The 54,172-nt window shown below is 73.5% G+C and carries 61 protein-coding genes and 1 tRNA gene (1 of these 62 cut by a window edge); 37 read left to right on the top strand and 25 right to left on the bottom strand.

Going from position 1 to position 54,172, the window contains the following annotated elements:
• Positions 1–253: SDR family NAD(P)-dependent oxidoreductase (locus ONA70_RS00585; RefSeq protein ID WP_265004296.1), on the bottom strand; the 253-nt coding region annotated here is incomplete at its 3' end.
• 340 nt (positions 254–593) lie between these two features.
• Here ONA70_RS00585 and ONA70_RS00590 point away from each other — a divergent pair.
• The 3 genes from ONA70_RS00590 to ONA70_RS00600 all read left to right on the top strand — a co-directional run bounded on the left by ONA70_RS00590 (position 594) and on the right by ONA70_RS00600 (position 3,930).
• Complete coding sequence (locus tag ONA70_RS00590) at positions 594–1,508, top strand: MurR/RpiR family transcriptional regulator (protein WP_265004297.1); 915 nt, start codon at positions 594–596, stop codon at positions 1,506–1,508.
• Positions 1,505–2,443 (top strand): N-acetylmuramic acid 6-phosphate etherase, encoded by a 939-nt coding sequence (gene murQ, locus ONA70_RS00595; protein WP_265004298.1) that lies wholly within the window; start codon positions 1,505–1,507, stop codon positions 2,441–2,443. Before ONA70_RS00590 ends, murQ begins: the two co-directional genes overlap by 4 nt.
• A gap of 485 nt (positions 2,444–2,928) precedes the next feature.
• The gene (locus ONA70_RS00600; RefSeq protein ID WP_265004299.1) at positions 2,929–3,930 is read left to right on the top strand and encodes a sigma-70 family RNA polymerase sigma factor; all 1,002 of its coding nucleotides are present in this window, start codon (positions 2,929–2,931) and stop codon (positions 3,928–3,930) included.
• Between the two features lie 89 nt (positions 3,931–4,019).
• Here ONA70_RS00600 and ONA70_RS00605 read toward each other — a convergent pair whose 3' ends face one another.
• A complete protein-coding gene (locus ONA70_RS00605) occupies positions 4,020–4,988 on the bottom strand; it encodes a C40 family peptidase (RefSeq protein ID WP_265004300.1) in 969 nt (322 codons plus the stop codon).
• A gap of 449 nt (positions 4,989–5,437) precedes the next feature.
• Between ONA70_RS00605 and ONA70_RS00610 the strand changes: the two genes are divergently transcribed.
• A complete protein-coding gene (locus tag ONA70_RS00610) occupies positions 5,438–6,004 on the top strand; it encodes a DUF6232 family protein (RefSeq protein ID WP_265004301.1) in 567 nt (188 codons plus the stop codon).
• A 1-nt stretch (position 6,005) separates the two neighbouring features.
• Here the strand turns inward: ONA70_RS00610 and ONA70_RS00615 are convergent, their stop codons facing one another.
• Positions 6,006–6,335 carry a DUF3817 domain-containing protein gene (locus ONA70_RS00615; protein ID WP_265004302.1) on the bottom strand — a complete coding sequence of 110 codons (330 nt, stop codon included), beginning with the start codon at positions 6,333–6,335 and terminating at the stop codon, positions 6,006–6,008.
• 26 nt (positions 6,336–6,361) lie between these two features.
• Positions 6,362–6,772, bottom strand: coding sequence for a hypothetical protein (locus tag ONA70_RS00620; RefSeq protein ID WP_265004303.1), 411 nt, complete (start codon positions 6,770–6,772; stop codon positions 6,362–6,364).
• A gap of 121 nt (positions 6,773–6,893) precedes the next feature.
• Here ONA70_RS00620 and ONA70_RS00625 point away from each other — a divergent pair, with 121 nt between their 5' ends.
• Genes ONA70_RS00625 through ONA70_RS00635 form a run of 3 tightly spaced genes read left to right on the top strand, consistent with a single transcriptional unit; the run spans position 6,894 to position 8,105 of the window.
• Entirely contained in the window at positions 6,894–7,211 is a 318-nt protein-coding gene (locus tag ONA70_RS00625) for a DUF6158 family protein (RefSeq protein WP_265004304.1), read from the top strand.
• Positions 7,211–7,534: a hypothetical protein gene (locus ONA70_RS00630; protein ID WP_265004305.1), complete on the top strand. Its 324-nt coding sequence runs from the start codon at positions 7,211–7,213 to the stop codon at positions 7,532–7,534. The genes ONA70_RS00625 and ONA70_RS00630 overlap by 1 nt, the downstream gene beginning before the upstream one ends.
• Before the next feature lie 31 nt (positions 7,535–7,565).
• Complete coding sequence (locus ONA70_RS00635; RefSeq protein ID WP_265004306.1) at positions 7,566–8,105, top strand: DUF1360 domain-containing protein; 540 nt, start codon at positions 7,566–7,568, stop codon at positions 8,103–8,105.
• A 48-nt stretch (positions 8,106–8,153) separates the two neighbouring features.
• Here ONA70_RS00635 and ONA70_RS00640 read toward each other — a convergent pair whose 3' ends face one another.
• The 3 genes from ONA70_RS00640 to ONA70_RS00650 form a co-directional block, all read right to left on the bottom strand.
• Positions 8,154–8,348: a hypothetical protein gene (locus ONA70_RS00640; protein WP_265004307.1), complete on the bottom strand. Its 195-nt coding sequence runs from the start codon at positions 8,346–8,348 to the stop codon at positions 8,154–8,156.
• A 24-nt stretch (positions 8,349–8,372) separates the two neighbouring features.
• Positions 8,373–8,597, bottom strand: coding sequence for a hypothetical protein (locus ONA70_RS00645; protein ID WP_265004308.1), 225 nt, complete (start codon positions 8,595–8,597; stop codon positions 8,373–8,375).
• Between the two features lie 192 nt (positions 8,598–8,789).
• Entirely contained in the window at positions 8,790–9,875 is a 1,086-nt protein-coding gene (locus ONA70_RS00650) for a 3-deoxy-7-phosphoheptulonate synthase (protein WP_265004309.1), read from the bottom strand.
• Positions 9,876–10,188: 313 nt separating this feature from the next.
• Between ONA70_RS00650 and ONA70_RS00655 the strand changes: the two genes are divergently transcribed.
• From ONA70_RS00655 to ONA70_RS00695, 9 genes are all read left to right on the top strand, one after another.
• Entirely contained in the window at positions 10,189–11,340 is a 1,152-nt protein-coding gene (locus tag ONA70_RS00655) for a PhoX family protein (protein WP_265004310.1), read from the top strand.
• Positions 11,341–11,365: 25 nt separating this feature from the next.
• Positions 11,366–11,578, top strand: coding sequence for a hypothetical protein (locus ONA70_RS00660; protein ID WP_265004311.1), 213 nt, complete (start codon positions 11,366–11,368; stop codon positions 11,576–11,578).
• Between the two features lie 104 nt (positions 11,579–11,682).
• Positions 11,683–12,975 (top strand): M16 family metallopeptidase, encoded by a 1,293-nt coding sequence (locus ONA70_RS00665; RefSeq protein WP_265004312.1) that lies wholly within the window; start codon positions 11,683–11,685, stop codon positions 12,973–12,975.
• A complete protein-coding gene (locus tag ONA70_RS00670; RefSeq protein WP_265004313.1) occupies positions 12,972–14,318 on the top strand; it encodes a M16 family metallopeptidase in 1,347 nt (448 codons plus the stop codon). Before ONA70_RS00665 ends, ONA70_RS00670 begins: the two co-directional genes overlap by 4 nt.
• Positions 14,319–14,572: 254 nt before the next feature.
• A complete protein-coding gene (locus tag ONA70_RS00675; protein ID WP_265004314.1) occupies positions 14,573–15,598 on the top strand; it encodes an aspartate-semialdehyde dehydrogenase in 1,026 nt (341 codons plus the stop codon).
• Positions 15,599–15,738: 140 nt separating this feature from the next.
• Positions 15,739–16,179 carry a PPOX class F420-dependent oxidoreductase gene (locus tag ONA70_RS00680; RefSeq protein WP_265004315.1) on the top strand — a complete coding sequence of 147 codons (441 nt, stop codon included), beginning with the start codon at positions 15,739–15,741 and terminating at the stop codon, positions 16,177–16,179.
• Between the two features lie 120 nt (positions 16,180–16,299).
• Positions 16,300–16,716: a CBS domain-containing protein gene (locus ONA70_RS00685; protein WP_265004316.1), complete on the top strand. Its 417-nt coding sequence runs from the start codon at positions 16,300–16,302 to the stop codon at positions 16,714–16,716.
• Between the two features lie 197 nt (positions 16,717–16,913).
• Positions 16,914–17,285, top strand: coding sequence for an SCP2 sterol-binding domain-containing protein (locus ONA70_RS00690; protein ID WP_265004317.1), 372 nt, complete (start codon positions 16,914–16,916; stop codon positions 17,283–17,285).
• Positions 17,285–19,345 carry an amylo-alpha-1,6-glucosidase gene (locus ONA70_RS00695; RefSeq protein WP_265004318.1) on the top strand — a complete coding sequence of 687 codons (2,061 nt, stop codon included), beginning with the start codon at positions 17,285–17,287 and terminating at the stop codon, positions 19,343–19,345. Before ONA70_RS00690 ends, ONA70_RS00695 begins: the two co-directional genes overlap by 1 nt.
• A gap of 50 nt (positions 19,346–19,395) precedes the next feature.
• Here the strand turns inward: ONA70_RS00695 and ONA70_RS00700 are convergent, their stop codons facing one another.
• On the bottom strand, positions 19,396–19,788 hold the full coding sequence (locus ONA70_RS00700) for a VOC family protein (RefSeq protein WP_265004319.1): 393 nt from the start codon (positions 19,786–19,788) through the stop codon (positions 19,396–19,398).
• An 18-nt stretch (positions 19,789–19,806) separates the two neighbouring features.
• Entirely contained in the window at positions 19,807–20,448 is a 642-nt protein-coding gene (locus ONA70_RS00705) for an alpha/beta hydrolase (protein ID WP_265004320.1), read from the bottom strand.
• Positions 20,449–20,569: 121 nt separating this feature from the next.
• On the opposite strand from ONA70_RS00705, the gene ONA70_RS00710 reads away from it, so the two are divergent.
• The 3 genes from ONA70_RS00710 (at position 20,570) to ONA70_RS00720 (ending at position 22,990) form a co-directional block, all read left to right on the top strand.
• Entirely contained in the window at positions 20,570–21,316 is a 747-nt protein-coding gene (locus tag ONA70_RS00710; protein WP_265004321.1) for a lysophospholipid acyltransferase family protein, read from the top strand.
• 74 nt (positions 21,317–21,390) lie between these two features.
• Positions 21,391–22,056, top strand: coding sequence for a cysteine hydrolase family protein (locus tag ONA70_RS00715; RefSeq protein WP_265004322.1), 666 nt, complete (start codon positions 21,391–21,393; stop codon positions 22,054–22,056).
• Positions 22,057–22,060: 4 nt separating this feature from the next.
• Complete coding sequence (locus ONA70_RS00720; protein ID WP_265004323.1) at positions 22,061–22,990, top strand: GlxA family transcriptional regulator; 930 nt, start codon at positions 22,061–22,063, stop codon at positions 22,988–22,990.
• A gap of 22 nt (positions 22,991–23,012) precedes the next feature.
• Here the strand turns inward: ONA70_RS00720 and ONA70_RS00725 are convergent, their stop codons facing one another.
• The 5 genes from ONA70_RS00725 to ONA70_RS00745 form a co-directional block, all read right to left on the bottom strand.
• On the bottom strand, positions 23,013–23,756 hold the full coding sequence (locus ONA70_RS00725) for a hypothetical protein (RefSeq protein WP_319956117.1): 744 nt from the start codon (positions 23,754–23,756) through the stop codon (positions 23,013–23,015).
• 73 nt (positions 23,757–23,829) lie between these two features.
• On the bottom strand, positions 23,830–24,546 hold the full coding sequence (locus ONA70_RS00730) for a response regulator (RefSeq protein WP_265004325.1): 717 nt from the start codon (positions 24,544–24,546) through the stop codon (positions 23,830–23,832).
• Positions 24,516–25,706 carry a hypothetical protein gene (locus ONA70_RS00735; RefSeq protein ID WP_406601125.1) on the bottom strand — a complete coding sequence of 397 codons (1,191 nt, stop codon included), beginning with the start codon at positions 25,704–25,706 and terminating at the stop codon, positions 24,516–24,518. Before ONA70_RS00735 ends, ONA70_RS00730 begins: the two co-directional genes overlap by 31 nt.
• Positions 25,707–25,719: 13 nt before the next feature.
• Positions 25,720–26,895 carry an ATP-binding protein gene (locus tag ONA70_RS00740; protein WP_265004326.1) on the bottom strand — a complete coding sequence of 392 codons (1,176 nt, stop codon included), beginning with the start codon at positions 26,893–26,895 and terminating at the stop codon, positions 25,720–25,722.
• Between the two features lie 166 nt (positions 26,896–27,061).
• Positions 27,062–27,874, bottom strand: a complete 813-nt coding sequence (locus ONA70_RS00745) for a class I SAM-dependent methyltransferase (protein ID WP_265004327.1) — start codon at positions 27,872–27,874, stop codon at positions 27,062–27,064.
• Positions 27,875–27,953: 79 nt separating this feature from the next.
• On the opposite strand from ONA70_RS00745, the gene ONA70_RS00750 reads away from it, so the two are divergent.
• Entirely contained in the window at positions 27,954–28,403 is a 450-nt protein-coding gene (locus tag ONA70_RS00750; RefSeq protein WP_265004328.1) for an Rv0361 family membrane protein, read from the top strand.
• Positions 28,404–28,448: 45 nt separating this feature from the next.
• Here the strand turns inward: ONA70_RS00750 and ONA70_RS00755 are convergent, their stop codons facing one another.
• Positions 28,449–28,856 (bottom strand): SgcJ/EcaC family oxidoreductase, encoded by a 408-nt coding sequence (locus ONA70_RS00755; RefSeq protein WP_265004329.1) that lies wholly within the window; start codon positions 28,854–28,856, stop codon positions 28,449–28,451.
• 134 nt (positions 28,857–28,990) lie between these two features.
• Here ONA70_RS00755 and ONA70_RS00760 point away from each other — a divergent pair, with 134 nt between their 5' ends.
• From ONA70_RS00760 to ONA70_RS00770, 3 genes are all read left to right on the top strand, one after another.
• The gene (locus ONA70_RS00760) at positions 28,991–29,959 is read left to right on the top strand and encodes a sigma-70 family RNA polymerase sigma factor (RefSeq protein WP_265004330.1); all 969 of its coding nucleotides are present in this window, start codon (positions 28,991–28,993) and stop codon (positions 29,957–29,959) included.
• 334 nt (positions 29,960–30,293) lie between these two features.
• A complete protein-coding gene (locus ONA70_RS00765; RefSeq protein WP_265004331.1) occupies positions 30,294–30,803 on the top strand; it encodes a hypothetical protein in 510 nt (169 codons plus the stop codon).
• Positions 30,804–31,058: 255 nt separating this feature from the next.
• Complete coding sequence (locus tag ONA70_RS00770; RefSeq protein WP_265004332.1) at positions 31,059–31,397, top strand: dihydrofolate reductase family protein; 339 nt, start codon at positions 31,059–31,061, stop codon at positions 31,395–31,397.
• Positions 31,398–31,503: 106 nt separating this feature from the next.
• Here ONA70_RS00770 and ONA70_RS00775 read toward each other — a convergent pair whose 3' ends face one another.
• Together ONA70_RS00775 and ONA70_RS00780 are read right to left on the bottom strand one after the other, a co-directional pair.
• Positions 31,504–32,685, bottom strand: a complete 1,182-nt coding sequence (locus tag ONA70_RS00775; RefSeq protein WP_265004333.1) for a hypothetical protein — start codon at positions 32,683–32,685, stop codon at positions 31,504–31,506.
• Entirely contained in the window at positions 32,678–33,205 is a 528-nt protein-coding gene (locus ONA70_RS00780; RefSeq protein ID WP_265004334.1) for a SigE family RNA polymerase sigma factor, read from the bottom strand. Before ONA70_RS00780 ends, ONA70_RS00775 begins: the two co-directional genes overlap by 8 nt.
• Positions 33,206–33,361: 156 nt before the next feature.
• Here ONA70_RS00780 and ONA70_RS00785 point away from each other — a divergent pair, with 156 nt between their 5' ends.
• The 3 genes from ONA70_RS00785 (at position 33,362) to ONA70_RS00795 (ending at position 35,206) form a co-directional block, all read left to right on the top strand.
• A complete protein-coding gene (locus ONA70_RS00785) occupies positions 33,362–33,913 on the top strand; it encodes an alpha/beta hydrolase (protein WP_265004335.1) in 552 nt (183 codons plus the stop codon).
• A gap of 102 nt (positions 33,914–34,015) precedes the next feature.
• Positions 34,016–34,801 carry an arsenate reductase/protein-tyrosine-phosphatase family protein gene (locus tag ONA70_RS00790; RefSeq protein ID WP_265004336.1) on the top strand — a complete coding sequence of 262 codons (786 nt, stop codon included), beginning with the start codon at positions 34,016–34,018 and terminating at the stop codon, positions 34,799–34,801.
• Between the two features lie 3 nt (positions 34,802–34,804).
• The gene (locus ONA70_RS00795; RefSeq protein ID WP_265004337.1) at positions 34,805–35,206 is read left to right on the top strand and encodes a VOC family protein; all 402 of its coding nucleotides are present in this window, start codon (positions 34,805–34,807) and stop codon (positions 35,204–35,206) included.
• Positions 35,207–35,262: 56 nt separating this feature from the next.
• Here ONA70_RS00795 and ONA70_RS00800 read toward each other — a convergent pair whose 3' ends face one another.
• Complete coding sequence (locus ONA70_RS00800) at positions 35,263–35,751, bottom strand: class I SAM-dependent methyltransferase (protein ID WP_265004338.1); 489 nt, start codon at positions 35,749–35,751, stop codon at positions 35,263–35,265.
• Between the two features lie 986 nt (positions 35,752–36,737).
• A complete protein-coding gene (locus tag ONA70_RS00805; RefSeq protein WP_265004339.1) occupies positions 36,738–37,109 on the bottom strand; it encodes a hypothetical protein in 372 nt (123 codons plus the stop codon).
• 424 nt (positions 37,110–37,533) lie between these two features.
• On the opposite strand from ONA70_RS00805, the gene ONA70_RS00810 reads away from it, so the two are divergent.
• A complete protein-coding gene (locus ONA70_RS00810; protein WP_265004340.1) occupies positions 37,534–38,532 on the top strand; it encodes a tyrosine-type recombinase/integrase in 999 nt (332 codons plus the stop codon).
• Positions 38,533–38,612: 80 nt separating this feature from the next.
• On the opposite strand, the gene ONA70_RS00815 is transcribed toward ONA70_RS00810, so the two are convergent.
• Positions 38,613–38,688, bottom strand: a tRNA-Arg gene (locus ONA70_RS00815).
• 169 nt (positions 38,689–38,857) lie between these two features.
• Here ONA70_RS00815 and ONA70_RS00820 point away from each other — a divergent pair.
• Positions 38,858–39,592, top strand: coding sequence for a hypothetical protein (locus ONA70_RS00820; RefSeq protein WP_265004341.1), 735 nt, complete (start codon positions 38,858–38,860; stop codon positions 39,590–39,592).
• A gap of 9 nt (positions 39,593–39,601) precedes the next feature.
• Here the strand turns inward: ONA70_RS00820 and ONA70_RS00825 are convergent, their stop codons facing one another.
• Both ONA70_RS00825 and ONA70_RS00830 read right to left on the bottom strand, forming a co-directional pair.
• The gene (locus ONA70_RS00825; protein WP_265004342.1) at positions 39,602–40,630 is read right to left on the bottom strand and encodes an alpha/beta hydrolase; all 1,029 of its coding nucleotides are present in this window, start codon (positions 40,628–40,630) and stop codon (positions 39,602–39,604) included.
• 88 nt (positions 40,631–40,718) lie between these two features.
• Positions 40,719–41,117, bottom strand: coding sequence for an HPF/RaiA family ribosome-associated protein (locus ONA70_RS00830; protein WP_265004343.1), 399 nt, complete (start codon positions 41,115–41,117; stop codon positions 40,719–40,721).
• Between the two features lie 291 nt (positions 41,118–41,408).
• Here ONA70_RS00830 and ONA70_RS00835 point away from each other — a divergent pair, with 291 nt between their 5' ends.
• The 3 genes from ONA70_RS00835 (at position 41,409) to ONA70_RS00845 (ending at position 44,918) form a co-directional block, all read left to right on the top strand.
• On the top strand, positions 41,409–42,167 hold the full coding sequence (locus ONA70_RS00835) for a single-stranded DNA-binding protein (RefSeq protein WP_265004344.1): 759 nt from the start codon (positions 41,409–41,411) through the stop codon (positions 42,165–42,167).
• 112 nt (positions 42,168–42,279) lie between these two features.
• The gene (locus ONA70_RS00840; RefSeq protein WP_265004391.1) at positions 42,280–43,383 is read left to right on the top strand and encodes a cobalamin biosynthesis protein; all 1,104 of its coding nucleotides are present in this window, start codon (positions 42,280–42,282) and stop codon (positions 43,381–43,383) included.
• Positions 43,380–44,918 (top strand): cobyric acid synthase, encoded by a 1,539-nt coding sequence (locus tag ONA70_RS00845; RefSeq protein WP_265004345.1) that lies wholly within the window; start codon positions 43,380–43,382, stop codon positions 44,916–44,918. Before ONA70_RS00840 ends, ONA70_RS00845 begins: the two co-directional genes overlap by 4 nt.
• A 12-nt stretch (positions 44,919–44,930) precedes the next feature.
• Here ONA70_RS00845 and ONA70_RS00850 read toward each other — a convergent pair whose 3' ends face one another.
• Positions 44,931–45,332 (bottom strand): rhodanese-like domain-containing protein, encoded by a 402-nt coding sequence (locus ONA70_RS00850; protein WP_265004392.1) that lies wholly within the window; start codon positions 45,330–45,332, stop codon positions 44,931–44,933.
• 111 nt (positions 45,333–45,443) lie between these two features.
• Between ONA70_RS00850 and ONA70_RS00855 the strand changes: the two genes are divergently transcribed.
• The 4 genes from ONA70_RS00855 (at position 45,444) to ONA70_RS00870 (ending at position 49,487) form a co-directional block, all read left to right on the top strand.
• Positions 45,444–46,169, top strand: coding sequence for a uridine kinase family protein (locus ONA70_RS00855; protein ID WP_265004346.1), 726 nt, complete (start codon positions 45,444–45,446; stop codon positions 46,167–46,169).
• An 11-nt stretch (positions 46,170–46,180) separates the two neighbouring features.
• Entirely contained in the window at positions 46,181–47,533 is a 1,353-nt protein-coding gene (locus ONA70_RS00860) for a dipeptidase (protein WP_265004393.1), read from the top strand.
• A gap of 78 nt (positions 47,534–47,611) precedes the next feature.
• A complete protein-coding gene (locus ONA70_RS00865) occupies positions 47,612–47,818 on the top strand; it encodes a hypothetical protein (RefSeq protein WP_265004347.1) in 207 nt (68 codons plus the stop codon).
• 85 nt (positions 47,819–47,903) lie between these two features.
• The gene (locus ONA70_RS00870) at positions 47,904–49,487 is read left to right on the top strand and encodes an ATP-dependent DNA ligase (RefSeq protein WP_265004348.1); all 1,584 of its coding nucleotides are present in this window, start codon (positions 47,904–47,906) and stop codon (positions 49,485–49,487) included.
• A gap of 79 nt (positions 49,488–49,566) precedes the next feature.
• Here the strand turns inward: ONA70_RS00870 and ONA70_RS00875 are convergent, their stop codons facing one another.
• Positions 49,567–50,391, bottom strand: a complete 825-nt coding sequence (locus ONA70_RS00875; protein WP_265004349.1) for an SURF1 family cytochrome oxidase biogenesis protein — start codon at positions 50,389–50,391, stop codon at positions 49,567–49,569.
• Between the two features lie 181 nt (positions 50,392–50,572).
• Here ONA70_RS00875 and ONA70_RS00880 point away from each other — a divergent pair, with 181 nt between their 5' ends.
• Both ONA70_RS00880 and ONA70_RS00885 read left to right on the top strand, forming a co-directional pair.
• The gene (locus ONA70_RS00880) at positions 50,573–51,940 is read left to right on the top strand and encodes a cobyrinate a,c-diamide synthase (protein ID WP_265004350.1); all 1,368 of its coding nucleotides are present in this window, start codon (positions 50,573–50,575) and stop codon (positions 51,938–51,940) included.
• Positions 51,937–52,506, top strand: coding sequence for a GNAT family N-acetyltransferase (locus tag ONA70_RS00885; protein WP_265004351.1), 570 nt, complete (start codon positions 51,937–51,939; stop codon positions 52,504–52,506). Before ONA70_RS00880 ends, ONA70_RS00885 begins: the two co-directional genes overlap by 4 nt.
• A 101-nt stretch (positions 52,507–52,607) precedes the next feature.
• On the opposite strand, the gene ONA70_RS00890 is transcribed toward ONA70_RS00885, so the two are convergent.
• A protein-coding gene (locus tag ONA70_RS00890; protein WP_265004352.1) for a transglycosylase domain-containing protein crosses the window boundary here: on the bottom strand, positions 52,608–54,172 show its 3' portion. The gene runs 571 nt beyond the window's last position; the window shows 1,565 of its 2,136 coding nt (coding positions 572–2,136); the start codon falls outside the window, past its right edge — the gene reads right to left on this strand; the stop codon is at positions 52,608–52,610.

The following is a 54,172-nucleotide window of genomic DNA, read 5'->3' on the forward strand; positions in this document are numbered from 1 at the left end:
CCCGCGCCGCCCCGGCCGGCTCCAGCAGGTCGGCAGCGACGGCTTCAGCGACGGCTCGAGGTCGCTGCGCGGCGTCAGACGCGCCGAGTTGGAGTTGTCGTAGGACCTGGACCGGCGCGGACGGCGCCGCCGTCGTGCGATCGCCCTCCCGTTCGGGTACGACCACCCGCCAGCCCGCCCTCAGGAAGGCAGCGGTGACCGCCGCGCCCAGCCCGCCCGTGCCCCCGGTCACCAGCACCGTGCGCTCCGCCATGGGCACACGCTAGCCGCCCGACCGACGGGGCCGGGGGCCGGGTAAGCAGGGGCCCCTTATTAACGCCTGGCGTTGTATAGGGGGCCCCTCCTAACAACTCGTCCGGGGGCGCATCGGTCGCCCGGTCGTCCGGCGGTCCGGCCCGGCCGTCCGGCCGGTGTCAGGTGCGCGACGGTTGATTCCCCCGGTGGCCGGCGTGGCCGAGTCGACCGGACCGGAGGAGGCGGCCGGGCTGCGGAAATGGGAACCTTGCCGGGCGGGACCCGTGCGGAAGGCGGTACTTTTCCCGATAAGCGCCCTCATGGTTGACGGTCTCGCCTCGTGAAAGTAAGTTTCATCCGTGGCGAAGAGTCCGAAGATTTCTGCGAGTCACGAGCCCGGTGGACTAATCGTCCACATCAGTGGCCTGCTCCCGTCGCTGTCCCCGGCCGAGCAGCGGGTCGCCCGGCTGGTGGTCGCCGACCCGGCGGACGCCGCCCGGCGCACCATCACCGACCTCGCCACAGCCGCCGAGACCTCGGAGGCCACCGTCATCCGGTTCTGCCGGTCGGTCGGCATGGACGGCTACCCCCAGCTGCGGATCCGGCTCGCGGCCGAGGCCGCCCGCCGGGTCGAGCCGCCGGACGCCCGGGTGGTCGGCGGGGACATCCCACCCGGGGCCGACCTCGCGCAGATCATCGCGACCATCGCCTTCAACGACGCTCGAGCCGTCGAGGAGACCGCCGAGCAGCTCGACCCGGCGGTCTGCGAGCGGGTGGTCGAGGCGATCGCGGCGGCCGGCCGGATCGATGTCTACGGTGCCGGCGCCAGCGGATTCGTCGCCTCCGACTTCCAACAGAAACTGCACCGGATCGGCCGGACCGCCTTCTACTTCCCGGACGTGCACACCGCGTTGACCTCGGCGGCCCTGCTCGGCCGCGGCGACGTAGCGGTCGGCATCTCGCACACCGGCACCACCTCGGACGTCATCGAGGTGCTCGAGCAGGCCCGGGCCCGGGGCGCCACCACGGTGGCGCTGACCAACTTCCCCCGGTCGCCGATCACGGAGGTGGCCGACCACGTGCTCACCACCGCCGCCCGCGAGACCACCTACCGGTCCGGCGCGATGGCCAGCCGGTTGGCCCAGCTCACCGTAGTCGACTGCCTCTTTGTCGGGGTGGCCGCGCGCAGCCGCGCCAAGGCGAAGAAGGCCCTGGAGGCGACGGCCGAGGCGGTCCGGTCGCACCGGGTGGGCGCCGGGCGGAGGCGGGCATGACGGTGGAGCCGGACGAGGTGGCCGCGGTGCGACCCGTGGTACGGGTGGGCGCGCCCACCGAGCGGCGCAACCCGCAGAGCCTGGACCTCGACCTGATGTCGACCCGGGACGTGCTCACCGTCATCAACGAGGCCGACGGCCGGGTGCCGGCCGCGGTGGCCGCCGTCCTCGACGAGATCGCGGAGACCGTCGACCTGGCGGTGGCCGCCCTGCGCGGCGGGCACCGGGTGCACTACTTCGGCGCCGGCACCTCCGGCCGACTCGGCGTGCTCGACGCCGCCGAGCTCGCGCCGACCTTCAACTCGCCGCGGGACTGGTTCTGCGCCCATCTGGCCGGCGGGCCGGACGCGATGTGGCGGGCCGTGGAGGACGCCGAGGACGACGAGCGCGGCGGGGCGGCCGAGGCCACCGACTGCGTACGCCCCGGCGACCTGGTGGTCGGGCTGGCCGCCAGTGGGCGCACCCCGTACGTCCTGGGGGCGCTCGGCGCGTCCCGGGCCCAGGGCGCCTCGACCGTGCTGCTCTGCGCCAATCCGGAGGCGGCCGCCGCCTCGACGGTGGACGTCTTCATCGGGGTGGACACCGGACCCGAGGTGGTCACCGGGTCGACCCGGATGAAGGCGGGCACCGCGCAGAAGTTGGTGCTCAACACGTTCTCCACGGCCGTCATGGTGCGCCTTGGCCGGGTCTACTCGAACCTGATGATCGACATGGTGGCCACCAACGCGAAGCTGCGCGGCCGGATGATCTCGATCCTGATGGAGGCCACCGGCTGCGCCGAGGAGGTCTGCCGAACCGCGCTGCACGAGGCCGACGGCGACCTCAAGACCGCCCTGGTCTCGCTGGTCTCGGGCGCGGGGGTCGCCGCCGCCCGGGCCGCCCTGGCCCGCTCCGCCGACCAGGTGCGTGGCGCGCTGGCCCTGCTCGCCTCCTGACCGGGCGGGGGCCCGCCGCCCCCGCCCGAACCCGGACGCCCGTTCCCGCGTCCGGTTCACCCCATCCTGTGGCCGCGCGCCCGGTGCGACGCGAATCACGCCGCCGGCGGGACGCGGCTCCCGCTGCGGATTGTTCAACCAGGCGTGGGGTAATCCTCGACCGTGGCTGAACCGACCGGTCCACCAACGCGTATGTGGCAGTGACCAGGATCGCAATGACGCGGTGACGTGGGTCGCTGTGTTCATGGATTTCGCAATGGTGCGATTCCATGGGCGGACGCTGATTCCGCTGCTCCGACGCCCGGCCCCACAGGGCGTACGCGAGCCACCCGAGCAGGGGTCCTGACAGCAAACATGGACCGGGCTCTCAGCAACTACTCAGGCATTCGTGACAGTTTCGACTCACGACATGGAATCCCCGACGCGTCTCATCTGTTGTGTAGGTGTCAGCACCGAGGGCACAGCGGAGGTGACGGGGAGGGCTGATGAACGTGGGGACGGCAAGGAACCGGGCAACCGGCGCGAGCGAGGGGACCGTGGCAATCGTGGACAAGAACATCGGCATGCGTACCGACGAGGTCGCCGAGGAGCGGGACCTGGTCGGCGTCTACCTGCACGAGATCTCCCGGACACCGCTGCTGGACGCCGCCAAGGAGGTCGACCTCTCCAAGGCGATCGAGGCCGGCCTGTACGCCGAGCATCTGCTCGGCGAGGACCGCGTTCCGGCCGGCGTCGACCGGGAGGACCTGGAGCGGCTGGTCGTCGAGGGTGAGCGCGCGAAGGATCTGTTCATCCGCGCCAACCTGCGACTGGTCGTGTCGATCGCCCGCCGCTACGTGCGCTCGGGCATGCCCATGCTGGACCTGATCCAGGAGGGCAACACCGGCCTGGTCCGGGCGGTCGAGAAGTTCGACTACGAGCGCGGCTACAAGTTCTCCACCTACGCGACGTGGTGGATCCGCCAGGCCATCAGCCGGGCGATCGCCCAGCAGGAGCGGACGGTGCGACTGCCCGTGCACCTGGTCGAGGACGTCAACCGGATGCGGAACACGGCCCGCCAGCTCACCCGTGAGCTGGGCAGCGACCCGGAGCCGGAGCAGATCGCGGCGGCGCTCGGCGTGACCGTCGAGCGGGTCAACGAGCTGGTCCGCTGGTCGCAGGACACCGTCTCGCTGGACACCCCGGTCGGTGACGACGGCGACACCAACCTCGGCGACCTGGTCGCCGACAGTGACGCCCCGTCGCCGGAGGAGATCGTCCTCACCGGGCTGGAGCGGCAGCGGATCGAGGGTCTGCTCAACCACCTCGACGACCGTTCGGCCGGCATCATGCGGGCCCGGTACGGCCTGGAGGACGGCCGGGAGCACTCGCTGACCGAGGTCGCTTCGCGGTTCTCGCTCTCCCGGGAGCGGATCCGCCAGCTGGAGATCCAGGCCCTCGGCCGGCTTCGTGAGCTGGCCCGGGCCGAGGGGCTGCAGGCGGCCTGAGCTGGTAGTAATTGACACGACGAACGGCCGGCGTCCGATAGGGGGACGCCGGCCGTTCGTCGTCCTGGAGCCCGCGCGGGCTCTTGGCGTCAGCGCACCCGGCCGTAGCCCTGGATGCTCATGATGTTCATGCTCCGCTTGCTGACGTTGCGGCCGGCGCTGGGCGCGTCGATGATCTGGCCGCCGCCCACGTAGATCGCCACGTGCCCGAGGCCGGAGTAGAAGACGAGGTCACCGGGTTGCAGCGAACTGCGGCTGATCCGCGCGGTGGCGTCCCACTGCATCGCCGCGTTGTGCGGCAGGGACTTCCCGGCCGCCCGCCAGGCCGCCAGGGTGAGCCCGGAGCAGTCGTAGCCGTCCGGGCCGTCGGCGCCGTAGACGTACGGCTTGCCGACCGCCCCGTACGCGTACCGGACGGCGGTCCCGGCCGAACCGGCGATGTTCGGAGCGCTGCCGGCCGAGCTGGAGCTGCCCGGCGCCTCGGTGGCCCGGCCGTACGCCTGCCGGCGCAGCTGGTAGAGCCGGGCCAGATCGGTCTCGATCTTCTTCTTGCCCGCAGCGAGCTGCTTGGCCTGCGCGGCCTGCCGGGCCAGGGTGGCGTCCAGCCGGGTCTTCTGGTCGATCAGCTTGCGCTGGTTCTCGGTGAAGCCGTTGATCGTCTGCTGGCGCTGCCGGCTCAACTGGTCCAGAGCGCCCAGCCGCTCCGGCAGGGAGGTCGACGCGCCCGGCTCCAGCAGCGCCTGCGCGGTCCGCAGCCCACCGGTCTTGTACGCGGTGGCGGCGAGGATCCCCACCTCGGCGCGGCTCTGCTCGGTCTGCGCCTGCAGCGGGCCGATCTTGGTCTGCAAGGTGGCCGAGGTGGCCTTGTTGGCCTTGATCTCCTCGTTGAGCTTGTTGTAGGACTCGACGATTCGCTCCAGCTCAGTCGAGGACTTCTCGATCTGCTTGGTCAGCTCGGCGGGCGTGGGCGTGGCCCGGGCCACCGATGCCGGCGCGATCAGCACGGCCGAGAGGCCGGCCACCGCCAACGCGCGCAGCAGCATCCGTAAGGACGACAAGAGCGGAAAGCTCCTCTCCGACGCTCGCCGGAGGCCGTGGTGCGCCCCGGCGACACCGGCTCGGAGCCATCCGGGTGGATGGCGGTCGACCGGACCGGCCTGCACAACCTAACCCGAGACGAGAGTGGTCGGGAGTTGAAGCAGGGGCGAATGTTGGCAAAGTGTCAAAAAGTGACGCTGGCGACAGTGACGTTTCGTGACCGGCTCGTCGGCCGACCGTGGCGACAGCGGTGCCCGATGGGTGGTTGGCGCGGGTGGCCCGATTCGTCGTTGTCGGCGGATGTCGCCAGGGCCCGCAGCGCAAAATGCCGATAAAGCTGGAAATCCGCCTCCTTCTCGGGCAGACGTGTTCCTGCCGGTACCGCCGTGGGCGGCGGAAAACCCGGGGAGGGGTGGCACGTGCGCCACACAATGAAGCGCGGAGCCGGGAATTCCGCCCGACGGTATCGGTGCAGTTCAGCGATGGCGCGGACGCCCGGCGCGCGATCCACTGGGAGGACGCCGTGCAGACCGATGGCTCCACCACCCGCCCGCCCCGGGCGGCCAACCCGACCCTCCTCTACGCCCGACCCGGCATCGTGGTCACCGCCGAACGCTTCACGGTCGGCCGAGCCAGCTGGCCGGTCGCCGAACTCACCCAGATCTGGACCACCCGTGGCCCGCACGACCGGCTCGCCGTCCGGGCGGTCGGGGTCAGCGGCGGCCTGATCGGCGCGGTCGGGGTGCTGCTCGGGTTCACCGGCGGGCTGCAGCGGCTCACCGCGTCGGCGTACCTGGCGCTCGGCGCGGTCGGGCTGCTGCCGGTGCTGCTGGTGCTGATCGGCGACCGCTGGCGACCCCCGGCGTACGAGCTGTGGGGGCGGCACAAGGGCACCGAGGTGCTCCTGTTCAGCAGCGACGACGAGCGGCAGTTCGGCCAGGTCACCCGGGCCCTGCGGCGGGCCCGGGAAGGCGTACGCCTGGGCGGCTGGCAGGACCCGTTGGCCTCGACCGCGGCGTGGCGGCCGAACCGTTGAGTCAGCCGGCGACCGGCTCCGGGGCCCGGGGCCGGTCGCGGTCGGCCAGCCAGTGGCTCACCCGGCGCTCGGCGTAGAACGACACGAACGGCACCGTGCCGGCGAGCATCACCAGCAGCATCCGCTTCAGCGGCCAGTCGGCCCGCCGCGACAGGTCGAAGGTGAGCGCCAGATAGATCATGTAGAGCCAGCCGTGCGCGGTGCCGACCACGGCCACCACGGTCGGGCTGTCGAAGAAGTACTTCAGCGGCATGCCGATCAGGACCAGCACCGCCAGCGCGACGCCCACGATCCAGGCGATCACGCGGTACCGGGTAAGGGCTCCGCCCACCGTCGTCCGTCCTTCCGAAGCCGGCGTCAGCCGGGGTAGTCGCCGGGCCTCGCGCCCGGGTTGGCGTTCAACCATGACAGGTAGCGGTTGTACTCGGCGAGGTCACCGTCATCGGCGCCCGCCACCGGGACGGCCGGCACGCGGCTGACCCGCACGGGCCGGCGTACCGCCGGGGTGGCGGTGGTCGGCTCGGCCCCGGCGGCCGCCGGGGTGGCCGGCGGCGCGGGCGTGCCGCGCAGCGTGTGCCGCACCTCACGCCACCAGACGAAGACCACGAAGCCGGCGAAGACCGGCCACTCGATCGCGTACCCGAAGCTGAGCGTGTTGCCGCCGGCGGCCCGGGTGACCTGCCACCAGCCGAGGCCGAGGAAGCCCACGACCAGCACGACCATGGCCACGTGGCGGGCGATCCACGCCGGTGTCCAGAGCCGTTTCATGCCATCGAGGGTACCGGGGCCCGCGCCCGTCTCCGACGCGGTGTCGTAGGTGGCGGGGTTTGGTGGCATCCCCGGTGGGCATCCGTCTAGACGCCAGCCCGAACGAGACGAGGGGGCGACGATGACCGAATCAGTACGCCGGACCGGTGACGCCAGCCCGGAGCAGCTCATCCCCGAGTGGGACCGCGACCGTGCCCCGACCGACGCGGTGGCCGGCGACGTCGACGGCGAGGCGCTCGGGATCGACCCGGCCGAGCTGGGCGACGAGGACCTGGTCCGGGAGATGCAGAGCCTGCACCGGACCCGGCTGGACACCCTGCGGCACGCCACCGACTCGGCGCTCGCCAACCACCTGCGCCGCACCGCCGAGTTGGAGACCGAGTACCTCGCCCGGCACCCGGGCCGCGAGGTCGACCCGAGCCGGCTGCGGGAAGCCTGATGGCGAGCCACGCCGAGCGCGGCATGTCCGCGCCGCCCGAGGTGGTGTTCAACACCGCCACCGACCCGGACCGGGCCGCCGCCTGGCTGCCCGAGCCGCTGCGCCGGACCGGTACGCAGCAGGTGGAGATTGTCGACGCGGAGGAGATGCGGGCCAGGTGGAGCTGCCGCACGGAGGGCTGGGCGGCGGACATCGACGTCGAGCCGGCCGACGCCGGCGGCGCCCGGGTCCGGCTGGACCTGTCCGGCACCGACCACGGGATGGCCGACGAGATCCTGGCCAGCCTTGCCCGCGAGGTGGCCGACAACCTGACCGCCGGCTGAGCCGGCCCCGCGACGACACCGAGGAGGCCGGGTGACCGGGAGGGGCCTGAAGCAGAAGGTGGCGCGGCTGCGCCAGGCGTACGCGCCGAACGAGCAGCGGCCGCTGGAGGGTTACCTGAAGGCGATGGGCACGTACGCGGCGGTGACCGCGTCCCTGGTGGGCCTGGTCAAGGCGACCGGGCGGCCGGTGCCGGAGCGGCCCTCGGCCGGGGACGTGGTGCTGCTCTCCGTCGCGACCCACAAGCTCAGCCGGCTGCTGTCCAAGGACGCGATCACCAGCCCCCTGCGCGCGCCGTTCACCCGCTACGAGCACCCGATCGGCAGCGGCGAGGTGATGGAGCAGGTCCGCGACCAGGGCAGTCCCACCCGACACGCCCTCGGCGAGCTGGTGAGCTGCCCGTTTTGTCTGGCGGTCTGGGTGGCCACCGGGCTCACCGGGGGACTGGTCCTGGCGCCCCGGCTGACCCGGCTGATCGCCACCGCGCTCACCGCGGTCGCCGCCTCGGACTTCCTCCAGATGGGGTACGCCGTGGCCCAGCACGCGGCCGACGGCGGCGACAAGGACAAGTGACCCGCGACGAGGGGCCGGCGCGAAGCGCCGGCCCCTCACTCGTGTCGCTCAGGTGGGCGACGTGCCGTGGTCCTCGCCGGCCCAGCCGCGCGCCGCCTCCGGCTCGCGCCGGTTCTCGTCCTCGCCGGTGATGATGTCCTCGTCCACCGCGGTCTCCTCGTGCTCCTCGGCGAACTCCGGGTCGCCGTTCGGATCACCGAGCGCCTCGATGTGGTGTCGCTGCCCCTGGTCGCGGTCGGTCATCCCGCTGTCCTCTCCGTCGTGCCGTCAGGCGACGGTCCCGCCGAGCAGGTCGGCCGCCTCGTCGACCGCGTACTCGCCCTGGGGCAGCGCGGCGATCCGGGTGAGCAGCTCCGCGGGGAGTTCCGCGGCGACCGCCCGGCGGTAGATGTCTGCCTGACTGATCCGTTCCTGGCCGTGGTAGATGTCGTCGAGCAGTTCGTCGAGCGGCCGGAGGTCCGGCTGCTCGGTCACGGGCGCGTCGTCGGTCACGCCGACCAGCTACCCCGGCCCGAATCGGTCAAACGTCACGGGACCCGGCCCGATGGCGGCGTGACGGCGCAGCCGCGTCACGCCACTCGCCGAGCGGCGACCTGCACACCGACGCCCAGCGCCGCCCCGGCCCCGCGAGGGGCCGGGCGGCGCTGTGTTCTCCACGCCGGCTCGGTCTGACCGGGCCGAGCGTCAGGCGGGGGTGGGGAGGGTGGCGCGGCGGGTGCGGACCGCCTGGGCCAGGTGGTCGAGGACCTCGGCGGTGGTGTCCCAGCCGATGCAGGCGTCGGTGACGGACTTGCCGTACTCCAGCTCACGGGTGGGGTCGAGGTCCTGCCGGCCGGGCTGGAGGAAGCTCTCCAGCATGACCCCGACGATGCCGCGCTGGCCGGCGGCGAGCTGGGCGGCCACGTCCGCGGCCACCCGCGGCTGGTTGTGGTGGTCCTTGCCGCTGTTGGCGTGGCTGGCGTCGATCACCACGCGCTCGGGCAGCCCGGCCGCCCGGAGCAGGTCCAGCGCCCCGGCCACCGACTCCGCGTCGTAGTTGGGCCGGCCGCCACCGCCGCGCAGCACCAGGTGGCCGTCGGCGTTGCCCCTGGTGTGCATGATCGCCGGGGTGCCGGCGACGTCGATGCCGGGGAAGACGTGCGGCACGCCCGCCGCGCGGATGGCGTCCACCGCGGTGGAGATGCTGCCGTCGGGGCGGTTCTTCATGCCGATCGGCATGGACAGCCCGGAGGCGAGCTGCCGGTGCACCTGGCTCTCCACGGTCCGCGCGCCGATCGCGCCCCAGGCGACCGTGTCGGCGATGTACTGCGGGGTGATCGGGTCGAGGAACTCGCAGCCCACCGGCAGGCCGAGGCGCAGCACGTCGAGCAGGAGCGCCCGGGCGGTCCGCAGCCCGGTGTTGACGTCGCCGGAGCCGTCCAGCCCGGGGTCGTTGATCAGGCCCTTCCAGCCCACCGTCGAGCGCGGCTTCTCGAAGTAGACGCGCATCACCACCAGCAGGTCGTCGGCGAGCCGGTCGGCGGCCTCGCGCAGCCGGCCCGCGTACTCGAGGGCGGCGGCGGGGTCGTGCACCGAGCACGGGCCGACCACGACCAGCAGCCGGTCGTCGGCCCGGTCGAGCACCCGGCCGACGGCACGCCGACCGGCCACCACGGCCTCGGCGAGCGGGGCCTCCAGGGGCAGGTGGTGGTGCAGCAGGGCCGGGGTGGTCAGCGGCACGACGCGGTCGATCCGCTGGTCGATGACCCGATGGGGCTCCGGGGTCGTCACGGTGGGCTTCCTTCCGCCGACCGTGCCCCCGGGGCCGGCGCCCGAGGTCGAGCCGGCTGCTCGTACACGAAAGGGCAGGGAGATCCCTGCCCGGCCGGCTCGAAGAGGAGTGACGTCAGATCATGGTCGAGTCACCGGCTCCTCCAGCCGGCTGCCTAAACCATCGATACGACCGCGTCACGCCGGCCAGCTTACCCGACGCGACGGGCCGGGCTCACCGTGTCGTCGGGAAAGTCTCGCCTCACGTTCACCTCCATCGATGCGACCGCCGGTAGTTTCGTCGGCACCGAACGCTTCGTCAGGAGGTCTGCGAATGGATCGTCGTACCGTTCTACGCGCCACCGTCGCCGGTGCCGCCGCCTTCTCCGGCAGCCTCTGGGCCGGTGCCGCCCTGGCCGCGCCCGCGCAGCCCGGAGTCGGCCCGTACGGGCCACTGGGCAGCGCCGACGCCAACGGCATCCAGCTCCCCACGGGCTTCACCAGCCGGGTGATCGCCCGGTCCCGGCAGGTCGTCCCGGGCACCTCGTACGCCTGGCACGACGCCCCTGACGGCGGTGCCTGCTTCACCGCCGGCACCGGCTGGATCTACGTCTCGAATTCCGAGATCTCCACCACCGGCGGGGCCTCCGCGGTGCGCTTCAACGCCGACGGAACAATCTCCTCGGCGTACCGGATCCTGGGAAACACGAACCGGAACTGTGCCGGTGGGGCGACCCCCTGGGGCACCTGGCTCTCCTGTGAGGAGGTGAGCCGGGGCTACGTCTACGAGACCTGGCCACAGGGCGGGATCGCGGCGGTGCGCCGGCCGGCGATGGGACAGTTCACCCACGAGGCGACGGCGGCCGACCCGGACCGCGAGGTGATCTACCTGACCGAGGACGAGACCGACGGCTGCTTCTACCGGTTCCGCCCGACGGTCTGGGGCGACCTGTCCAGCGGCACCCTGGAGGTGCTGGTCGCCGGCACTGCCACCAGCGGCCCGGTGAGCTGGGCCCGGGTCCCCGACCCGGACGGCACGCCGACCTACACCCGCCGCCAGGTCTCCGGCGCGAAGAAGTTCAACGGCGGCGAGGGCGCCTGGTACGCGAACGGCACCTGCTGGTTCACCACCAAGGGGGACAACCGGGTCTGGGCGTACGACGCGGTCAACCAGCGGATCGACCTCGCGTACGACGACTCGCTGGTGGTGACCGGGCCGGCCCCGCTGACCGGGGTCGACAACATCACCGGCTCGGCGTACGGGGACCTCTACGTCGCCGAGGACGGCGGCAACATGGAGATCGTTCTGATCACTCCGGACGCCGTTGTCACGCCCTTTCTGAGAGTTACCGGGCAGAGCGCCTCGGAGATCACCGGACCGGCGTTCTCCCCGGACGGCCGGCGGCTCTACTTCTCCTCTCAGCGCGGCACCAGCGGCGCCTCCTCGGGCGGGATCACCTACGAGGTGCAGGGGCCGTTCCGCTGAGCCCGACGGGGGGTATGGGGACGGCATGAGTCACGACCAGAGCGACCAGGAGCGGATCGAGTCCCGCGCCCACCTGCTGCCCGAGGAGGAGCGGGTGGGCAGCGAGGACCCGGGGGCCCAGGCCGACGCGATCCTCACCGAATCGGACATCCGGGAGGACGCGAACGTGGCCCAGGACACCACCCTGGAGCACCGGACCTCCGAGCAGACCGTCACCCCGTCGGAGCCGCCCGACTGACCGGCGGCGTACGGCGGCTCGGACCGGAGCCGGCGCGGCGTCCTTCCGGACGCCGCGCTGGCGCTCGTCCCCTTTCCGCCCGCGAGATCGGATAGCGTCGTGCCATGCCCGACAGCGGTTACCCCTGGCCGATCGAGACCGCCCGCCTGGACAACGGCCTGCGCGTGGTGGTGAGCGAGGACCGCACCGCGCCCGCGGTCGCGGTGAACCTCTGGTACGACGTGGGTTCCCGGCACGAACCCGAGGGACAGACCGGCTTCGCGCATCTCTTCGAGCACCTGATGTTCGAGGGCTCGGTCAACGTCGCGAAGACCGAGCACATGAAGTTCATCCAGGGTTCCGGCGGCTCGCTGAACGCCACCACCAACCCGGACCGGACCAACTACTTCGAGACGGTCCCGGCCGAGCACCTGGAGCTGGCGCTCTGGCTGGAGGCCGACCGGATGGGCGGCCTGGTGCCCGCGCTGACCCAGGAGACGCTGGACAACCAGCGGGACGTGGTGAAGAACGAGCGCCGGCAGCGCTACGAGAACGTCCCGTACGGCGACGCCTGGCTGCGGCTGCTGCCGCTGCTCTACCCGCCCGGCCACCCGTACCACCACGCGACGATCGGGTCGATGGCCGACCTGAACGCGGCCGCCCTGGCCACCTTCCAGGACTTCCACGCCACGTACTACGCCCCGAACAACGCCGTCCTGACCGTGGTCGGGGACGCCGACCCGGCCGAGGTCTTCGCGCTGGCCGAGAAGTACTTCGCCGCCATCCCCGCCCGGGACGGCATCCCCGCCGCACCGGACGGGCGTACGGTGCCGGCGACCGGGCGACCCGCGGCGGAGACGGTCACCGCCGACGTACCCGCGCCCCGGGTCTACGTCGCGCACCGCACCCACCCCTACGGCACCACCGGGTACGACGTGACCACCGTGCTCGCCACCGTCCTGGGTACCGGCCGGGGCAGCCGCCTCTACCAGCGGCTCGCCGACGGGGAACGGATCGCCCAGCCGGACCTGGTCGGGGCGTACGGGGTGGACCTGGCGCACGGGCCCGCGCCGCTGATCGCCACCGCCACCGCCCGCCCCGGGGTGTCCGCCGAACGGCTGCGCGCCGGGCTGACCGACGTCGTCGACGAGCTGGCCACCGTCCCGGTGACCGCGGCCGAGCTGGACCGGGCCAAGGCGCTGCTGAGCACCCAGTGGTGGCGACACATGTCCACGGTGGACGGCCGGGCCGACGTGCTCGGCCGGTACGCCACCCAGTTCGGTGACCCGGCGAAGATCGGTGAACGCCTGCCGGCCTGGCTCGCGGTCACCGCCGAGCAGATCGCCGAACAGGCCGCCGAGCTGCTCGGCGCCGCCGACCGGGTGACCCTGACCTACCTGCCCGAGGAGAAGCCATGACGCTGATCGCCACCCGTCCCGGCCCGGGCGCCGCCCGCCCGTACCGGTTCCCGCAGGTGGTCCGTCGGGCCGTCGCGGGCGGGCAGGTCGTCGCCGCGCACCTGCCCGGGCAGAACCTGGCCGTCGCGCTGCTGCTCCTCGACGCCGGCGCGGGTCGGGAGCCGGTCGGCAAGGAAGGGCTCGGCGGGGTGCTCGCCAAGGCCCTGGAGGAGGGCACCGCACAGCGGGACGGCACCGCGTACGCGCTGGCCATCGAGGCGCTCGGGACCGAGCTGGTGACCGGGCTGGACTGGGACTCCTTCCAGGTCAGCGTGCAGGTCCCGGTGGACCGGCTGAGCGCCGCCGTGGAGCTGCTCACGGAGGCGGTCCGCACGCCCCGGCTCGACCCGGCGGACGTGCTGCGGGTCCGCGACGACGAGGCCACCGCGCTGCGGATGGACTGGGCCAACCCGGGCCCCCGGGCGGACGCGGTGCTGCGCGCCGACCTGTTCGGCGCGGAGAACCGCTGGGGCCGGCCGATGCACGGCGACCCGCAGAGCGTCGCCGCCCTGGACGTGGACGACGTGACGGTCTTCCACTCCGAGTGGTTCATCCGCCCGGGAACGCTGATCGTCGCCGGTGACCTGGACCGGCTCGACCTGGCGGCGCTCGGCGCGGCGGCGTTCGCCGGCACCGGGGGCGGACCGGTGGACAAGGGCGGCCCGATCGACGTGCCGCTGCCCGGCCGGCGGAAGGTCGTCCTGGTCGACCGGCCCGGCTCGGTGCAGTCCACGCTGCGCCTCGGGCACCCCGCCCCGCACCGCGCCCACCCGGATTACGTGCCGATGACGCTCGCCGGCACGGTGCTCGGCGGGGCGTTCACCTCCCGGCTCAACCACCTGATCCGCGAGGTGCACGGCTACACGTACGGCATCCGCGGTGACTTCGCCGCGTCCCGCCGGTTCGGCCGGTTCGCGATCAGCTCCGGGGTACAGACCGCGGTGACCGCGCTGGCCCTGGTGGAGGCGGTCGGCGAGGTCTCGCGTACCCAGTTGACCGGGGTGACCGAGGAGGAGCTGGCGGTGGCCCGCTCGTGGCGGGCCGGGCAGCTCTCGGTCGAGCTGCAGACCCCGCGCGCCATCGCCTCGGCGCTGACCACGCTGGTGGTGCACGACCTGCCGGACGACTACCATGCCCGGCTGCGCGAGTCGCTGCTCGGCGCCGACGTGGAGCAGGTGTCGGCGGCGGCCGCCGATCACCTGCACCCGGAGTCGCTGACCCTGGTGGTGGAGGGCGACTCGGCGGTCATCCGGGACGAACTGGTGGCCGCCGGCCTCGGCGACGTCGTCGACCACACCCCCTGACCAGGACCGGTCGCCACGTCGGCGGCACCGTGATGTGATTCCGGTCGCTTCCCCGGCTGCTGGCCGTCGGCTCGGGGGCGCGGATGCTCCGGCTGGCAGCCCCCGCGACGGGCGAATCTTCGCCGGTGGTGCGCTGATCGGCGGGATCGTTGCGGGTGAGGGCCTGGCCGGGGGCGGTGCGGCGGCCGGGCGGTGGGCCCGTGCGGTGGGAAAGCCTTCCCGGTCGGGCCGCCCGGCTGGGTAGCCTCGCGGGCATGAGGATCGGCATTGTGGGGGCCACCGGCCAGGTCGGTGGCGTGATGCGGCAGGTGCTGGCGGAGCGCGACTTCCCGGCGGAACAGGTGCGGTTGTTCGCCTCGGCGCGGTCGGCCGGTCGCACGCTGGCCTGGCGGGACGGCGACGTGACCGTCGAGGACGCGGCCACCGCGGACTACCGGGGCCTGGACATCGTGCTCTTCTCAGCGGGCAAGGGCACGGCGAAGGAACTGGCCCCCCGGGTCGCCGAGGCCGGCGCGGTGGTCATCGACAACTCGTCCGCGTTCCGGATGGACCCGCAGGTCCCGCTGGTGGTCGCCGAGGTCAACCCGCACGCCATCGCCGACCGGCCGAAGGGCATCGTGGCCAACCCGAACTGCACCACCATGGCCGCCATGCCGGTGCTGCGCCCGCTGCACCAGGAGGCCGAGCTGGTCAGCCTGGTCGTCGCGACGTACCAGGCGGTGTCCGGCGCCGGGCTGGCCGGCGTGGCCGAGCTGGACGAGCAGGTCCGCAAGGTGGCCGAGCACGCCAGCGGGCTCACCTTCGACGGGTCGGCCGTGGAGTTCCCCGCACCGCGCTCGTTCGCCCGCCCGATCGCGTTCAACGTGCTCCCGCTCGCCGGCTCGATCGTTGACGACGGCTCGTTCGAGACCGACGAGGAGCAGAAGCTGCGCAACGAGAGCCGCAAGATCCTGGAGATCCCCGGGCTGAAGGTCTCCGGCACCTGCGTGCGGGTGCCGGTCTTCACCGGCCACTCGCTCCAGATCAACGCGCGCTTCGCCCGGCCGGTCAGCCCGGCCCGGGCGCGGGAGCTGCTGGACGGCGCGCCGGGCGTGGCGCTGTCCGACGTGCCGACCCCGCTGCAGGCGGCCGGCCAGGACCCCACGTACGTCGGGCGGATCCGCGCCGACGAGACCGTCGAGCACGGCCTGGCCCTGTTCTGCGCCAACGACAACCTGCGCAAGGGCGCGGCCCTCAACGCCGTGCAGCTGGCCGAGCTGGTCGCCGCCGAGCGCCGCTGACCCCGCCCGGCGCCGTCGATCTTGCACTTCCGGTTGCCGTTCTGCGGCATTTATGCCATGTGCCGGCACCAACAGTGCAAGATCGGCGATGCTGCGGTGGGATGGAGGCGATCGGGGACGTATCGACGTGGGAGGCCGGCATGGCGGACGAGCAGACCCAGCGGGCACTGACCGACCTCATCGCGAGCCGCTGGCTCGGCGTGCTCGCCACCCTCAAACGCGACGGCCGGCCCCAGTTGTCCAACGTGGTCTACGCGTTCGACCGGGAACGTGGCCTGATCCGGATCTCGATCACCGACGGGCGGGCCAAGACCGCCAACCTGCGCCGCGACCCCCGGGCCAGCTTCCACGTCAGCAGCACGGACGGCTGGGCGTACGCGGTGGCCGAGGCGCGGGCCGAGCTGACTCCGGTGGCGCAGCGGCCGGACGATCCGACCGTCGAGGAACTGGTCGGGCTCTACCGGGCGGTGCAGGGCGAACACCCGGACTGGGACGATTTCCGGCAGGCCATGGTCGCCGAGCGGCGGCTCGTGCTGCGGCTGCACGTCGAGCGGGTCTACGGGATGCCGCCGCGCGGTTGACCCGCCGGCAACGGCTCCGACGACCTGCGGCACCGGCTGCGCCATCACCGGTGACCCCGGCCGGTTACCCCGACCCGGGCGGCGGGTAGACCGCGGTGCCGACACCGAGAGGGGAGCACCATGACAACGGTCGGAGAGTTCATGACGACCCGGTTGGTGACGATGGACGGCAACGACACCCTCACCGCCGCAGCGCAGGAGATGCGCGACAGCGCCATCGGCGACGTGGTGGTGACCGACGGCGACAACGTGGTCGGCATCGTCACGGACCGGGACATCACGGTCCGCGGCATCGCCGAGAACATGGACCCGAACACCACCCGGCTCAACCAGATCACCAGCAAGGACGTGGTGACGGTGAGCCAGTACGACGACGCGGTCGCCGCCGCCGACCTGATGCGCACGTACGCCGTCCGCCGGCTGCCGGTGATCGACGACGGCCGCCTGGTGGGGCTGGTCTCGATGGGCGACCTCGCCGTGGAGCGGGAACCCCAGTCGGTGCTCGCCGACATCAGCGCCGACGAACCCAACAACTGAGCTGTCCGCCGCGGTGTTGCCGGCCCCCGGTTGCGGGGGTCGGCGTTCGCGTCCACTCAGCCCGGCTCGATGAGCAGCCCTACGTCGTTCACGCCCCGGGGGCGTGACTCACCCGAACCGGGCGAGGTTGACGCCGTACCCGGCGGGGACCCCTCCTCGGACGCCGCACGCCGCGCAGCGCGGGAGGAGTGGAACCGATGGTGGACGCGACCACGAGGTTCTTCGAGGACCTCGACCGGCGGGGATTCGAGCCCCTGTTGGCGAAGACCGCTGGAACGCTGCGTTTCGACCTGCACGAGGGGGCGCAGACGACGCACTGGCTGCTGCAGATCGACCGGGGCAACCTCCAGGTCCGGCAGGAGGACCGGGAGGCCGACACGGTGGTGGGGACCGCTCCGCGGCTCTTCGGTGAGCTGGTCACCGGCCAGGAGAACGCCATCGCGGCCCTCCTGCGGGGCGACATGACCGTGTCGGGCGACCTGCGGCTGGTGCTCCAGATCGAACGGCTCTTCCCCGGCCCGCCGGACACCCGGGGGCCGCACCACCCGTTCCGGACGGAGGCGTTCTGATGGCCGACACCAACACCGTCCGGATCCTCGACGGCAACACCTTCGTGGTCTCCGAGGACACCGGCGACATCGAGGCCACCCCGACCGAGCCGACCGGCCTCTTCTCCATCGACACCCGCTTCCTGTCCCGCTGGGTGCTGACCGTCAACGGCGAGCGGCTCAACGCCCTCTCGTACGACGACCTCCAGTACTACGAGGCCCGGTTCTTCCTGGTGCCCGGCATGGCCACCCACTACGTCGACGCCAAGCTGTCGATCATCCGGGAGCGGGCGGTCGGCGGCAGCTTCCGCGAGACGCTGACCATCCTCAACCACGACGAGAAGGCGGTGGACCTGGAAATACGGATGGAGGCGGGCTCCGACTTCGCCGACCTCTTCCAGGTCAAGGACGAGATCCTGAACAAGAAGGGCGAGATCTACGCCGAGGCGGAGCGGGACCGGCTGCGGCTGGGCTACCGACGTGGGAACTTCCGGCGGGAGACGATCATCTCCTCGTCCCAGCCGGCCCGGTACGACCGCGGCGGCTTCGCCTACACCATCCATCTGGAACCGAACGAGCAGTGGGACACCGCCATCGACGTGCAGACCGTCGCCATCGGCCCGGGCGGCCGGGACCTGCGGATGGGACTGCGCGCGCACGGCATCGAGCGGGTGGCCCTCCAGCGGGACCTCGAGGAGTGGATCCGCAAGGCGCCCAAGGTGAACAGCGAGCACGGCCAGGTGTGCTCGACGTACCGGCGCAGCCTGGTCGACCTGGCGGCGTTGCGGTTCTCGCCGCTCTCCCTCGGTGGGCAGACGCTGCCGGCCGCCGGCCTGCCCTGGTTCATGACCATGTTCGGCCGGGACAGCATCCTCACCTGTCTCCAGGTGCTGCCGTTCGCGCCGGACATGTCCAAGACCACGCTGCGGATCCTCGGCGCGTTGCAGGGCACCCGGTTCGACGACTTCCGCGACGAGGACCCGGGCCGCATCCTGCACGAGATGCGGTACGGCGAGACGGCCGCCTTCGAGGAGCAGCCGCACTCGCCGTACTACGGCTCGGTGGACGCCACGCCGCTGTTCGTGGTGCTGCTCGACGAGTACGAGAAGTGGACCGGCGACGTGGCGTTGGTCAAGGAGCTGGAACGGGAGTGCCGGGCGGCGCTGCACTGGGTCGACCACTACGCCGACCTGGTGGGTAACGGCTACATCTGGTACGAGCGCCGGAACACCGACACCGGCCTGGAGAACCAGTGCTGGAAGGACTCCTGGGACTCCATCTCGTACTCCGACGGCACGCTGCCGCCGTTCCCCCGGGCCACCTGCGAGGTGCAGGGGTACGCGTACGACGCGAAGATGCGGGCCGCCCGGCTGGCCCGGGAGTTCTGGGACGACCCAACGTACGCCGACCAGCTGGAACGGGAGGCCGCGGCGCTCAAGGAGCGGTTCAACCGGGACTGGTGGGTGCCGGGCGGCGGGTTCTACGCCCTTGGCCTCGACCCGAACGGCCGGCAGTGCGACGTGCTCAGCTCCAACATCGGGCACCTGCTGTGGAGCGGCATCGTCGACGAGGACCGGGCGGGGCAGATCGCCGCGCATCTGGTCGGGCCCCGGCTCTGGTCCGGCTGGGGGGTGCGGACCCTGGCCGAGGGCGAGGTCCGGTACAACCCGATCGGCTACCACAACGGCACGATCTGGCCGTTCGACAACTCCTTCATCGCCTGGGGCCTGCGCCGGTACGGCTTCGCCGAGGAGGCCGCCACCATCGCCAACGGCATCCTGGACGCGGCAGGGTACTTCGACGGCCGGCTGCCGGAGGCGTTCGGCGGCTACCAGCGGGAGCTGACCAAGTTCCCGGTGGAGTATCCGACCGCGTGCAGCCCGCAGGCCTGGTCGACGGGGACCCCGCTGCTGCTGCTCCGGACCATGCTGGGGCTGGAGCCGCACGAGGGCCACCTGGCGGTCGACCCGCGGCTGCCGGTGGGCATGGGCCGGATCGAGGTGCTGGACATCCCGGGCCGGTGGGGCCGGGTGGACGCCTTCGCCCGGGGCCGGCTCGACCTGCACAACCTGGCCGGCTGAGGCGGACGTTGCGGGGCGCCGCCGACCAGTGGTCGGCGGCGCCCCGGTGTTCAGTGCCCGGCCAGCAGCGGGTCGGCGTGCGCCTCGGTCCGGGGGAGCAGGCAGAACTCGTTCCCCTCCGGGTCGGCCAGCACCGTCCACCGGGGCAGCTCCCGGACCACGGTCGCGCCCGCCTCCAGCACGGCGGCCCGCTCCTCGGCGTCTCCGACCAGGTCGAGGTGGAGCCGGCCGGGGGTGGGCAGGTCGTCGGCGGGGCTGATCCAGATGTCGGGCCGGTGGCCGGCGGGGTCCCGCAGCAGCACCGCCTCGGTCGGGGCGAGCGAGCGCTCGGCCAGCTTCACCCGGTCCTCCCGGACCACGGGCAACCCGGTCACCGTGCTCCAGAACGGGGCGAGCAGGTACGGGTCGCGGCAGTGGATGACGATCGCGGCGAGGTCGGGCATGCGTTGACCGTAGTCGGCTCAGCCGGGCGGCAGGACGGTGTCCAGGAACGCGGCGGTGACCGCCCGGATGTCCGGCCGGGCCAGGTCGAGGGCGTGCCCGCCGTGGGTGAGCCAGGCGTGCGTCGGGTGCCCGGCGGCGAGCAGCCGGCGCGCGAGGTCGACCGACTGGCCGGCGGGCACCGCGGCGTCCTCCTGGCCGTGCACCAGCAGCACCGGCACGCCGGCGCCGAGGTGGGTGGCGACGGTCGCGTCGACGGTGGCGGGATCTGCCGCGGCGGGCGGGTGGCCGAGCAGGTCGGTCCACGGGTCGTCGTGAGCGCGTCGCCGCCGGAACTCCGGGTCGAGCGGGTCGACCGGCGGCCAGTACGCCAGTGCCGCCGCCACGTCGCCCGGCCGGTCCACCCCGCGCAGCGCGAGGTGCAGGGCCAGCATCCCGCCGGCCGAGTCACCCCCGACCAGCAGCGGCAGGCCGTCCGCCCGGGCCGTCCGGGCCGCCTCGCGTACGTCGTCGAACTGGGCCGGCCAGCGGGCCTCGGCCGCGAACCGGTAGGTGGCCGCCACCACCCGCAGCCCGAGCGGGGCGAGCGCCGCCCCGTCCTCGGCCGACCGGGCCCGCCAGCCGCCGCCGTGGATCCAGAGCAGCACGCCGCGTTCAGTCACCCCGCCATGGTGCCCGCTCCCGGCCGGCCCGGCGAGCCGGCTCTGCCGAGGGCAGATCCAGGTGTCGGACGGCGTCGCTCGCCCCTACGGTCGCGTAACCTACTCGCGGTAAAGTTGCCGCATGCCGGAACTCGTGTACCCGCCCGTGATCGTCACCGCCAAGGCAATGTTCCGGCTGCTGGACCTACGGCTGACCGTCGAGGGCAGCCACCACGTGCCGCGTACCGGCGGTGCGGTGCTGGCCAGCAACCACGTCAGCTACCTGGACTTCATCTTCTGCGGGTACGGGGCGGTCGAGTCCCGCCGGCTGGTCCGGTTCATGGCCAAGGACTCTGTCTTCCGGCACCGGGTCTCCGGCCCGCTGATGCGCGGCATGAAGCACATCCCGGTGAACCGCGCGGCCGGGGCCGGGTCGTACGCCACGGCGGTGAGCGCGCTGCGCCGCGGCGAGGTCGTCGGCGTCTTCCCCGAGGCGACCATCAGCCGCTCCTTCACGGTCAAGGGACTCAAGAACGGCGCCGCCCGGATGGCCCAGGAGGCCGCCGTGCCGCTGCTGCCGGTCGCGCTCTGGGGCACCCAGCGGCTCTGGACCAAGGGCCGGCCGCGCACCCTGACCCGCCGGCACACGCCGATCACCGTCCTGATCGGCGAGCCGCTGGACCCGGCCGGGTACGCCGACGCGAACGCCCTGACCGCCGAGCTGAGGAGCCGGCTCGCCGCGCTGGTGGACCGGGCCCAGCGGGAGTACCCGGAGCAGCCCGCCGGCCCGGAGGACGCCTGGTGGCAGCCGGCACACCTCGGCGGCACCGCGCCCACCCCGGCCGAGGCCGCGGAGCTGGACCGCCCCGGCCGCCGCGCCGCCTCCTGACCTGGCCGGATCGTTCCGCATCCGGGCCTGATGGTGCCTGCCGCCCCGGCGTCCGGCCGGCCAGGATCGAGACCATGAGCAGAGCAGCACTCGTCGTCATCGACGTCCAGGAGTCCTTCCGGCAGCGCCCGATCTGGGCGTACGCCTCCCAGCCCGAGATCGTCGACCAGGTCAACCGTCTGGTCGAGGCGGCCCGGCTCCGGGGCGACCTGGTGGTCTGGGTCCTGCACGCCGAGCCGGGCAGCGGTGGCGTCTTCGACCCGGCCAGCGGGCACGTCCGGCCGATCGAGGGCCTGGTCCCGGCCGCCGGGGAGCCGACGCTGGTGAAGACCTCGCACAACGCCTTCACCACCACCAACCTCCAGCAGATCCTGACCCTCGCCGGGATCCGGGAGCTCACCGTCTGCGGCATCCGCACCGAGCAGTGTGTGGAGACCACCACCCGGGTGGGCGCCGACCTCGGTTACGAGATGACCTTCGTGACCGACGCGACGGTCACCTTCCCCATTCCGCACCGGGACCTGCCGGCCGACGCCACCCTGGAGCAGATCCTCGCCGACCCGCGCACCCTGTCCACCGAGCAGATCGTCACCCGCACCGAGTACGCCCTGGCCGGCCGGTTCGCCACCGTGCGTACCGTCGCCGAGGTCGTGCGACAACTCCAGGTCGGCGCGTCTGACGCCGCGCCGGGACCTGGAGCCGTCGCGGGAACCGTCGCCGCGGTCCCGGTCGGAGCCTGACCCCGTGACCCGGGTCGTCTTCCTGCTGGTTCCGCAGGTGCACCTGCTGGACCTCGCCGGTCCGGCCCAGGTCTTCTCCACCGCCGCCGACCTCGGGTACGACTACTCGCTGCACTACGTCGCCGCCACGGGCGAGGTGCCGACCGTGCAGGGGGTGACCCTGCGGGCCGACACCGACTGGCCGGCGCTGGACCGCGACGACCTGGTGGTCGTACCGGGGTGGCGGGTGTCGGCGCACAGCCCGGCGGGGCCGGTCGGCTGGGACGACCTGCGGCGGCTGGCCGACCATCACGCCGCCGGCGGCACCGTGGCCAGCGTCTGCGCCGGGGCGTTCGCGCTCGGCCGGGCCGGCCTGCTCGACGGGCGACGCTGCACCACCCACCACGAGGTGCAGGACGAGTTGGCCCGGCGGCACCCGGCGGCCCGGGTGGTCCGGGACGTGCTCTACGTGGTCGACGATCGGGTGGTCAGCTCGGCCGGCATCGCCAGCGGGATCGACGTGGCGCTGCATTTGGTGGCCACCCGGCACGGCCCGGCAGCGGCCGCCCGGATCGCCCGTGCCCTTGTCGTCTACGCCCGGCGCAACGGCCACGAGCAGCAGGCCAGCGCGATGATGCGGCACCGCTCGCACCTGTCCGACGCGGTGCACCGGGCACAGGATCTGATCGACGCCCGGTACGCCGAACCGCTGCCGCTGGCCGAGCTGGCCGCCGCCTGCGGCGTGGCCGATCGCACGCTGAGCCGGCTGTTCCGGCAGGCCACCGGGCTGACCCCGCTCGGCTACCAGCAGCTGCTGCGGGTGGAGCGGGCCGAGCACCTGATCGGGCACGGCACCACCGTGGAGGCCGCCGCCCGGGCGGTGGGCTTCACCGACGCCCGGATGCTGCGCCGGCTGCGCGCCCGCGCCCGGCCGGCCCCGGCGCTCGCCGGCTGACCGTGCCGTCGGACGGCACCGGTCAGCAGGCCGAGCCCGGACGGCCCTGCGCCGGGGACGCCCGGCGCGGCCAGTCGAACGTCTCCTCGTCGGCTGGCCGGTAGTAGTCGTCCCGGGACAGGAACTCCACCGGCAGCGAACCCGGCAGCGTCACCGCGCCCCGAGGCGCGCCCGGCACTCCGGCGACCCGCAGCAGCAGGGTGTCCCGCTCCGGCGGGGAGAGATCCACCAGTTCCGGGTGGACCAGCCGGAACGTGGCCACCGAGCGGCGTACCTGCCGGGCCAGCGCGGTGACCAGGGCGGTCGGGCCGCCCAGGGCGAGCGCAGGCTGCCGGATGGTGCGCAGCGCGTCGCAGACCACCAGCAGCTCGACCTCGCCGTTCGGGCCGTCGGCGAGCTCGATCCGGGACGGCCACTGCCAACGGATCTGTCCGCTGACCAGGCGGGACAGCCGGACCGGGCGCCGGTGCCGGGCGCCCGTCCGGCCGTCCCGCCTGGAGACCAGGGACAACTCGGAGCCGGTGCAGACGTACGCGAGCCGCCGGTCGGTGACGGTCACCGTCGCCGGGTCGGGGAGGCTCCAGGCCCGGGCGCTCTCGGTGGGGCCGAGCAGGTGCCCGGCCAGCCGGAGCCGGTGCTGCCCGAGTACCTGCTCACCCGGTTCGGGGACCAGGGCGTATCGCCGGTCGAGCACGGGACGGGCCGCGTCGTCATCCGCGTCGAAGCGGTGCGGCCCGATGAAGAAGGGAGCGGCGTCCTCCTGCACGGTCACGACCTCCCGGTGGACAGTTGCGGTAGGTACAGCGTGACCCACACCACAATGGCTGTCATGACGGCCGTTAGGGGGTCGGCCGGTCGGTCTGTGCCTGTGACCGGTAGATGCCGATCTCCTCCGGCCGGACGAGCCCGTCCTCGATCGCCCGGGCGAGCAGGGCCGCCTTGGTGGCGGCCGGTCGACCCGCCCGGGTGTACTTGATCCGCGCCCGGTCCACGTACTGCTTGACGGTGTGCTCGCTGATCCGCATCCGGCGGGCCACCGACGCCTTCGACATGGACTGGAACCACAGCAGCAGGGCCTCGCGTTCCTTGTCCGACAGCGCCGGCCGGTCCGGGCGGGGATCGCCCACCATCGCCCCGGCCAACGCGGGCGTCACGTACGGCCGGTCGGTCGCCGCCGCCAGCACGGTCGCCACGCAGTGCTCGCGTCCCTCGTGTTTGGCGAGGAACGCCACCGCCCCGGCGTCCAGTGCGGCGAGCATGGTGTCCGGGTCGGTGTGTTCGGAGTAGACCACCACCCGGAGCCCGGCGGCGCTCAGCTCGGCCAGCTTGTCGAGCACCATCCGCCCGTGCAGCCGCAGGTCGAGCAGGACGACGTCGGCGCCCGGCGCGAGCCGCAGCACCTCGTCGGGATCGTCCCCGGTGGCCAGTACCCGCAGCCGTGGCTCGCGGACCAGCCAGGCGCGTACGCCGTCGATCACCACCGGATGGTCGTCCACGATCGCCACGCCGAACGGCCGCCCGCCGGTCACGTCCTCCGCCACCAGGTCTGCGTCCATCTGATCTCCCCGTCCCGATCGTGCACGTGTTCCACCGGCCCGTTTCCGTCGACCACCGGCGGGCCGGTGGCGTCCGCGCCGTCGTGGTCAGGGGTGACCAGGCTGACCACCACCTCGTCCGGCCCGGCGACGACGGTCAGTCGGGCGTGGCCGCGGGCGTCGGCGAGCGCCGCGGTGAGCGGGTCGGCGAGCCGCCGGCGTACCTCGACGGGCAGCTCCGGCGGGGTGCCGACGACGACGAGTTCGATCGGCAGTCCGTTCCGTTCCGCCAGGTCGGCGGCGGCCCGCAGTTCGTGCAGCAGCGGATCCGGCACGTCGTCGGACTCGGCGATGAGTCGCCGCAGCCGGGCCGCGGCCAGCACGCAGCGGCGGCGTACCTCGGGGTCGGCCGGGTCGGCGTCGCCGGCGGCGAGGGCCGCGAGCACCTCCTCGGCGGCGCCGCCGGCCCGCACGAGGCGGTCCCGCCGGTCCCGCCGGGCACGTTCCGCCGCCTCCCGTTCCGCCTCGACGGCCAGGACCGCCGCGGCGGTGCGGGCCCGGTCCAGGGCCAGCGCGGCGATCGCCGCCGCGCCGACGAAGACCGCCACCGGCAGCGAGGAGGTGCCGTAGACGGACATCGCGTACCGGGTGAGGTCGGCGCCGGAGGCGAGCACCGCGCCGAGCGCGATCGCCGCGTGGGCGCCGAGCAGCGCGAGCAGCCACCACACCGGCCGCCGCCAGAGCACCAGCAGGAAGAACCAGACCAGTCCGCCCCACACCCAGTTCGCCGAGGTGAACAGGTACCGTTCGCCGGCCGCCGCGACGACCGCCGCGTCGACCAGGAGGAGCACCGCGGCCAGCCGGCGGGCCGGGGGCAGCCCGCCGTGCAGCAGGCGTACGGCGGCCCAGACGCCGATCGCGGCGGTCACCAGCCAGCCGACCGCGACCACCGGCGGCGCGGCCATCCCCGGCCCCACCCCGAGCACCGCCGGCAGGCTGATGGTCAGGTGCCAGGCCACCGCGATGATGACCGCCGCGATCCGAGCACCCAGGTCGGAGGCGTGGGCGACGGCGTTCGCCGCCGATCCGTCCACCGGCCGGTCGGCCACGGCGCGGCTGGGGTCCGGCGCCCGGGGCCGGCGGGCCGGCCCGGCGGCCGGGCCGGGCGCGGTGGCGGTCAGCGCCGTACCGGACTCAGTCGACACTTGGCCACTCCAGCAGAACTCGGGTGCCGGCGCCAGAGGCCGAGGTCACCTCTGCCCGGCCGCCCACCGTGGACATCCGCCCGTGGATCGACTCGCGCAGCCCGTACCGGTGGGCCGGGACCGTGGCCGGGTCGAAGCCGGGACCGTCGTCGACCACCTCGACCACGACGGCGTCCCCGACCCGGGCCAGCCGCAGCGTGACGGACGCGCCCGGCGCGTGCCGGGCCACGTTCGCCAGGGCGGCGGCCGCGCTGTCGGCGAGCGCCGTGGCCACCTCCGCCGGCACCGCGCACGGCGCCAGCGCCGCGGCCACCGGCAGCTCCGGCATCCGGGCGAGGACCGTCCGCAGCCGGTCGTCCAGTGCCGGGCCGGCCGGCGGCGCCGAGCGCGCGTCGGCCAGGGTGGCGAGGGTATCCAGGTCCGCCGCGCACCGCTCGCGCAACGCGGTCGACGGGCCGGACACCGCGCCGAGCCCGACCATGGTCAGCGTGGCCAGCACCGTGTCGTGCAGGTCCCGGTTCTGCCGCCGTTCGGCCTCGCGGGCGGTCCGCGCCAGCACCGCCTGCCGGGCCAGCCGCTGGTAGTCAGCGAAGGCGGCGTCCGCCCGCCCGATCCGGCGGCGCATCACCGCGGTCATCGCCGCCGCGCACCCGGTCTGCACCAGCAGGGTGGCCGCGTGCGCCCGCGCCTCGACCGGGTTGCCAGCGGCGGCCGCGCCCCCGATGTACCCGGCGGTGACCAGCAGCCCGGCCGGAACCGACCAGCGGGCCGGTGCGGTGGCCTGGGCGTTGATCACCGTGGTGCTGGCCAGCACCGCGATCCAGCTCGCCCCGCCGGGCAGCACCTCCGGGGCGACCAGCCCGGGGATCGCCACCGCGGCGAGGGTGGTGAGCGTGACGTCGCCGGCCACCAGGGCGGGGCCGATACCGTTGCGCAGCGCACGGACCGCGTACCAGACGGACCACGCGGTGAGCGCGACGACCACCGGCACGAGGAGCGCCACCCGCACGGGCGGGGTACGCACCGCCAGGGCCACCACCGCGCCGACCAGGCCGCAGGTCAGCCGCAGCAGCGCCGGCAGGGTGGTGAAGATCAGGGTGAACGCGTCGCCGGCCGGCCGGTCCAGCGGACTCGGCGGCGAGGTCGTGGCGGCTACGGCCGGCATCGGGGGAGGTGTCCTTCCCGGCAGCGACCCGGTCGGGTCCGCGCGGCCTAGATCGACGTCGGAGAATAACATGCTCGACCGCAATTGGTCACCCTCGGTGCGCGGCACGTCGCTGGCGAAAAGAGGGGGCCCCTTGTTCGCGCCTGGCGTTGTACAGGGCCCCCTCCTAACACCGGTCAGCCGTGCCTGCGACCGCGAGCAGGTGCGCGCTGGCGCCGAGCACCGCGGGGTCCTGCTCGAAGGTCTCGGCGCAGGCCACCGCGTCCGCGAAGAGTCGGTCGTCCGCGGCGGTGTCGAGCGCGTTCAGCAACGGCCAGAGGGGACCCTCCACCCCGTACAGGGCCGGCGTCGGCAGGCCCGCCGCGGTGAACTCCGCGACCACCTCCTCGGGTCGGTGGAAGTACGCGGTGGTGAAGCCGGTCTCCGGGTCGTTCACCCCGGTCTCGTACGCCCGGCGCAGCAGTCGCCAGCTGCGCTCGTCCACCCGTCCCTGCGCGGTCAGGTCGATCAGGGCCGCGTTGCGGCTGATCACCGCCGCGACCACCGGGCCGCCCGGCCGGGTGAGCCGGGCTGCCTCGCGCAGCGCGGTCACCCGGTCCGCCTGCCCGGTCAGGTGGTAGAGCGGGCCGAGCAGCAGGGTCGCGTCGACCGAGTCGTCGGGCAGCGGCAGGTCGCGGGCGTCCCCCACGGTCGCGGTGAGCCGCGGGCACCCGGCCCGGGCGGCTGCCACGTGCGCCGGCACCAGGTCGACCAGGTGCACCCGGTGACCGGCGGCGGCCAGCCAGCCCGCGTACGCGCCGGGGCCCCCGCCGACGTCGAGCACGGACGCCGGCGGTGCGGGCAGCAGCCGGGCGAGCAGGTCCCGGGTACGCCTCGCCTCCAGCCGGCCCTGCGGGGTCCGGTGCAACCGGTCCGCCTCGGCGAAGACCTCGGTGTAGTAACGCTGGATGTCCGGCTCCGCCGGTCGATGCTGCGGCATCCGTCGATGGTGGACGAGCCGGCCCGCCCGGATCATCTCCTTTACCGGCGGGCTGGCGTCCGCCTTCTACCCTCCGGGCATGACGTACCAGCCGGTCATGGTGCCGCCGCCCAGGAAGTCGAACACGACGAAGATCGTGCTCAGCGTCGTCGGTGTGGTGCTCGCGCTCTGCTGCCTGGGCGGCGTCATCGGCGGCTTCGCCCTTTACCACGCGGTGCAGGAGGCCACCGGCCCGGCGCGGACCACCGTGGACGCCTACGCCGGCGCCCTGGTCGCCCGCGACTACCCGACCGCGTACGGGCAGCTCTGCCGCCCGGTGCGCGACCGGGTCAGCCCGGACGAGTTCGTCCGTCAGCAGTCCGCCCGGCCGGCGCTGACCGGCTACGAGATCGTCGGCCTGAACGTCAGCAACAACAACGGGCAGGTGCGCGGGTCGGCGAGCGTCCGCTTCAGCCCGCAGGGCGGCACCGCCGAGACCCAGGTGTACCCGCTGGTCATGGAGGACGGGAGCTGGCGAATCTGCGAGTGACCCGGTCCGGCCGCCCGATCCGTCGCCAGGCGGCCGGAGCGCCGGTCAGGCCGGGCAGTTGTGGTATGCCTCGACCCGCCACCCGGCGTCGCCGCGGGACAGCACCCAGGTCGCCCGGCGGCACCGGTCGGCGGGGAGCGTCTCCTCGCCGGGCAGCAGGAAGCCGCTGCGGCTCACCACCACCGCCGTGTCGCCCCCGACGATCCGGACGCGCTCCGGCTCGTCGATCGACGTCGAGCCCCGCAGCGGGCCGGCGAACGCCCCAGCCAGGTACCGGCGCATCTCCGCCCGGCCCTGGTGGAACACCCCGCCGGGGAGCACCACGGTGGCGTCCTCGGCGTACCGGTCGGCGAACGCGTCGGCGTCGCCCGCCGCCCAGGCCGCGACGAGAGCGTGCAGCACCTCGCGTACCTTCCGTTCGGCGCGGGTGTCGATGGTCGCGGTGTCGGTCATGATCGTCTCCTCCTGATCGGGAACCTCGCCGGTACCTACTCGGCGCCTCGCCCGGACTCATCGGCCCGCCGGCGATGAATTCCGGGCACCGGGGCGGTAGGTATGTGGGTGAGCGCGGCGGAGAGGGCGGAACGGTGAGCGTGACCAGCGAGGACTTCGATCGACGGACCGGCCCGTACCGGCCGGAGTTGCTGGCCCACTGCTACCGGATGCTCGGCTCGGTGCATGAGGCGGAGGACCTCGTGCAGGAGACGCTGCTGCGCGCCTGGCGGGCCTTCGACCGGTACGACGACCGGCGCGCCTCGCTGCGTACCTGGCTGCACCGGATCGCCGCCAACGCCTGCCTGACCGCGCTGCGCGACCGCGCCCGCCGGCCGCTGCCGTCGGACTTCGTGGCGGCCAACCCGGACCCCGACGCGCCGATGGTGGTGGGCGAGGTGCCCTGGCTGCAGCCGCTGCCGGACGCGCTGCTCGATCCGGCCACCGTGGTGGCCGCCCGGGGCAGCCTGCGGCTCGCGCTGGTCGCCGCGATGCAACTGCTGCCGCCCCGGCAGCGGGCCATCCTGATCCTGCGCGAGGTGCTCGACTGGTCGGCCGCCGAGGTCGCCGAGGCGTTGGCGACCACCCCGGCGGCGGTGAACAGCGGCCTGCAACGGGCCCGGGCCCGGCTCGGCGCGGTGGCCGTCCACGAGGAGCAGGTCGCCGAGCCGGCCGACCCGGAGCAGCGGGCGCTGCTCGACCGGTACGTGGCGGCGTTCGAGCGGGGCGACGTGACCGCGCTGACCCGGCTGCTCACCGACGACGCCGTGCTGGAGATGCCGCCGGTGCTCAACTGGTACGTCGGCCGGGAACGCTACGGGCGGTTCATCGCCCGGATCCTCGCGCTGCGCGGGACCGACTGGCGGCTGCTGCCCACCACCGCGAACGGGCAGCCCGCGCTGGCCGCGTACGTGCGGGACGGGGACGTCCACCTGCCGCACACCGTGCAGGTGTTCACGCTCCGCAACGGGCGGATCAGTCGCAATGTGGTCTTCCAGGACCGGGCGGTGTTCGCCGCCTTCGGGCTGACTCCCCTGCCGGCCGCCGGGGTGGCGGTCAGCTGACCGACCGGCGTTCGGGCTGCCGCCCTGCACACCGGCCCAGGTCGCCCGTCGCTGTCCGTCGGGCCACGATGCCGGCACGTGACGGTGTGACATCTGGCGCCGGGGCGGCGCTGAGGGGCACGGAACGAGCGCACCGGGCCGAGGACCAGCACGTCCGCGGCGTCGCCGACTGATCACTCAGCGGTGTCGGGTACGCGGTGGCCGGCCACCCCAGCCGGCCCCGGGTCGCCCCCCGGCGCGTCCGTCTCGTCTCCCGGCGCCGCCGGGAGACGCGCTGCTCCGGAGGCACGCCGGGCGGCAGGTCCGGATGTCCACCCCTCAACGGAGTCATCAGATGTCACAGTTCGCCCTCGCGAAACTGCTCACCCTCAAGGTCGGCACGGCGGTCCTCGCCGTCACCGCCACCGGTGGGGTCGCTTTCGCCGCCGCGACCGGCAACCTGCCCAACCCCCTCACCGACCCGAGCGCCAAGCCGTCGACGCACGCCTCGGGCAGGCCGTCCGAAGCGGCCGACCGGGGCAAGGGTCCGGCTGACGCCAAGGGCACCCCTTCGCCGAATCTGGTCGGTCTCTGCCGCGCGTACCAGGCCGGTGCCGGCGACAACCCCGGCAAGGCGCTGGCGAACCCGGCGTTCCAGGTGCTGGTCACCACCGCCGGCGACAAGGAGAAGGTGGCGGCGTACTGCGAGACGCTGCTCGCCGACGCGAAGGGCAAGCCGAGCCAGGCCGCTCGGCCGACCGCCACCCCGAGCCACCCGACGGGCAAGCCCAGCGCCCGCCCGACCACCGCCGGGACCGACACCCCGGAGGCTGGCCACAAGCCGACCGTCCGGCCGACCAACTGACCTCCGACGCCGGGCGGGCACACCCCCCCTCCCGCCCGCCCGGCGTCGGCATCGCGTCCCCGCGCGGATGACCAACCCCCCGGTCCTCCGCAGGGCGTCGCGATCCGCGCCCGATGGCGCGGCGAGGCGGCGGCCTGGTCCCGCGGGCCGCCGCCTCACCTCATCCGGACGGGTCGGGGTGACCGGAGCCGGCCGTATCGTGGTCGGATGCGGAACTCGCGGCGGTCCTGGCGGCCCTGCCGCAGCCGCCACTGAGTGGACGTCATCCAGGCCACAGAGCTGACCTGGTCGGGCTCGCACCGCCTGGACGGCGACCTGGCCACCGCGGTCGGTGAGCTCAAGAGCCGGCCCGGCGGCGAACTCCAGGTGCACGGCAGCGGCGTGTTGGCGCAGTCGCTGATGCGCGAGGGGCTGATCGACACGTACCACCTGCTGATCTTCCCGGTGGTCCTGGGCCGCGGGCGGCGACTCTTCGCCGAGGGCGTGCCGCCGGCTGGCCTGCGCCTGACCGACACCCGCACCTCCGGCAGCGGGGTCACCATGCTGACGTACGACAGCGCCGGCGTGCCGACGTTCGGCACCGTCGGCGCATGAGGCGCGGCGGCCGATGCGCGCCGCCGTACGTAGGATCGCCGGGGCTGGCCGCGGCCCGGCCGGTGGCGGAACCCCGCCACCGGCCGCACCCGTTCTCAGCGTCGGGTCAGCACCGCCACACGCGTGGGCCGAGGTTCCGGTTGTCGCCGCCACTGGTCCGCGCGTGCCCGACCACCAGCCCGGTGTCGGACACGGCCGCCGCCAGGCCGGTCTGCCCGCTGGGCACGGGCAGTTCGATCGGGGCGCCGTCGCGCAGGACGGCGCCACTGGCCACGACCCAGCCCGACGCGTTGACCGACTCGCCGGGACCGTCCGTCGGCAGTTGGCTGACCTCGCCGGTCCGGAGGTTCCACAGCGCCGCCGACTGGGACGGCCACAGACCGCCCGTCGCCCAGTCGCCCCGCGTCGCGTAGGCGGCGCCGGTCTCGCCGGCCGGCACCTTCAGCTTCCGGCCGTTGCCCTTCTGGTCCCACACGTACGCCGCGATGCCGACACCGTTGCGGTACATGGTGCCGACGATCTCGCCGTCATCGGTGATGCCGAAGGCGTCGCCGTCGGTGGGCAGCGGCAACGTCACCGGGGTCGTCTGTCCCGCCTTCCAGAACAGGATGATGCTGTCCTTGCCGCCCGAGTTGCCGCGCGGCTCCGCGTTGATGACGACGTCGCCGGCCGCGTTGATCGCCGGAGTCGGGTACACGTGCCACTTGCCCGGCGGCATACGCAACCGCGTGTACGCGCGCTTCTCGTAGCGGAAGACGTACTCCTGTTTGGCGTTCTCCACGAGGCCGACCACGACGCCGCCGGCGTTGACGGCCGTCACCTGGACCGACTTGCCGGGTAGCGGCAACGCCTGCGGCTTCCCGTCGGTCCACAGCACCGGCCGGAAGTCCTGCCCGACCACGCTGTTGCCGATGACGTACCGCCCGGTCGGATCCACGCCGCTGGCGGTGAGGTCCGTCATCCCGGACGGCACGGGCAGTTCGGCCACCGGACACGCGCCGGCCGACGGGGTCGGCGCCGTCGACGCGGTCGCCTCCGCCGAGGCCGGCACCGACGCCGCGGCCGGGACGCTGGCCGGGGCCGTCCCCGGCCGCGCGCCCGCTGTGGTCACGATCGACGGCACCGCCAGCAGCAGGGCTGTCGCCAGCGCCACGCCTCCGGCCCCCTGAACCGAGCGGCGGCGAAAGGCGCGCCGGCGACCGGCGCGGACCAGTTCGTCGATCTCGACGCGGCTGGCCGGCACGTCGACCTCGCGCAGCCGGTCCCGCAGTTCCTGTTCCTCATTCATGACGGACTCCTCCTCCCTGTGCGAGCGTTACCGGACGTCCTGTCGCAAGGACCTCGCGCAGGGCGGCGAGGCCGCGTGAGCACTGGCTCTTGACGTTGCCCACCGAGCAGCCGAGGGCTTCCGCGGTCGCCTCGACCGACAGATCACCGAAGTAACGCAGCACCACGACGGCCCGCTGACCCCGGGGCAGCGACCGTAGCGCCGTCAAGAGCGCGTCCCGCTCCTCGACGGTGTGGTCGGCGGGGGCGGGCAGTTCCGGCAGGCGGTCGCCGAGCAGCACCTTGGACCACCCGCGCCGCCGCTCGTCGAGGTAGCGCCGGACCAGGATCCGGTGCACGTACCCGTCGAGATTGTCGGCGCCGGCGGCCCGTTTCCAGTTCACGTAGAGCGCCGTGAGCGTCGTCTGGACGATGTCGTCCGCCTGGTAGGCGTCGGCGCAGAGCAGGTACGCCGTGCGGTGCAGGCGGGGTAACCGTGCCGTCACGTACTCGACGTACTCCCGTTCGAGGTCGGGCCGCATCGTGCTCCCTTGATCAGCCGGCGTGGACGTTGGACTCTGGTCGTCTCTTTGTCGGCGGCGGCCGGAAGGAAGGTTGCACGGGCCGTCACTCGGTCTGCCGGTCATGGCGCTGACGGGTAGGTTGCCGGATGGAGACGGGCCACGGGGAGGGATGGCATGTCGGCGCAGCGGATGGTTCTGGTCATTCCGGGTAGCGGTGGCTGCTGGCATGTGCCGCACCAGTTCTTCGCCGCCGAGGCGGCGCAGGCACGCGGCGCGCGCCTGCATCACCTGTCCTGGCACGGCGAGATGCCACCCGAGCCGGCGGCCCGGGGCCCGTGGGTCGTCCCGCAGATCGCGGCGGCGCTGCGCGAACTGACCGATCCGCTGGTCATCGCCAACTCGCTCGGCACCCTGGCCGCGGATCTCGCCGCCGGTGAGGGGCTGCCGGCCATCTGGCTCACCCCGTTGCTGCACCGCCCGGAGGTGGTCGACGGCCTGCGCCGGGCCACCGCGCCCTTCCTGCTGATCGGCGGCACGGCGGACCCCAGTTGGCGGCCGGGCCTGGCTCATGAGCTGTCGCCGTACGTGTGCGAAGTGGTGGACGCCGATCACGGGCTCCGCGTGCCAGGGCCGCTCGCGAGGTCGGCGGCCGTGCTGGGCGAGATCGCCACGGCGGTGGAGGACTTCCTCGACCAGGTGCTCTGGCCCGCACCACCCGCCGGGTAGTGCCGCAACCTTCCGCTGCACGACCGGACCGACGAAGCCGTGCGGCACGAGTTCGTCGCCCGCTCCGCTTTCGATCAAATCAGTTTGATGTATTCTCGACTCATGGCTGCGTCGAGCCGAGCCGCACCAGCTTTCCTGCGCTTGGCCGCCCACCCGCTGCGGTGGCGGCTGCTGGCCGAGCTCGCCGGCAGCGACCTGCGGGTCCGCGAGCTGGTCACGCGGATCGGCCAGCCGCAGAACCTGGTCTCCTACCACCTGCGGCTGCTGCGCGACGGCGGCCTGGTCACCGCCAGCCGGAGCAGCTTCGACGGCCGCGACAGCTACTACCACCTGGATCTGGCCCGCTGCGCCCAGGCGTTGGCCGGCACCGGTGCCGCGCTGCACCCGGCCCTGGGCATGGGGGGGGGCGGCAGCACGCCGGCGACGTCGGCGAACGGGCAGCGGGTGGCCGTGCTGTTCATCTGTACGGGTAACAGCGGCCGCTCACCGATCGCCGAAGCGCTGCTCCGCCACCGCACCGCCGGGGCCGTGGAGGTCACCAGCGCCGGCAGCCGCCCCGGCCCGCGACTGCATCCCCACTCGGTGCGGGTCCTGCGCGACCGGTACGCCGTCGACATCGCCGGTCAGCGTCCCCGCCACGTGGACACGCTGACCGGTCGCCGCTTCGACTACGTGATCACCTTGTGCGACAGGGCACGTGAGGTCTGCCCGGAGTTCGGTGACCACGCTCGCCGCATGCACTGGAGCATCGCGGACCCCGCGTCGGCCGGCGACCGCGACCAGGCCGGCTACCCGGCCTTCGTCCGCACCGCAGGCGACATCGACACCCGCATCCGCCATCTGCTGCCTGTCCTCGCCACCCGACAATCGGTGACTCAAGGAGGTTGAGCCATGACCGGAACCGCACCGTACGCCAGCGTCCGCTACCTGGTCGACGACGTCCAGGCAGCCGTCGACTTCTACACGACCCACCTGGGCTTCAGCCTGAGCACCAACGCCGTGCCCGCCTTTGCCGACGTCGTCCGCGGCCCGTTGCGGCTACTGCTGTCCGGGCCCGCCAGCTCCGGCGCCCGGGCCACACCCGAGGATGCCGCGACTCCCGGCCGTAACCGGATCCACCTCATCGTCGACGATCTGAACGCCGAGATCGACCGGCATCGAGCCGCTGGGCTCTCCTTCCGCAGCGACCCGATCTCCGGCCCCGGGGGCCGCCAGATCCTGCTGGCCGACCCCGCCGGCAATCTGATCGAACTGTTTCAACCGGCCCGTCCCGGCGGCACCGCGAAACCCTGACACCGGTTGTGCTGAAGGGGGCCCGAACCGACGGCCGTGGATCGGTGGCTGTCGGTTCAGCCCACCCGATCGTCGTACGGGATGGACCCGAAGCCCTCGTTCCACTCGTCCTGGTCGACGGTGTGGCGGCCGATGTAGAAGCAGTCGGGCTCTTCACGGAAACCAGGCAACTTCCTGGCTCGCGCTATCCGCGACTCCGCTCGTGCCTCCGACGAGTAGACCCCCATGACGAGGGGCCAGGCCTGGCCGGCGGGCAGGGATTCCAGGTCGCCGTGCCGGAGACGATCCGCACGGTCGGGGCGGCGTCGCGCGAGCTGGTGGATCGCCTCGTCGGAGACGTCCAGGCCGAGAACGTCGATACCGCCGTCGACCAGTGGCAGAAGGTTGCGGCCGTTGCCGCAGCCGACGTAGAGGCCAGCGGTGATGCCCTCCGCGGTGGCGGCCAGGAGGATGTCCTCGACGAACGCGACGGGCGGATCAGCGACGTACCGGCCCCGGCGGTACTCCTCGTTCCAGGCGTCGGAAGCGGACCTCGCCATACTCATCGCGACAGGGTTCCAGATGACGGGCGCCTATGAGGACCGTGGCCGGCGGCCTGGCTGTGCGGATGGACAAGATCGGGTTGGCGCTTGTGGGAGCCGAAGCAGCGGGAGTGTTTCGTCGGACCGCGATCGAGCGATCAGATCAGCGCGTCGCATGGGAACGGACGGACCAGGCCTTCTTCGCTGCCATCCGCTGGAGCGCGTCACGATTACCGACAGCCTCGCCGAGTTCTGCGGGAAGCACCACCACCGCATGCCGAACCAGTATTGGCGCGACCCGGTGCCCCGTGCTCGCGATTACGTGGGCCGGCACATCCCGCCTTGGGCGTAGCGCCTTGATGGAGATCGACCGGTCGGGCAGAGGCAGCCTGTCGACCTGGGACGACGGTGGTGCGCCCGGCAGGATTCGAACCTGCGGCCTTGGGATTAGAAGAAGATCGCGGATGGCTGGTAGATGTACCCTGCCGCTGCTCAACTGGTCTGCCGCTGTCGGGCTGCGTCGGCTCTAGCTGAGTGGCTTGGCTGTACGGATGGCTGTACGGCTGCTGGATGGAGGAGGGCACTGGTGCGGGGCGCGTACGAAGGTGACCAGGTGACTCTCACGTTGAGCCGCGGTGAGGTCGGCCGCCTGGCGGCCGTCTTGGCGGAGGCGACTGCTGGTTCATCCCGTGCCGAGTTCTTCATCCGAGCCGTGCCGAGTTCTTCATCCGAGTCGGCTGCTCGCGGCCCAACATTGAAGCGCTCGTGCATGCGCTTGAGTCTCTGGCAGCAGGTCGCTCGACTGGCTTTGAGATCCAGCTGGCGGCAGGGGTGGAGCGAGAAGAGAACCCACCTCGGCCGAGGCAATGAACGGGCACCGTCAGCTTGGAAGAGCGTGCTCAATCGGCCGTGATGCCCGAAACACCTGCGGCCGGCGGCAGAGCCGAATGCCGCTCGTGCCCGCTCATGACCGCTGCGCGCCACCGTTACTGGCCCGTGGATGGCCCGGCCTACAGCTCCTCAGGAGCGGGCCGAAGCAGACCTAGTTGCGGGTCGAAGCAGACAAGGCCGTGTTCGGCCGCAATTCGTGCAGCACCGGCCGACACCTCGTTGCAGCGGCTATACACCATCGGGAAGTAGATGAACGGTCCCGATGCCTCCTTGATCAATGGCCCCGTCGACCACGGGCTCCGCTCATCGTCGTCGTCCTCAGTAAGGTCGATCCACTGCTCAAGCAGGGCTTCGACGTAGGTTCGGATACGCGGCGTCGGCGGGATCGCGCCTTTACCGACGTACCTCTCGTAGAGCGCCTTGAAGGTGGTCAGCGCTGCGGCGTTGTCAGGGGGCCTGTCACCTTCCCAGACCGCCAAGTCGTAACTCATGCGCCGGAGTGTGCCAGCCAGCGCTGACATGTCGCGCAGCAACAGCTACGGGGCGAGCGGTGGAAAGCGGATCTCCTCGTCGGGCAGTCACCGACCGACCAGTCTCCCCGGACGGGGACAAGGTGGAGCGCCCTACCGGACGAACGACCTTGGCCCCGTCCGGGGAGACTGGTAGCCCTTGCGGTGCCCGGCGAGGTGATCCACTGCGGCATCTCTGAGGAGGGCCGGGGTTCGGGGCAGAGCCCCGAGGTCTTCAGGTCCTGGTCGTCCCCAAGCGTGGCCGGCCGGCCCGGCCGATGCCGGCCGGAGGTCGCCAGCAGGCCGGGGCCGGGCCGGCGCGGCCCGCTTCGCGGGCCGCCTTGATTTCGGCTGGGGCGAGGGCAAGCGGTCGCGGAAGTGGGTCTACGGCAAGACGGAGCGGGAAGTGCTCGGCAAGCTGGCTGACCTTCGCCGCCGCCAGGAGCAGGGGCAGAACCTTGGAGCTGCGCCTCGGACGGTCGGGGAGTGGCTGGATGAGTGGTTGCGAATGAAGGAGCGCGACGGAACCCGGCCGTCAACGTTGCAGGGCTACCGAAAGATCATCGAGAACCACGTCCGACCGACTCTCGGCAAGCTGGCGCTCGACAAGCTTTCCCCAATAGCCATCCGCCGGCTGCTGGCAGAGAAGACGGACGCGGGTCTGTCGCCCACAACAGTCCGCCACATCCACAGCCTGATCCGGAACTCCCTCGCGGATGCGGAGCGGGACGAGCTGGTGCACCGCAACGCCGCGAAGTCCGTCCGTCCGCCGGCCATGCGCCAGGTTGAGCGCCGCGCCCTGGGCGTGGACGAGGCCAAGCGGCTGCTCGACGTGCTGCGGGGTCATCGCCTTGAAGCGCTCTACGTCTGTGCTCTGACGGTCGGGCTTCGTCGCGGGGAGCTGCTCGGGCTGGCCTGGTCGGACATCGACTTCGACGCCGGCACCCTGACCGTTCGGCAAACCGTTCAGCGCGTAGGGGGCCGGTTGCAGCTCCTGGCACCCAAGACGGAGCGGTCCCGACGGACGGTGCCGGTGCCGGCGCAGACGCTCGCGCTGTTCCGAGCTCATCGGAGGCAGCAAGCCGCGGGCCGACTGGCGGTGGGGGAGCGGTGGCAGGATCACGGCCTAGTCTTCCCGTCCAAGGTGGGAACGCCGATGGACCCCGACCACATCGACCGGACCTGGTACAAGATCCGGGCTGCGGCTGGCCTGGACTGGCTGCGGCTGCACGACCTGCGGCACGCCTGCGCCACGTTCCTGCTCGTGTCTGGTGCGTCGCCTCGGACGGTGATGAAGGTGCTCGGTCACAGCCAGATCGGGCTGACCATGAACACCTACGCACACGTCCTGCCCGAGATCGAGCGGGCCGCCGTGGACGAGGCCGCGAAGCACCTCTTCGGCTGACTTGGCTGTACGAATGGCTGTACGGGGGCCGTGGTGACCGAACGGGCCGGGAACGACAAGCCGTTGACCTGGGGTGGCGGTGGTGCGCCCGGCAGGATTCGAACCTGCGGCCTTGGGATTAGAAGTCCCCTGCTCTATCCGCTGAGCTACGGGCGCGCGGCGACGTGTCGCGCCAAGAGGGTACCGCCGTACCGGGGTTCGCCGGGCGAACGGGTGGTCGTGGCCACGCCGGTGATCAGGGTGCCATGAGCGGCCCCTCGACGACATCCGGGATACGGCGGGTCCGGGGGCGGCGGCGGGGCCCGGTTTCCGTACCCTCGGCGTCGTGCTGCTCGACCAGGAAACCGAGAACGAGATCATCTACGAGCTGTGCCAGCTGCTCGGCCGCGCCATCCTGCCCCTCAGCCGGGCCGACCGGCCGGACGGGGCCGGCCAGGGCCACGGCACGGCCTTCTTCTACACCGAGCTGGTCGGCACCACCGACGACGGGGAGGTGGTGCACGAGTGGCTGCTCACCGCGGACGCGTCGACACGGGGCGCGTACGGGGAGATCGGCCTGCGGCCCAGCATCACCGAGCCGGCGGACGCGGCGTCGGAGGCGATCGAGCTGCCCGGGTTCGCCGACCGGTGGCTGCACCTGCCGGAGACCGGCGTGGCCGCCATGCCCACCGGCGGGCTGCACGGGTACGCCGACGACCGGGGCTGGTGCTGGCGTACCCAGCAGGTGACCCACGCGGTCGCCGCGGACGCCGAGGCGGTCGCCCGGGTCGGCGCGGCGCCGGCGTTCGTGCTGGCCCTCGGCGTCGCCGACGACGGGTCGCGGCCCCTCGAGGCGGTGATCGAACGGGTGGCACGGGACGGCGACGCCCTGCGGATCGCCACCGAGCTGCCCGCCGGCTACGTCGGCGCGCCGGTGTTCGGCGTCGAGACCGGCCCCGACGGTGAGCTGGCGCTGCGCTGCCTCGGCCTGGTGCTGCCGGCCGAGGTCGGCGGTCACCCGGTGGCCACGTTCGACCGGATCCGGGCGGCCCTCACCGAGGTTACGGCCGGTTTCCGCTGACCGGTCGGCTCAACCCTCGGCGCCCGCGCCGGCCCGGTCCTCGGCCGGCCGGCGCGCGGCCGGTGGTCCGACGGGCCGCGGGTCGGTCGGCCCGGCCCGCAGGAACGCCTCCGCCCACCGCCCGACCTCCGCGAAGACCTTCTCGCGTACGGCGGGGCCGGAGAGCGTGAGGTCGTGCAGTCCGCCGTCGAAGCGGGCCAGGGTCACGTGCGGGCCGAGCCGGGGCGCCCAGCGGACCATGTGCTCCACGTCGAGCACCGCGTCGGCGAGGGTGGCCGAGTCGTGCCACTTGGTGCCGCGGTAGCTGCGGGTGGAGCAGGCCAGCAGCACCGGCACCTGGATGTCCAGGCCGGCCCGCAGTTGTCGCTGCCCGGCCCGGATCGCGTGGAGCCAGCCGGCCCGCACCGGGAACCCGGCGAGCGGCTTCCAGGCCAGGTCGTACCGCCACTCGCCGCGGTGGTCGGCGTGCAGGCTCTCGCCGTACACGGTGCCGAGCCCGAACGGGAGGATGCGGTGCGGCGCCCGGCGGCCCAGCCGGGAGACGGCGGCCGCGAGGGGTCGACGGACCAGCCAGGGCGCGTTGATGTCGAAGAACGGGCTGTTGAGGACGATCCCGTCGACCAGGCCGGTCTCGCGGCGGGCGTGCGCCCAGAGCGAGATGATCAGGCCGCCGGTGGAGTGGCCCATGGCGAGCAGGGTGTCGTGCCCCTCGTCCTCGCGGATGATCTTCGCGGCGGCGTCCAGCTCCGGGAAGTACTCGCTCAGGTCGCGGCAGAAGTTCGGGGTCTGGTGCGGCTGCAGGCTACGGCCGTACTTGCGCAGGTCGAGCGCGTAGAAGTCCCAGCCCCGCTCGGCGAAGAAGTCCGCGACGTGGGTCTGGAAGAAGTAGTCGACGAAGCCGTGCACGTAGAGCACGGCTCGGCCGGTCGGGCGTTCCGCCCGGCGGCACACCAGCGTCGCGACGACCGGCCCTTCGTCGTCGGTGCCCAGGTCGATGGTCTGCCGCTCGTACGGCGGTCCCAGCACGTCGGGTTCCACGACCGCGACGGTACGCCGCCACGCTACCCGGCGGTAGCCCCCGCGCCCCGTCCGCTCGCACTGCCCATGGACGGGGCGCGGGGCCTGCTCAGGCCGTCTCGCCGCCGGTGGGCTCGACGCCGCCCTCGTGCGGGCCGCCCTCCCGCAGGTGCTTGTTGTGCCGCGGCTCCTGCCGCGTCTTCGCGTCGTTGAGCCGCCGGCGCAGATCGTCCCGGACGTCGTTCAGCGCGGCGTGCAGGTCATCCTCGGCGGAGATGGTGACGATCTTCTGCCGGCCCGCGATCCAGCACTCCAGGGTCACCTTCTGGCCCCGGGAGTCGCGGTCCTTCACCGACACCGCCAGCTCGGTGGCGTCGGCGTGGAACCCGGCGAGCCGGGAGTCCAGGGTCGCGAACCGCTCCGCGATCCAGACCCGGTCGCCCTGGGAGAACCCGGTGCCGACCCGCAGGCACTCGGCCACGGTCGCGGGGCTCGCCACGGCGTTCATCGCGCGGCCTCGCAGACGTCTCGGAGAAGCATCGTCGCTCCCTCTCTCTCGGGGTTGATCAACGCCATACCCAGTCGGTGGGCGTCCGGAAACGCTTCACCCGCCGGCCACCCCGATCATGCTGCGGCGCGGGCCAGCGGCACAGGGACCGTGGTCCCTAGCAGACGGGACCTTGATCAGGTCGTTGTCCACAGCGCGCCCCGTCGTCCACAGCTGCGGGGCGTGCGGCTGGTGGCGGGGCCGGCGCGGGTCGAGGCTCGACCCGACAAGCCGAATCTCCCTGGAGGGGCGATGTTCGATACGTACGTCACTATCGTCGGCAACGTGCTGACCGCGCCCGAGTGGCGCCGTACCACGCAGACCAACACCCTGGTGGCCAACTTCAAGGTCGCCTCGACCGCCCGCCGGCTGGACCGGGATTCCGGCCGCTGGGTCGACGGCAACAGCCTGCGGGTGCGGGTGAACTGCTGGCGGAAGCTGGCCGAGGGGGTGGCCGCCTCGGTGATGGTCGGCGACCCGGTGGTCGTCGCCGGCCGGCTCTACACCCGTGACTGGACCGACGACGCCGGCAACCACCGCACCCTCTACGAGTTGGAGGCGGTCGCGGTCGGGCACGACCTGGCCCGGGGGCGCAGCCGCTTCCTGCGCAACCGTCCGAGCATGGCGACCAGCACCGTGGATGACGCCGAGGCGGAGCGCCGGGTGCACGGTGAGGCGACCGAGTCGGTGCCGGACGGGCAGGCGCCGGCCTCGCTCGACGACCGCCCGTTCGACGACGAGTTCGAGGTGCTGGATTTCGCCGACCGTCGTGGCGGGCTCGCCGACGACCTGGACGGGCCGCCGACCGGTGACTTCGACGTGGCGGCCGACCCGTTCGACGATCTGGCCGACGAGGCCGGGGTCGAACGGGGCGGTGACGACGAGGACGACGACGAGGTGACCACCGGGCCCGGCGAGACCGGCGAGCCGGCGCCGGCCGGTGACCCCGAGGGCATCACCCCGACCGGTCGCGGCCGACGGGGCGGGCGACGGGCACCGGTGCCCGCCTGAGCCCAGGCGGGTCGTGCAACGGGGGAGCGGGGTGGCGACGCCGGCGTGGCCACCCCGCCGTACGACTAGGCTGGCCGGCCGGAGGTGGTGCGGGGTGCGGCAGGTGACCGCCATGGCGACCGCGGCGGGACTGGTGGCGGGCTACGCCTTGGACTCGCTGCTCGGCGATCCCCGCCGGTGGCATCCGGTGGCCGGCTTCGGCCGCGCCGCCGGCGCGCTGGAGCAGCGGATGTACCGGCCGGACCGGACGGCCGGGGCGGCATTCACCGCGCTCGCCGTCGGCGCCCCGGTGCTGCTCGGGGTGGCCGGCACGCTCGCCACCCGGCGCCGCCCGCTGGCCCGCGCCGCGCTGGTGGCCGCCGGCACCTGGACCGTGCTGGGCGGGCGCACCCTGCGCCACGAGTCCCGCGTCATGGCCCGGGCGCTCGGCGCCGGTGACCTGCCCACCGCGCGCGGCCGGCTCAACCACCTCTGCGGCCGCGACCCATCCGCCCTGGACGAGCCGGAACTGGCCCGGGCCACCGTCGAGTCGGTCGCCGAGAACACCTCCGACGCGGTCGTCGCGCCGCTGCTCTGGGGCGCGGTCGCCGGGCTCCCGGGCCTGCTCGGTTACCGCGCGGCGAACACGCTCGACGCGATGGTCGGCCACCGCTCGCCCCGCTACGCCCGGTTCGGCACCCCGGCCGCCCGCCTGGACGACCTGCTCAACCTGGTCCCGGCCCGGCTGACCGGGCTGCTCACCGTGGCCGTGGCACCGACCGCGCACGGCGACCGCCGGGTGGCCTGGCAGGTCTTCCGGCGGGACCGCGACGACCACCCGAGCCCCAACGCCGGCCAGTGCGAGGCGGCGATGGCCGGCGCGCTCGGCGTACGACTCGGCGGGCGCAACGTCTACTTCGGGCGTTCCGAGACCCGCCCGTTCCTCGGCGACGGTCCCCGGCCCGAGGCGCGGCACCTGAACCGGGCCGCCCGGATCTCCGGGGCGGTCGGGCTGGCCGCGCTCGGCCTCGCCGCCGCGTACCCGGTGACGGTGGGGCGCCTGGTCGGGGCGGTCGGCCGGCCCGCGCTGCGCGGCCTGGCCCGGGCTGGCTCGGCCGCCGCCCGCGCGGCGGGCCGATGCAGGTCCGGAGCCAGCGAGGCGGTGCGCCCGCGCCGGGCCGGACGCCGGGACCTGGACGTGGCGCCCGCCCGGATGCGGCGGGGGAGCGGGCGATGAGCGGGGGACTGCTGGTCGCCGGCACCACCTCCGACGCCGGCAAGAGCGTGCTCACCGCCGGCATTTGCCGGTGGCTGCACCGCCGGGGCGTGCGCGTCGCCCCGTTCAAGGCGCAGAACATGTCCAACAACTCGGCGGTGGTGGTCGGTCCGGACGGGCGCGGCGGGGAGATCGGCCGGGCCCAGGCGATGCAGGCCGCCGCCTGCGGGCTCGCCCCGGACCTGCGCTTCAACCCGGTACTGCTCAAGCCGGGCAGTGACCACGCCAGCCAGGTGGTGCTGCTCGGCGAGGCGGTCGACACCGTCACCGCCGGCAACTTCCGCGAGCTGCGTCCCCGGCTGGCCGAGACCGCGTATGCCGCGCTGGCCGAGCTGCGGGCCGCGTACGACGTGGTGATCTGCGAGGGGGCCGGCAGCCCGGCCGAGATCAACCTGCGGGCCGGGGACTACGTGAACATGGGCCTGGCCCGGCACGCCGGGCTGCCCACGATCGTGGTCGGCGACATCGACCGGGGTGGGGTGTTCGCCTCGATGTTCGGCACCGTGGCCCTGCTCGACCCCGCCGATCAGGCCCTGGTCGCCGGCTTCGTGATCAACAAGTTCCGCGGTGACCTGGGGCTGCTCCGGCCCGGGCTGGACATGCTGCACGCGGTCACCGGGCGCCCCACGTATGGAGTGCTGCCCTGGGAGCTCGACCTCTGGCTGGACGCCGAGGACTCGCTCGCCTACGGCCGGGTGCTCGGCCGGCCGGCCGCCCCACGCGGCACCGACTGGCTCGACGTCGCCGTGGTCCGGCTGCCCCGGATCAGCAACGCCACTGACGTCGAGGCGCTCGCCACCGAGCCGGGCGTCCGGGTGCGGCTGACCGTCGAGCCAGCCGAGCTGGCCGCCGCCGACCTGGTCGTGCTCCCGGGTTCCAAGTCGACCGTGGCCGACCTGGCCTGGCTGCGGGAGACCGGCCTGGCCGACGCCGTGTCGGCGCACGCCGCCGCCGGCCGACCGCTGCTCGGGATCTGCGGCGGGTTCCAGATGCTGTCCCGGGCGATCCACGACCCGGTGGAGAGCCGCCGGGGCAGCGTCCCCGGGCTCGGCCTGCTACCCGTCGAGATCACCTTCGACCCGCGCAAGACGGTCCGCCGCGCCACCGGCACCGCCGACGGCGACGTGCCGGTCCACGGCTACGAGATCCACCACGGGTACGTCTCCGCCGCCGACCCCGGCCTGCCGCCGCTGCTGCGTCACGCCGACGGCACCGGCGAGGGCGCCCGGCTCGGCGCGGTGCACGGCACCCACTGGCACGGCGCGTTCGAGTCGGACGGCTTCCGCCGCCGGTTCCTCACCGAGGTCGCCCGGCTGGCCGGCCGGTCCGGCTTCAAGGTCGCCCCGGACACCGAGTTCGCCGCCGCCCGCGAGCGGACCCTGGACCTCCTCGGCGACCTGGTCGAGGAGCACCTGGACACGGCGGCCCTGTGGCGGCTGGTCGAGTCCGGCCCGCCACCGGGCCTGCCGTTCGTCCCGCCCGGCGCACCGCGGTGACGGATGCGCGCCTCAGTAGCGGACGTCGGCCGGGCGGTCGGACATCGGCAGGCCGGCCTCCCGCCATCCCTGCACGCCGCCGATCATGTCGGTGGCCCGGCGCAGGCCGAGCGCCTGCAGGCCGGCGGCCGCCAGGCTGGAGCTGTAACCCTCGCGGCACACCACCACGACCTCCCGGTCGTATCCGATCGCCTCGGGGATCCGCCAGGCACTGGCCGGGTCCAGCCGCCACTCCAGCACGGTCCGGTCGATGACGATCGCTCCGGGCAGTTCGCCCTGCTCACGCCGCTGCGCCTCGGTACGCGTGTCGACCAGCAGCGCCCCGCTACGGATTGCCTCGACGGTCTCGTGCGGGGTCAGCCGGCGGAGCCCGGCCCGGGCCTGTTCCAGCAGGGCGTCGACGCCCGGACTCATCACGTCATGGAGCACCACCCGATGATGCCGGCCGCCCCGGCACAGTGCCCGGTGAACGGCCCGCTGTCGGGGAAGGATCCAGCGGACGGGGGAACGGCTAGCGTCGGTCGGGTGACGGTGGCGGTGATCGAGGCGTACGCCGGGCTGGCCCGGCGGGTGCTGGCCGGGCCGGCGCGGTTGGGGCGTACCCGACTGGTGGCGGTCGACGGGCCGAGCGGCGCGGGCAAGAGCCTGTACGCGACGCGCCTCGCGGACGCCTTCGCCGCGCTGTCCGGTGGCGACCGGCCACCGGTGGTCCGCACCGACGACCTGCTCGACGGGTGGGACGACCAGCTCACCTTCTGGCCCCGTCTGGAGGAGTGGGTGCTCGATCCGGTCCGCGCCGGCCGGCCCGGCGCCTACCGCCGGTACAGCTGGGCGCGCCGGTGCTTCCTCGACCGGCCGGTCCCGGTGCCGGCCGGGCCGGTGCTCATCGTCGAGGGAGTGAGCGCGGCACGGGCCCCGGCCCGGCCGGAGCTGACCCTGTCGGTCTTCGTCACCGCGCCGGCGGAGCTGCGGCTCTGCCGCGCGCTCGCCCGTGACGGCGCGGAGATCCTGCCCGAGCTGCGCCGCTGGCACGCGGGCGAGCGGACGCACTTCGCCGCCGACCGCACCGAGGCGGCCGCGGACGTCCTGGTCGACGGTGCCCCCGCACTGCCGCACGACCCGGACCGCTACTACGTCCGCCGGCCCGGAGAGCGGCGCCCGACCCACCAGCGCCCGGTGGGTCACGCGACGGGCCGGGAGCAGGCTCGGGCGGTGCCTCCCGGTAAGGCCGGCATACGATGCCGGTCATGACCACACCGATCATGTCCGAGTCCGAGGTGCGGGCCGCCGTCGAGCGTGAACTGCCCGGAGTCCGTGCCGACCTCGAACGTCTCGTCCGCATCCCGGGCATCGCCTTCGAGGGCTTCGACCACTCGCACGTCGAACGTTCCGCCGAGGCGGTGGCGGAGCTGCTGCGTGGCTGCGGTCTCGACACCAAGATCGTGCGCTCCGGCGGCCAGCCGGCGGTGATCGGGACGAAGGCGGCCCCGCCCGGCGCGCCCACCGTGCTGATGTACGCCCACCACGACGTCCAGCCGGTCGGTGACCTCTCGCTGTGGGAGTCCGACCCGTTCGAGCCGGTGGAGCGGAACGGCCGCCTCTACGGTCGGGGCGCGGCCGACGACAAGGCCGGCATCATGGCGCACATCGCCGCGCTGCGCGCCTTCGGCGATCGGCTCCCGGTCGGCGTGGTCCTGTTCATCGAGGGCGAGGAGGAGTACGGCTCGGACTCGCTGGAGCGGCTGCTCGCCGAGCACCGCGAGGAGCTGGCCTCGGACGTCATCGTGATCGCCGACTCGACCAACTGGGACGTCGGCGTGCCGGCGCTCACCACCTCGCTGCGCGGCATCGTCAACTGCTTCGTCGAGGTGCGCACCCTCGACCACGCGGTGCACAGCGGAATGTTCGGCGGCGCCGTGCCGGACGCGCTGACCGCCCTGGTCAAGCTGCTCGGCACGCTGCACGACGACGCCGGGAACGTGACCGTCGAGGGGCTGGTCGGCCGGGACGGCGCCAGCGTCGACTACCCGGAGGACCGGTTCCGCGCCGAGGCCGGCCTGGTCGAGGGGGCGGAGCTGTTCGGCACCGGCCGGATCACCGACCGGCTCTGGACCAAGCCGGCCCTGGCCATCCTGGGCGTCGACGCCCCGGCCACCGGCGAGGCCCCCAACGCGCTGGTCCCGTCCGCGAAGGCGAAGCTGAGCGTACGGCTGGCGCCGGGCGACGACCCGAAGAAGGCGTACGCGGCGCTCACCACCCACCTGGAGCAGTACGCCCCGTGGGGCGCGCAGGTGACGGTGACCTTCGAGCACGACGGCGCGCCCTGCGTCATCGACGCCACCGGCCCGATGTTCGAGGCGGCGCGGGCGGCGTTCCGGGGCGCCTGGGACGGCACCGATCCGGTTGACATCGGCGTGGGCGGCTCGATCCCGTTCATCGCCACCTTCCAGGAGATGTTCCCCCGGGCGGCGATCCTGGTGACCGGTGTGGAGGACCCGCACGCCCGGGCCCACGGTCCGAACGAGAGCCTGCACCTGGGCGAGTTCGCCCGGGTCTGCGTGGCCGAGGCGTTGCTGCTGGCGAAGGTCGCCGAGGTGGGGACGAACCGGCCCTGAGATGTCGGGACCGTAACTTCCGGGCCGATGTCGGAGTTTCCGATGTGTCGGGCGGCGGGGTGTTATAGCCTTTCGAACATGCGTACGAACGATGAGTTGGCGCGGCTCCAGGCCGCCGTCAGTGCCCTGGGGGACGTCGACGTCTCCGCGTGGTCCGAGGACACGCTCAAGGAACAGCTCGGCGAGCTCTCCGCCGCGCTGGTCACGCTCGACGCGCTGCTGACCCGGGTCGCCGACGAGGTCCGTGCCCGCGGCCTGCGGATCGAGGAGCCGGTCTCGGCCTGATCGGGACCGGCTCCGGTCCCCGTCCACGCCCTGTCGCCCGGCCGGGATGCCCGTCCGTGTCGGTGGTGGCTGGCAGGATGGATTCGTGCGGTTTCTCGACCTGGCGGCCACCTCCGCCGCGGTGGGCGCCACCAGCGGCCGGCGGGCCAAGGTGGAGCTGCTCGCCGCGGCGCTGCGGTCGCTCGACCCCGACGAGGTTCCGGCCGGCGCCGGCTACCTGGCCGGCGAGCTGCGGCAACGACAGACCGGGGTGGGCTGGGCGAGCCTGCGTGACCTGCCGCCACCGGCGGCCGAGCCGACGCTGACGGTGGGCGGGGTCGACGCGGCCGTCGAGGAGATCGCGGCGGTCCACGGCCCCGGCTCGCAGGCCCGCCGGCGGGAGCTGGTCGGCCGGCTCTTCGCCGCCGCCACCGCCGACGAGCAGCGGCTGCTGGCCGGCCTGTTCCGTGGTGAGCTGCGCCAGGGCGCCCAGGCCGGCCTGCTCGCCGACGCGGTGGCCCGGGCCGCCGAGGTGCCGGTGTCGGCCGTCCGCCGGGCGCTGCTGCTCGCCGGCGACCTGCGGGCCGTGGCGGTCGCCGCGCTCACCGGCGGCGCTGCGGCGCTGGCCGGGTTCGGGCTCCAGGTGGGTCGCCCGCTGGCTCCGATGCTGGCCCAGAGCGCCCCCACGGTGGACGAGGCACTCACCGCCACCGGCACCCCGGCGGTGGTCGACGTGAAGCTCGACGGCATCCGGATCCAGGTGCACCGGTCCGGCCAGGACATCGCGGTCTTCACCCGAAGCCTGGACGACATCACCACCCGACTGCCCGAGGTGGTCGCCGCCGTCCGCGCGCTGCCCGCCCGGGAGTTGGTGCTCGACGGCGAGGCGATCGGGCTGGACGCCACCGGCCGCCCGTTGCCCTTCCAGGAGACCTCGAGCCGGGCGTCCCGGCGTACCACCCCCAGCACCACCGGTGGGACGCCGGTGTCGCCCGCCGTGCTCGCCGCCGCCGAGCGGACCGGCGACACGGTGCTGACGCCGTACTTCTTCGATCTGCTCCACCTCGACGGCGCGGATCTGATCGACCTGCCCGGCCGGGAGCGGTGGGCCGCGCTGGCCGGCGCGGTCGACCCGACGCTGCTGGTCGGCCGGGTGGTGGTCGACGACGCGGAGCAGGCCGGCGCGGCGTTCGCCGCCGCCATCGACGCCGGCCAGGAGGGGGTGGTGGTCAAGGATCCGGCCGCCCCCTACGACGCCGGGCGGCGCGGCTCGGCCTGGGTCAAGGTCAAGCCCCGGCACACGCTCGACCTGGTGGTGCTGGCGGTCGAGTGGGGCAGTGGCCGGCGGCAGGGCTGGCTGTCCAACCTGCACCTCGGCGCCCGTGACCCCCGCACCGGCGAGTTCGTCATGCTCGGCAAGACCTTCAAGGGGCTCACCGACGAGCTGCTCCGCTGGCAGACCGAGCGCTTTCTCGACCTCGCGGTGGAGAAGGGGGACTGGGTGGTCCGGGTCCGTCCCGAGCAGGTGGTCGAGATCGCCTTCGACGGGGTGCAGACCAGCAGCCGCTACCCGGGCGGCATGGCACTGCGGTTCGCCCGGGTGGTGCGCTACCGCGACGACAAGACCGCCGCCGAGGCCGACACCATCGACGCGGTGCGGGCCATCCACGAGGGCCGGGTCACCGGCTGAGCCCCCGCCGGCGCGGGCGGCACGGGGAACCGGGCCGTGACGGGCGAGGTGGCGAAGCGCTCCGGGGCGCCGGAACCGGTCAGGCGGAGGCGGGGGAGGCCGCCTCGGCGGCCCGGTCGACCGGCCTACGCGGGCGATCGAGGCCGGCCATCCGGCGCGCCTCGCGGCGGGCCACCCAGCCGTAGCCGACGAGGCTCATGCCGGCGAAGAGCCACCACTGCACCACGTACCCGAAGTTCTGCCAGTTGTTGGTGTGCCCGATCGGCACCGCCTGGAACGCCGGGTCGGCGGCCGGCGCCTGCTGGTCGAGCAGCACGTAGCCGCCGGCCACCGGGTACGGGAGCTGCTTCGCGAGCCGGGGGATGCTGATCCTCCGGGTCTCCAGCTTGCCGTCGCGCCGGTCGACCGCGCCGCCGCCGCTCTCGCTGGACACCACCCGACCGGTGACCGTGACGTCACCGGCCGGCGCGGCCGGCACCTGCGGCTGGGTGGTGGCGCCAGCGCCCGGTGCGGGCGGGATCCAGCCCCGGTCCACCAGCACGGCCGTGCCGTCGGCGAGGACCAGTGGGGTGAGCACCTCGAAGCCGACCACGTTGTCGACGGTCCGGCCGCGGACCAGGACCACGTTGGCGCTGTCGTACCGGCCGGTCGCGGTCACCTTGGTCCAGGTCAGCCGCTCGGCCGGGGCCGGGCCGGTGCTGCCGGAGCCGCCGCTCGGGGCGGGCAGGGCGGCACGCAGCGGCGCCGGAGGCATCGTCGACCCGGCGTCGATCCGCTCGTTGATCGCGGTACGGCCCCGGTAGCGGTCCAGCTGCCAGTTGCCGAGAAATACCATCACCGCGGCGGCGACCAGGGTCAGCGCGAGATAGCCCAGCCAGCGCGGGGTCAGCAGGAACCGGTACACGATTGCCAAGGCTACCCGTGTGAGCGGGGCCACCGGCTCGCACCGGGCCGGAAGCCGGTCCCGGAACCGGAACGGGGTGGGACGGACGCCCGTGCGGAACCGACCGGTCGGCCGCCGCCCCGTGTCGGCACGGGCGGGTATGGTCACGCGGGCGGAAAACACCCCAGACCAGGAGTCGATGATGACCCTCGTGCCGCGCGTCGTGCTCAGCGCGCCCTCCTCGGGGCACGGCACCGGTGCCCTCGCCCTCGGGCTGCTCGCCGCCCTCACCGAGCGGGGGCTGGACGTGGCCGGCTGCAAGATCGGGCCGGACCAGGTGGACGCGGCGTACCTCGGGCTGGCCGGTGGGCGCCCCGGGCGCAACCTGGATCCCCGGCTGGTCGGCCCGGAGCGGGTCGCGCCGCTGTTCGCGCACGGCGCGGCCGGGGCCGACTTCGTGCTGGTGCAGGGCACCATGGGCCTGTACGACTCGGTCGCCGGCCACCCGGAGGCCGAATCCACCGCCGCCGTCGCCACCGCGCTGCGCAGCCCGGTGGTGCTGGCGGTGGACGTGGCCGCGATGGGCCAGTCGGTGGCCGCCCTGGTGCACGGCTTCCGGGCGTACGACGAGCAGCTCTGGCTGGCTGGCGTGATCCTCAACCGGGTGGCGTCGCCCCGGCACGAGGCGATGCTGTGCGAGGCGCTCGACGACATCGGCGTGCCGGTCTACGGCGCGTTGCGCCGGCACGAGCTGTCCCCGGCGCTCCCGGCCCGCCGGCACGGGATGGTCCCGGTGGTCCAGCGCGACGGCGAGGCGCTGCGCGCGGTGCGCCGGCTCGGCGAGGCCGTGGCCGCCGCCGTCGACCTGGACCGGCTGCTCGGGCTGGCCCGTTCCGCGCCGGAGCTGGCGGTCGAGCCGTGGTCGCCGGCCCCGGCCGTCGCCCCGCCGGCCGGGGAGCGGCCGGTGGTCGCGCTGGCCGGCGGCCCGGGTGGCAGCTACAGCCACCCGGAGACCGCGGAGCTGCTGCGCGCGGCCGGGGCCGAGGTGGTCACCGTCGACCCGCTGCGCGACGAGGCCCTGCCCGCCGGGACCCGCGCGCTGGTCGTCGGCGGCGGGCTCCCCGAGACGTACGCGGACCGGCTCTCCGCCAACCGTCGGCTCTGCATCGCGGTGGCCGAGCTGGCCCGTACCGGGCGGCCGGTGATCGCCGAGGGGGCCGGGCTGCTCTGGCTGGCCCGGGAGCTGGACGGGCTGCCCATGTGCGGGGTGCTCGACGCGATCGGCGCCAGCCGGGACGGCCTGGTGATCGGCTACCGGGAGGCGACCGCCGCCGGTGACAGCGTGCTGGCCCCGGCCGGCGCCACGGTGATCGGGCACAAGCAGCACGCCGCCGTGCTCACCCCGCGGGCCGGTGAGCGGGCGGCGTGGACCTGGGCGGGCGGCGCCCCCGAGGGCTTCGTCTGGCGGGGCGTGCACGCCTCGCAGCTCGTCCCGCACTGGGCCGCGTACCCGGAGATCGCGGCCCGGCTCGTCGCGGCGGCCGTGGCCCCGGCGGAGGCCCCGGCGTGATCGGGCAGGTGGCGATCCGACGGTTCCCGGCGCTGACCGTCTCCACCCCGCGCATCGAGGTACGCCCGCTGCTGGCGGCGGACGCGGACGCGGTGGACGAGGTGTTCGCCGACCGGCAGACCCAGCGCTGGCTGCCGCTGGCCGACGCGTCCGGGCAGATCGACGGGCAAGCCTGGTGCACCGAGCTGGCCCGGCAGCGCCGGGACAGCGGGGACGGCGACCACTACGGGCTGCTCCGCCGGGAGGACCAGCGGGTGGTCGGCTGCCTCTGGACCCGGCGCACCGACTGGGGTGCCCGGCTGACCGAGATCTCGTACGCGCTCGCCCCGCACGCCCGGGGGTTCGGCCTGGCCGCCGAGGCGGTCGACGCGGTGGCCATCGCACTGATCCTGGAGCACGGCTTCCAGCGGGTCGAGCTGCGGGTCGCGCCGGGGAACGTGGCCTCCCGCCGGGTGGCCGAGAAGGCCGGCTTCAGCTACGAGGGCCTGTTGCGCAACGCAGGCTTCGTCCGGGGCGCCCGGGTCGACCTCGAACTCTGGTCGTTCGTCGCCGCCGACCTGCGCTGAGCGCCGCCGGCCCGCGCCCCGGACGCGATCAAGAGGTCCGCGGGCAGCGGCCGCGAACCTCTTGACCATCAGCCCGGGCGCACCCCCGGGCGGTCCGGCGGTCAGCCGACGATCTGGTCGGACGGTGGGGTGAACTGGCGGACGGGCTGGCCCTTGAGCGCGTCGCGCAGGGTCGTCGCCACCGCGTCGACCGGAACCTGGGACAACCCGTCACCGACGGCGTTGAACGGGTTGTCCGGGTCGGCGATGAAGCTCGCCGCAGCCAGCTCCGGGGTGTAGCCGGCGAACCAGGCCGACCGGGTGCTGTCGGTGGTGCCCGTCTTGCCGGCGACCGGGCGGCCGACCGTGCCCCGGACGCTGTCGGCGGTCGACCAGCCGCCGCAGCCGCCCTTGGCCGGGGTGTCGCCGGTCGGGCAGCGCGCGGCGTCGGTGGCCGCCCGCGCGGCGTCCGCGCTGACCACCTGCCGACAGCGCGGCTTGGCGACCTCTCGCTCCACCCCGCCGGCGGTCGTGTACATCGCCGGTGTGCCGTCCCGGTTCAGGATCGAGATGACCGGGATGGCCTCGCAGTACCGGCCGTCGGCGGCCACCGCGGCGTACGCGTTCGCCATCTCCAGGGGCGTGGCGTCGGAGACGCCCAGCGTGAACGCGCCCCACTTGTTCGCCTTGCCCGGCGCGGCGTGCTCGCGGTCCACGTCGGTACGCCAGCGCAACCCGAGTTGCTCGGCCAGGCGCACCCCCTTCTCCGCGCCGACCTTCTCCTCGAGTTGGACGAAGAAGGTGTTCACCGACTTGCCGAAGCCGGACCACATGGTCTGCACGCCGGTCATCGCGCCGCTGGCGTTGACCGGGGCCCACCCGTCATAGATGGCCGACTGGTACTTGAACGGGGAGTTGATGGTGTCGGAGAGCTTCGTCCCGGAGTTGAGCGCGGCGAGCATCGTGAACATCTTGAACGTCGATCCGGCCTGGTACCCGGGGAGTGTGCCCCCGCCGAGCAACGGCGCGACCGTGTTCGGGTAGTTCGCCTTGACCTTCGGGCCGGCCTCCGGGTTGGAGCTGTTCGGGTTCTCGCTCAGGTCGAGCGAGTAGGTCCGGTTCACCGCCATCGCCTTGATCCGTCCGGTGCCCGGTTCGGCCACCACGATGCCGTTGGCGTACGGGCTGCCCGTGGCGTCCTTGGCACCCACGTTCTTCTCCGCCGCATCCTGGATCTTGGGGTCGAGGGCGAGCACGATGCGGTAGCCGCCGCGGCGCAGCTTGTCCATCCGTTCCAGTCGGTTGCTCCCGAACGCGGGCTGGGTGCTCCACCAGTTCTTCAGGTAGTCGCAGTAGAAGCCCCAGGTCGCCTGGTACTTCTCCAGGAGCGAGGCGCAGTCGTTCGGCGGGTTGGTGAGCCGGAGTTTGATCGGCTCGGCCTTGGCCTGCGTGGCGGCGTCCGGCGACAGGTAGCCGAGGCGGGCCATGTTGTCGAGCACGTAGTTGCGCCGGGCGGTGGCGTCCTTCTGGTCGGAGGTGATCGGGTCGTACTCCGACGGGGACTTGACCAGGCCGGCGAGGGTGGCCGCCTCGACCGGACTGAGCGTGGCCGGGGTCTTGGAGAAGAAGATCTGCGCGGCCGCGTAGATCCCGTACGCCCGGTGGCCGAAGTAGGCCGAGTTGAGGT

Origin of the sequence: Micromonospora yasonensis (genome assembly GCF_026013475.1) — a bacterium.
GTDB lineage: Bacteria > Actinomycetota > Actinomycetes > Mycobacteriales > Micromonosporaceae > Micromonospora > Micromonospora yasonensis.

Bases quoted from the DNA above. Each gene is read 5' to 3' on its own strand.
- murQ (WP_265004298.1), top strand. From the start codon at position 1,505: ATGACGGTGGAGCCGGACGAGGTGGCCGCGGTGCGACCCGTGGTACGG.
- ONA70_RS00600 (WP_265004299.1), top strand. From the start codon at position 2,929: ATGAACGTGGGGACGGCAAGGAACCGGGCAACCGGCGCGAGCGAGGGG.
- ONA70_RS00620 (WP_265004303.1), bottom strand. From the start codon at position 6,772: ATGAAACGGCTCTGGACACCGGCGTGGATCGCCCGCCACGTGGCCATG.
- ONA70_RS00625 (WP_265004304.1), top strand. From the start codon at position 6,894: ATGACCGAATCAGTACGCCGGACCGGTGACGCCAGCCCGGAGCAGCTC.
- ONA70_RS00630 (WP_265004305.1), top strand. From the start codon at position 7,211: ATGGCGAGCCACGCCGAGCGCGGCATGTCCGCGCCGCCCGAGGTGGTG.
- ONA70_RS00640 (WP_265004307.1), bottom strand. From the start codon at position 8,348: ATGACCGACCGCGACCAGGGGCAGCGACACCACATCGAGGCGCTCGGT.
- ONA70_RS00655 (WP_265004310.1), top strand. From the start codon at position 10,189: ATGGATCGTCGTACCGTTCTACGCGCCACCGTCGCCGGTGCCGCCGCC.
- ONA70_RS00660 (WP_265004311.1), top strand. From the start codon at position 11,366: ATGAGTCACGACCAGAGCGACCAGGAGCGGATCGAGTCCCGCGCCCAC.
- ONA70_RS00665 (WP_265004312.1), top strand. From the start codon at position 11,683: ATGCCCGACAGCGGTTACCCCTGGCCGATCGAGACCGCCCGCCTGGAC.
- ONA70_RS00670 (WP_265004313.1), top strand. From the start codon at position 12,972: ATGACGCTGATCGCCACCCGTCCCGGCCCGGGCGCCGCCCGCCCGTAC.
- ONA70_RS00675 (WP_265004314.1), top strand. From the start codon at position 14,573: ATGAGGATCGGCATTGTGGGGGCCACCGGCCAGGTCGGTGGCGTGATG.
- ONA70_RS00680 (WP_265004315.1), top strand. From the start codon at position 15,739: ATGGCGGACGAGCAGACCCAGCGGGCACTGACCGACCTCATCGCGAGC.
- ONA70_RS00685 (WP_265004316.1), top strand. From the start codon at position 16,300: ATGACAACGGTCGGAGAGTTCATGACGACCCGGTTGGTGACGATGGAC.
- ONA70_RS00690 (WP_265004317.1), top strand. From the start codon at position 16,914: ATGGTGGACGCGACCACGAGGTTCTTCGAGGACCTCGACCGGCGGGGA.
- ONA70_RS00695 (WP_265004318.1), top strand. From the start codon at position 17,285: ATGGCCGACACCAACACCGTCCGGATCCTCGACGGCAACACCTTCGTG.
- ONA70_RS00700 (WP_265004319.1), bottom strand. From the start codon at position 19,788: ATGCCCGACCTCGCCGCGATCGTCATCCACTGCCGCGACCCGTACCTG.
- ONA70_RS00710 (WP_265004321.1), top strand. From the start codon at position 20,570: ATGCCGGAACTCGTGTACCCGCCCGTGATCGTCACCGCCAAGGCAATG.
- ONA70_RS00715 (WP_265004322.1), top strand. From the start codon at position 21,391: ATGAGCAGAGCAGCACTCGTCGTCATCGACGTCCAGGAGTCCTTCCGG.
- ONA70_RS00730 (WP_265004325.1), bottom strand. From the start codon at position 24,546: ATGGACGCAGACCTGGTGGCGGAGGACGTGACCGGCGGGCGGCCGTTC.
- ONA70_RS00740 (WP_265004326.1), bottom strand. From the start codon at position 26,895: ATGCCGGCCGTAGCCGCCACGACCTCGCCGCCGAGTCCGCTGGACCGG.
- ONA70_RS00745 (WP_265004327.1), bottom strand. From the start codon at position 27,874: ATGCCGCAGCATCGACCGGCGGAGCCGGACATCCAGCGTTACTACACC.
- ONA70_RS00750 (WP_265004328.1), top strand. From the start codon at position 27,954: ATGACGTACCAGCCGGTCATGGTGCCGCCGCCCAGGAAGTCGAACACG.
- ONA70_RS00755 (WP_265004329.1), bottom strand. From the start codon at position 28,856: ATGACCGACACCGCGACCATCGACACCCGCGCCGAACGGAAGGTACGC.
- ONA70_RS00765 (WP_265004331.1), top strand. From the start codon at position 30,294: ATGTCACAGTTCGCCCTCGCGAAACTGCTCACCCTCAAGGTCGGCACG.
- ONA70_RS00775 (WP_265004333.1), bottom strand. From the start codon at position 32,685: ATGAATGAGGAACAGGAACTGCGGGACCGGCTGCGCGAGGTCGACGTG.
- ONA70_RS00780 (WP_265004334.1), bottom strand. From the start codon at position 33,205: ATGCGGCCCGACCTCGAACGGGAGTACGTCGAGTACGTGACGGCACGG.
- ONA70_RS00785 (WP_265004335.1), top strand. From the start codon at position 33,362: ATGTCGGCGCAGCGGATGGTTCTGGTCATTCCGGGTAGCGGTGGCTGC.
- ONA70_RS00790 (WP_265004336.1), top strand. From the start codon at position 34,016: ATGGCTGCGTCGAGCCGAGCCGCACCAGCTTTCCTGCGCTTGGCCGCC.
- ONA70_RS00795 (WP_265004337.1), top strand. From the start codon at position 34,805: ATGACCGGAACCGCACCGTACGCCAGCGTCCGCTACCTGGTCGACGAC.
- ONA70_RS00800 (WP_265004338.1), bottom strand. From the start codon at position 35,751: ATGAGTATGGCGAGGTCCGCTTCCGACGCCTGGAACGAGGAGTACCGC.
- ONA70_RS00805 (WP_265004339.1), bottom strand. From the start codon at position 37,109: ATGAGTTACGACTTGGCGGTCTGGGAAGGTGACAGGCCCCCTGACAAC.
- ONA70_RS00830 (WP_265004343.1), bottom strand. From the start codon at position 41,117: ATGAACGCCGTGGCGAGCCCCGCGACCGTGGCCGAGTGCCTGCGGGTC.
- ONA70_RS00835 (WP_265004344.1), top strand. From the start codon at position 41,409: ATGTTCGATACGTACGTCACTATCGTCGGCAACGTGCTGACCGCGCCC.
- ONA70_RS00840 (WP_265004391.1), top strand. From the start codon at position 42,280: ATGGCGACCGCGGCGGGACTGGTGGCGGGCTACGCCTTGGACTCGCTG.
- ONA70_RS00845 (WP_265004345.1), top strand. From the start codon at position 43,380: ATGAGCGGGGGACTGCTGGTCGCCGGCACCACCTCCGACGCCGGCAAG.
- ONA70_RS00850 (WP_265004392.1), bottom strand. From the start codon at position 45,332: ATGAGTCCGGGCGTCGACGCCCTGCTGGAACAGGCCCGGGCCGGGCTC.
- ONA70_RS00860 (WP_265004393.1), top strand. From the start codon at position 46,181: ATGTCCGAGTCCGAGGTGCGGGCCGCCGTCGAGCGTGAACTGCCCGGA.
- ONA70_RS00865 (WP_265004347.1), top strand. From the start codon at position 47,612: ATGCGTACGAACGATGAGTTGGCGCGGCTCCAGGCCGCCGTCAGTGCC.
- ONA70_RS00880 (WP_265004350.1), top strand. From the start codon at position 50,573: ATGACCCTCGTGCCGCGCGTCGTGCTCAGCGCGCCCTCCTCGGGGCAC.